Annotated in this window: 53 protein-coding genes and 1 pseudogene (1 of these 54 running past the window's edge); 11 read left to right on the top strand and 43 right to left on the bottom strand. The window is 69.2% G+C overall.

Features of this window, described 5'->3' with window-relative positions; translation table 11 throughout:
• Positions 1 to 246 carry the 3' portion of a TerB family tellurite resistance protein gene (locus K8640_RS12675; protein ID WP_223747277.1) on the top strand. It extends 93 nt beyond the left edge of the window, so only the last 246 of its 339 coding nucleotides appear in the window; its start codon lies off the left edge, out of view; the stop codon is at positions 244 to 246.
• A gap of 60 nt (positions 247 to 306) precedes the next feature.
• Here the strand turns inward: K8640_RS12675 and K8640_RS12670 are convergent, their stop codons facing one another.
• The 5 genes from K8640_RS12670 to mltG all read right to left on the bottom strand — a co-directional run bounded on the left by K8640_RS12670 (position 307) and on the right by mltG (position 11493).
• Positions 307 to 846, bottom strand: coding sequence for a hypothetical protein (locus K8640_RS12670; protein WP_223747276.1), 540 nt, complete (start codon positions 844 to 846; stop codon positions 307 to 309).
• Positions 847 to 1019: 173 nt separating this feature from the next.
• Positions 1020 to 3992 (bottom strand): DNRLRE domain-containing protein, encoded by a 2973-nt coding sequence (locus K8640_RS12665; RefSeq protein ID WP_223747275.1) that lies wholly within the window; start codon positions 3990 to 3992, stop codon positions 1020 to 1022.
• A gap of 202 nt (positions 3993 to 4194) precedes the next feature.
• On the bottom strand, positions 4195 to 7170 hold the full coding sequence (locus K8640_RS12660; RefSeq protein WP_223747274.1) for a DNRLRE domain-containing protein: 2976 nt from the start codon (positions 7168 to 7170) through the stop codon (positions 4195 to 4197).
• 165 nt (positions 7171 to 7335) lie between these two features.
• On the bottom strand, positions 7336 to 10239 hold the full coding sequence (locus tag K8640_RS12655; protein ID WP_223747273.1) for a DNRLRE domain-containing protein: 2904 nt from the start codon (positions 10237 to 10239) through the stop codon (positions 7336 to 7338).
• Between the two features lie 237 nt (positions 10240 to 10476).
• Positions 10477 to 11493: an endolytic transglycosylase MltG gene (mltG, locus tag K8640_RS12650; protein ID WP_223747272.1), complete on the bottom strand. Its 1017-nt coding sequence runs from the start codon at positions 11491 to 11493 to the stop codon at positions 10477 to 10479.
• Positions 11494 to 11705: 212 nt separating this feature from the next.
• On the opposite strand from mltG, the gene K8640_RS12645 reads away from it, so the two are divergent.
• The 3 genes from K8640_RS12645 (at position 11706) to K8640_RS43095 (ending at position 20246) form a co-directional block, all read left to right on the top strand.
• Positions 11706 to 12572 carry an alpha/beta fold hydrolase gene (locus K8640_RS12645; RefSeq protein WP_223747271.1) on the top strand — a complete coding sequence of 289 codons (867 nt, stop codon included), beginning with the start codon at positions 11706 to 11708 and terminating at the stop codon, positions 12570 to 12572.
• A gap of 263 nt (positions 12573 to 12835) precedes the next feature.
• Complete coding sequence (locus K8640_RS43100; RefSeq protein ID WP_223747270.1) at positions 12836 to 16315, top strand: Ig-like domain-containing protein; 3480 nt, start codon at positions 12836 to 12838, stop codon at positions 16313 to 16315.
• Between the two features lie 319 nt (positions 16316 to 16634).
• Positions 16635 to 20246, top strand: coding sequence for an Ig-like domain-containing protein (locus K8640_RS43095; protein WP_223747269.1), 3612 nt, complete (start codon positions 16635 to 16637; stop codon positions 20244 to 20246).
• A gap of 411 nt (positions 20247 to 20657) precedes the next feature.
• Here the strand turns inward: K8640_RS43095 and K8640_RS12630 are convergent, their stop codons facing one another.
• Positions 20658 to 23054, bottom strand: a complete 2397-nt coding sequence (locus K8640_RS12630; RefSeq protein ID WP_223747268.1) for a transglycosylase SLT domain-containing protein — start codon at positions 23052 to 23054, stop codon at positions 20658 to 20660.
• A 107-nt stretch (positions 23055 to 23161) separates the two neighbouring features.
• Between K8640_RS12630 and K8640_RS12625 the strand changes: the two genes are divergently transcribed.
• On the top strand, positions 23162 to 25405 hold the full coding sequence (locus K8640_RS12625) for an ATP-binding protein (RefSeq protein ID WP_223747267.1): 2244 nt from the start codon (positions 23162 to 23164) through the stop codon (positions 25403 to 25405).
• A gap of 55 nt (positions 25406 to 25460) precedes the next feature.
• Here K8640_RS12625 and K8640_RS12620 read toward each other — a convergent pair whose 3' ends face one another.
• On the bottom strand, positions 25461 to 27428 hold the full coding sequence (locus tag K8640_RS12620) for an ABC-F family ATP-binding cassette domain-containing protein (RefSeq protein ID WP_223747266.1): 1968 nt from the start codon (positions 27426 to 27428) through the stop codon (positions 25461 to 25463).
• Positions 27429 to 27683: 255 nt separating this feature from the next.
• Here K8640_RS12620 and K8640_RS12615 point away from each other — a divergent pair, with 255 nt between their 5' ends.
• A complete protein-coding gene (locus K8640_RS12615; protein WP_370640342.1) occupies positions 27684 to 29252 on the top strand; it encodes a serine/threonine protein kinase in 1569 nt (522 codons plus the stop codon).
• A gap of 56 nt (positions 29253 to 29308) precedes the next feature.
• Here K8640_RS12615 and K8640_RS12610 read toward each other — a convergent pair whose 3' ends face one another.
• On the bottom strand, positions 29309 to 30052 hold the full coding sequence (locus tag K8640_RS12610; protein WP_223747264.1) for an NAD-dependent deacylase: 744 nt from the start codon (positions 30050 to 30052) through the stop codon (positions 29309 to 29311).
• 102 nt (positions 30053 to 30154) lie between these two features.
• On the opposite strand from K8640_RS12610, the gene K8640_RS12605 reads away from it, so the two are divergent.
• On the top strand, positions 30155 to 30640 hold the full coding sequence (locus K8640_RS12605; RefSeq protein WP_141327440.1) for a GAF domain-containing protein: 486 nt from the start codon (positions 30155 to 30157) through the stop codon (positions 30638 to 30640).
• 25 nt (positions 30641 to 30665) lie between these two features.
• On the opposite strand, the gene K8640_RS12600 is transcribed toward K8640_RS12605, so the two are convergent.
• Positions 30666 to 31577, bottom strand: a complete 912-nt coding sequence (locus K8640_RS12600) for a pseudouridine-5'-phosphate glycosidase (RefSeq protein ID WP_223747263.1) — start codon at positions 31575 to 31577, stop codon at positions 30666 to 30668.
• Between the two features lie 101 nt (positions 31578 to 31678).
• Between K8640_RS12600 and K8640_RS12595 the strand changes: the two genes are divergently transcribed.
• Positions 31679 to 32587: a DMT family transporter gene (locus tag K8640_RS12595; protein ID WP_223747262.1), complete on the top strand. Its 909-nt coding sequence runs from the start codon at positions 31679 to 31681 to the stop codon at positions 32585 to 32587.
• A 261-nt stretch (positions 32588 to 32848) separates the two neighbouring features.
• Here K8640_RS12595 and K8640_RS12590 read toward each other — a convergent pair whose 3' ends face one another.
• The 3 genes from K8640_RS12590 to K8640_RS12580 are packed head-to-tail and all read right to left on the bottom strand — an operon-like array spanning position 32849 to position 36405.
• A complete protein-coding gene (locus tag K8640_RS12590; protein WP_223747261.1) occupies positions 32849 to 34564 on the bottom strand; it encodes an FHA domain-containing protein in 1716 nt (571 codons plus the stop codon).
• 54 nt (positions 34565 to 34618) lie between these two features.
• The gene (locus tag K8640_RS12585; RefSeq protein WP_223747260.1) at positions 34619 to 35791 is read right to left on the bottom strand and encodes a DUF2314 domain-containing protein; all 1173 of its coding nucleotides are present in this window, start codon (positions 35789 to 35791) and stop codon (positions 34619 to 34621) included.
• A complete protein-coding gene (locus K8640_RS12580; protein WP_046714277.1) occupies positions 35791 to 36405 on the bottom strand; it encodes a deoxynucleoside kinase in 615 nt (204 codons plus the stop codon). Before K8640_RS12580 ends, K8640_RS12585 begins: the two co-directional genes overlap by 1 nt.
• Positions 36406 to 36642: 237 nt before the next feature.
• Between K8640_RS12580 and K8640_RS12575 the strand changes: the two genes are divergently transcribed.
• From K8640_RS12575 to K8640_RS12565, 3 genes are read left to right on the top strand one after another with little or no spacing between them, the layout of a single operon-like run.
• The gene (locus K8640_RS12575; RefSeq protein ID WP_223747259.1) at positions 36643 to 37431 is read left to right on the top strand and encodes a 1-acyl-sn-glycerol-3-phosphate acyltransferase; all 789 of its coding nucleotides are present in this window, start codon (positions 36643 to 36645) and stop codon (positions 37429 to 37431) included.
• Positions 37432 to 37447: 16 nt separating this feature from the next.
• The gene (locus K8640_RS12570) at positions 37448 to 38830 is read left to right on the top strand and encodes a lipopolysaccharide assembly protein LapB (protein WP_223747476.1); all 1383 of its coding nucleotides are present in this window, start codon (positions 37448 to 37450) and stop codon (positions 38828 to 38830) included.
• Positions 38831 to 38867: 37 nt separating this feature from the next.
• Positions 38868 to 39527 (top strand): hypothetical protein, encoded by a 660-nt coding sequence (locus K8640_RS12565; RefSeq protein WP_223747258.1) that lies wholly within the window; start codon positions 38868 to 38870, stop codon positions 39525 to 39527.
• Between the two features lie 92 nt (positions 39528 to 39619).
• On the opposite strand, the gene rplQ is transcribed toward K8640_RS12565, so the two are convergent.
• From rplQ to tuf, 31 genes and pseudogenes are all read right to left on the bottom strand, one after another.
• On the bottom strand, positions 39620 to 40039 hold the full coding sequence (gene rplQ / locus K8640_RS12560; protein ID WP_046714281.1) for a 50S ribosomal protein L17: 420 nt from the start codon (positions 40037 to 40039) through the stop codon (positions 39620 to 39622).
• A gap of 191 nt (positions 40040 to 40230) precedes the next feature.
• Positions 40231 to 41253: a DNA-directed RNA polymerase subunit alpha gene (locus K8640_RS12555; RefSeq protein WP_141327447.1), complete on the bottom strand. Its 1023-nt coding sequence runs from the start codon at positions 41251 to 41253 to the stop codon at positions 40231 to 40233.
• 160 nt (positions 41254 to 41413) lie between these two features.
• Complete coding sequence (gene rpsD / locus K8640_RS12550) at positions 41414 to 42040, bottom strand: 30S ribosomal protein S4 (RefSeq protein ID WP_015350163.1); 627 nt, start codon at positions 42038 to 42040, stop codon at positions 41414 to 41416.
• A 72-nt stretch (positions 42041 to 42112) separates the two neighbouring features.
• Entirely contained in the window at positions 42113 to 42553 is a 441-nt protein-coding gene (gene rpsK, locus K8640_RS12545) for a 30S ribosomal protein S11 (protein WP_141327448.1), read from the bottom strand.
• Between the two features lie 60 nt (positions 42554 to 42613).
• Positions 42614 to 42997, bottom strand: a complete 384-nt coding sequence (gene rpsM / locus K8640_RS12540; RefSeq protein ID WP_141327449.1) for a 30S ribosomal protein S13 — start codon at positions 42995 to 42997, stop codon at positions 42614 to 42616.
• Between the two features lie 51 nt (positions 42998 to 43048).
• Positions 43049 to 43168 (bottom strand): 50S ribosomal protein L36, encoded by a 120-nt coding sequence (gene rpmJ, locus K8640_RS12535; protein ID WP_074951669.1) that lies wholly within the window; start codon positions 43166 to 43168, stop codon positions 43049 to 43051.
• Between the two features lie 76 nt (positions 43169 to 43244).
• Complete coding sequence (infA, locus tag K8640_RS12530; RefSeq protein WP_046714285.1) at positions 43245 to 43463, bottom strand: translation initiation factor IF-1; 219 nt, start codon at positions 43461 to 43463, stop codon at positions 43245 to 43247.
• A gap of 151 nt (positions 43464 to 43614) precedes the next feature.
• Positions 43615 to 44373 carry a type I methionyl aminopeptidase gene (gene map, locus K8640_RS12525; RefSeq protein WP_223747257.1) on the bottom strand — a complete coding sequence of 253 codons (759 nt, stop codon included), beginning with the start codon at positions 44371 to 44373 and terminating at the stop codon, positions 43615 to 43617.
• Positions 44374 to 44470: 97 nt separating this feature from the next.
• Entirely contained in the window at positions 44471 to 45124 is a 654-nt protein-coding gene (locus K8640_RS12520) for an adenylate kinase (RefSeq protein ID WP_074951662.1), read from the bottom strand.
• 162 nt (positions 45125 to 45286) lie between these two features.
• Positions 45287 to 46633: a preprotein translocase subunit SecY gene (gene secY, locus K8640_RS12515; RefSeq protein WP_046718097.1), complete on the bottom strand. Its 1347-nt coding sequence runs from the start codon at positions 46631 to 46633 to the stop codon at positions 45287 to 45289.
• A gap of 134 nt (positions 46634 to 46767) precedes the next feature.
• Positions 46768 to 47295: a 50S ribosomal protein L15 gene (gene rplO / locus K8640_RS12510; protein WP_046714288.1), complete on the bottom strand. Its 528-nt coding sequence runs from the start codon at positions 47293 to 47295 to the stop codon at positions 46768 to 46770.
• A 20-nt stretch (positions 47296 to 47315) separates the two neighbouring features.
• Positions 47316 to 47576: a 50S ribosomal protein L30 gene (rpmD, locus tag K8640_RS12505; protein WP_223747256.1), complete on the bottom strand. Its 261-nt coding sequence runs from the start codon at positions 47574 to 47576 to the stop codon at positions 47316 to 47318.
• Positions 47577 to 47578: 2 nt separating this feature from the next.
• Entirely contained in the window at positions 47579 to 48100 is a 522-nt protein-coding gene (gene rpsE, locus K8640_RS12500; RefSeq protein ID WP_046714290.1) for a 30S ribosomal protein S5, read from the bottom strand.
• Positions 48101 to 48119: 19 nt separating this feature from the next.
• Entirely contained in the window at positions 48120 to 48476 is a 357-nt protein-coding gene (rplR, locus tag K8640_RS12495) for a 50S ribosomal protein L18 (RefSeq protein ID WP_046714291.1), read from the bottom strand.
• Between the two features lie 108 nt (positions 48477 to 48584).
• Entirely contained in the window at positions 48585 to 49151 is a 567-nt protein-coding gene (gene rplF / locus K8640_RS12490; protein ID WP_223747255.1) for a 50S ribosomal protein L6, read from the bottom strand.
• A gap of 64 nt (positions 49152 to 49215) precedes the next feature.
• Positions 49216 to 49620, bottom strand: a complete 405-nt coding sequence (gene rpsH / locus K8640_RS12485) for a 30S ribosomal protein S8 (RefSeq protein WP_223747254.1) — start codon at positions 49618 to 49620, stop codon at positions 49216 to 49218.
• 193 nt (positions 49621 to 49813) lie between these two features.
• On the bottom strand, positions 49814 to 49999 hold the full coding sequence (locus K8640_RS12480; RefSeq protein ID WP_015350175.1) for a type Z 30S ribosomal protein S14: 186 nt from the start codon (positions 49997 to 49999) through the stop codon (positions 49814 to 49816).
• Between the two features lie 27 nt (positions 50000 to 50026).
• Positions 50027 to 50557 (bottom strand): 50S ribosomal protein L5, encoded by a 531-nt coding sequence (gene rplE, locus K8640_RS12475; protein WP_174816817.1) that lies wholly within the window; start codon positions 50555 to 50557, stop codon positions 50027 to 50029.
• A 302-nt stretch (positions 50558 to 50859) separates the two neighbouring features.
• On the bottom strand, positions 50860 to 51189 hold the full coding sequence (gene rplX / locus K8640_RS12470; protein ID WP_141327454.1) for a 50S ribosomal protein L24: 330 nt from the start codon (positions 51187 to 51189) through the stop codon (positions 50860 to 50862).
• A 49-nt stretch (positions 51190 to 51238) separates the two neighbouring features.
• Positions 51239 to 51607 (bottom strand): 50S ribosomal protein L14, encoded by a 369-nt coding sequence (gene rplN / locus K8640_RS12465; protein WP_046714296.1) that lies wholly within the window; start codon positions 51605 to 51607, stop codon positions 51239 to 51241.
• Positions 51608 to 51673: 66 nt separating this feature from the next.
• The gene (gene rpsQ / locus K8640_RS12460; protein WP_015350179.1) at positions 51674 to 51988 is read right to left on the bottom strand and encodes a 30S ribosomal protein S17; all 315 of its coding nucleotides are present in this window, start codon (positions 51986 to 51988) and stop codon (positions 51674 to 51676) included.
• 105 nt (positions 51989 to 52093) lie between these two features.
• Positions 52094 to 52309: a 50S ribosomal protein L29 gene (rpmC, locus tag K8640_RS12455; protein ID WP_174816815.1), complete on the bottom strand. Its 216-nt coding sequence runs from the start codon at positions 52307 to 52309 to the stop codon at positions 52094 to 52096.
• A 43-nt stretch (positions 52310 to 52352) separates the two neighbouring features.
• Positions 52353 to 52772: a 50S ribosomal protein L16 gene (gene rplP / locus K8640_RS12450; RefSeq protein ID WP_046714299.1), complete on the bottom strand. Its 420-nt coding sequence runs from the start codon at positions 52770 to 52772 to the stop codon at positions 52353 to 52355.
• A 66-nt stretch (positions 52773 to 52838) separates the two neighbouring features.
• The gene (gene rpsC / locus K8640_RS12445) at positions 52839 to 53501 is read right to left on the bottom strand and encodes a 30S ribosomal protein S3 (RefSeq protein ID WP_002633602.1); all 663 of its coding nucleotides are present in this window, start codon (positions 53499 to 53501) and stop codon (positions 52839 to 52841) included.
• A 40-nt stretch (positions 53502 to 53541) separates the two neighbouring features.
• Complete coding sequence (rplV, locus tag K8640_RS12440; protein WP_141327456.1) at positions 53542 to 53886, bottom strand: 50S ribosomal protein L22; 345 nt, start codon at positions 53884 to 53886, stop codon at positions 53542 to 53544.
• Positions 53887 to 53921: 35 nt separating this feature from the next.
• On the bottom strand, positions 53922 to 54209 hold the full coding sequence (gene rpsS / locus K8640_RS12435; RefSeq protein WP_046714300.1) for a 30S ribosomal protein S19: 288 nt from the start codon (positions 54207 to 54209) through the stop codon (positions 53922 to 53924).
• Between the two features lie 15 nt (positions 54210 to 54224).
• Positions 54225 to 55070 (bottom strand): 50S ribosomal protein L2, encoded by an 846-nt coding sequence (gene rplB / locus K8640_RS12430; protein WP_046714301.1) that lies wholly within the window; start codon positions 55068 to 55070, stop codon positions 54225 to 54227.
• 35 nt (positions 55071 to 55105) lie between these two features.
• The gene (locus K8640_RS12425) at positions 55106 to 55399 is read right to left on the bottom strand and encodes a 50S ribosomal protein L23 (protein WP_141327458.1); all 294 of its coding nucleotides are present in this window, start codon (positions 55397 to 55399) and stop codon (positions 55106 to 55108) included.
• Entirely contained in the window at positions 55396 to 56019 is a 624-nt protein-coding gene (rplD, locus tag K8640_RS12420) for a 50S ribosomal protein L4 (RefSeq protein WP_046714303.1), read from the bottom strand. The genes K8640_RS12425 and rplD overlap by 4 nt, the downstream gene beginning before the upstream one ends.
• Positions 56020 to 56072: 53 nt before the next feature.
• The gene (rpsJ, locus tag K8640_RS12415) at positions 56073 to 56381 is read right to left on the bottom strand and encodes a 30S ribosomal protein S10 (protein WP_002633608.1); all 309 of its coding nucleotides are present in this window, start codon (positions 56379 to 56381) and stop codon (positions 56073 to 56075) included.
• Between the two features lie 201 nt (positions 56382 to 56582).
• A pseudogene (tuf, locus tag K8640_RS12410) lies at positions 56583 to 56717 on the bottom strand (elongation factor Tu); the annotation flags it as partial.

Genomic DNA, 56717 nt, shown 5'->3' with positions numbered 1-56717 from the left:
GAGGAGATCGACCACATCATGGCCACGGCCCGGGGGATGAGCGTTCCCCTGCCGGACCTGGAGCAGCTGGCGAAGTGCCTGCAGAACGGGACGCCGCTGCCCGCGCCCAACCTGGGCATCCTCAAGGCCGACCCGAAGGCCGTCATCGACGCGGCGCATGACCTCATCGCCAGCGACGGGCACATCCACCCGAGCGAAATCGAGATGCTGCGTCAGCTCCGCGAGCTGCTCGGCGTGGCGGCCTGACACCTCGGAGCGGGGCCACCGGGACGCATTGCGCGTCCCGGCGGTCTGCCTGCACGACGACTACGGGTCGACCTCGTCGACCTCCAGCTCACTGCCCGCGCCGCTCAGCAGCTCGAGCAGCTCCGCCGCGCCACCCTCGCTGTCGACCAGCGCCGTCAGCTTGCCGCCACCGAGGAACTGCATGATGAACTGCTTTTGCATCTCCGCCCGGCCACCCTGGACCTCGCCCAGGACGGTGAGCGTGTGCGGCTCGTCGTGTCCGACGACACGCTCGGAGATTTCACAGTTCCCCAGCACGAGCACGTTGGCGTGCAGCTCCGCCGTGCCGACCCGCAGGTCACCGAGGACGAGCATCCCGCCCGGCCCCTTCAACACCAGCGTCTCCACATCCACGTTCCCCGTCACCACCACGCAGTCGTTCGAGGCGAACGTCCGGGAGGTGTCCTTCAGGTTTTCGTGGAGGTCGATGCCATCCCGCAGCATCGAGAAGATATCGACGGGCGCGGCCAACAGGCCGTCCTCGTCCAACGTGGTGAGCTGCTCATCCGCGGCCTCGAGGGCCTCTGCACGATCTTGGAGCTTCTTGGGGAAAGGAGTCATGTACCCCTCCGTCCATATCGCGAATCCCGCTCCCGGGAAGCAGGAAGAGACCATCCCCCGCGAACATGACGAACGCGCGCCAATGGACAGGTGGCTCGCCTCGTCGCACCCCGGGCAGGTGACCGCCCGCCCGGACAAGCACGGACGGTCACAGCCCCGGAGTCACCCGTCGCTCACGGCCTCAGCTTGACGTGCAGCAGGTCCAGCCGGCGGGAGGTCGGCGTGTACCAGGTGCCATCCAGCTCGATGGACCACCCCAGGTCCCCCGTCAGCACCACCCCGCCCGTCACCGCCGTCAGCCGGGGGGACTGGAGCGGCTCGAACACCCTCACCCAGCGCGTCTGCAGCGTCGACGAGAAGCTGGCCACGGTGGGTCGCTGTGGCGCCACCGTCTCCGGCAGCCCCACGGAGCCCAGCCCCAACAGGCCGCCGTGCCCCGCCTGGACCGTGAACAGGTTCCCGTTGGCGTCCGCGACCAGCGAGCCCAGGCCAGAGGAGCTCGTCGTGCTCAGCGGGAACTGCCGCAGCGTCAGCTCCGCGCCCGTGGAGGTGAGCCTGCCGAGGATCGCCTCGCGGGGACCATCGTAGTTGTCGTCCGGCTCCGCGCTGACATACGGGGTGCCCGCGAAGGTGAAGCGGCCATCGAAGTCGCCCGTGAAGGCCACGCCCCCATCCGGCAGCACCGCCACCTGGTACAGGTCCGCGAACACCGTGTCGTAGGACGTCGGCAGCAGCCAGTGCCACTGGTGGTCGCCCGTCACGCTCCAGCGCGCCACGAACACCCCACCCCGCGCGAGCGCGCCCGCGCCGAAGTCGGTGCCCGGTCCGGCCCAGCCGCCCACGGTGATGTTCTCCTGCGCGTCCACCGCGACGCTCACCGCCTGGGTGCCCCGCATGGCGTTCGTCTTCAGCACGCGCGCCCACTGGTAGGCGCCGTCCCACTGGAGCTTGAGGACGAAGGAGTTCGGGTACTCGTCGTCGTAGGGGAACGGCTTGCCGGCGTCGACCTCGCCGCCACCGAAGTCCGTCTTCCCCCAGAAGCCGCCCGTCACCACCGCGCTGCCGTGCGCGTCCGTCGCCAGGTCGTGCACGAACATGGGATTGTCGAGCAGCTCGTCGTCCATGCGGAACCACGCCGTGTAGCCCCGCGTCCAGTCCACCGCGCCCGACGGCGTCAGCTTCATCACGAACATGCCCGTGCCCCGGGGCAGCGCGCCCTTGCCCAGGTCCGGCGTGCCCCGGTACTCACCGGCGACGAGCACGTTGCCCAGCGTCGTCACCGTCACCTTGCGGAACTCCACGCCCGGCTGGGCGAACGTCAGTCGCCACGCCACCGAGCCATCCGCCCGGTGCAGCGTCACCACATCCGTCTGCTCGGCCCAGGACTCGCCGTCCCGCGTCTGCTCCTGCGTGCCCACGACGGCGAAGCCACCGTCCGGCGCGGGCGCCGTGTCCCGCGCGCGCTCGGCCGAGGCGTTGTTCGTCTGCTTCACCCACGCCGTCGTCCCCGAGGGCTGCGTGCCCCGGTACGAGCAGAACGGCGCGCTCTCCGTGACGACGACCAGCCGGGGCGCCGCGTCCAGGAGCCCCTTCGCGCTGGCATCCCCCGTCGCGAAGCTCAACCCCTTGGAGGAGTCGGCGAGCAGCCCGAAGGCGTACCGCCCCGAGGCCGTCACCACGCTCGTCACGTCGTACTCCACCCACTGGTCCTTCTTCACCGCGCCCGCGTCCCCCACCAGGTCCGTCACCGCGGGCGGGTGCTGCCAGGTCGCGGCCGCCGGGTCGAACGGCTGCGCCTGGTAGAGCAGCGGCCCGTTGTCCGTCGCCTCCAGGGCGTAGAGCTGGAGCAGCACGCGGCGCACCGGCGTCGCGTCGAGTTGGACGTCGAACTCCAGGAAGCCGTTCATGCCCGGCGAGCCATCCACGCGCATCGACGCCTCGCGGTGGAACGTCGTCGTCGGACGCTCGGCGCTCACATAGGTGTCGTGCCGCAGCTCGCTCACCTTCGAGACCAGCTCCCGGCGCGTCATGCACGCATCCGTCGGCGCGGCCCTGGGCGCCCCCGTCCACACCAGCAGCCGCGGGCCTCCGCCCCCGGACCAGGACTCCTTCGAGTGGAAGAGCATCGCGTCACCCGACGTCCCGTACACGCCGAAGGTGAAGTTGCCGTTGCCACGCACCAGGTCCGTCACCTCGTAGTCCACGTACCCGGATGGCGCCAGGTAGGGCAGCCGGTCGACCTCCGCGCCCACCTTCGTGGGGCGGGTGTTCCAGGAGACGCTCATCTCGCTCCAGGGCCCCTGCGTGGCGTAGACCGCCGGTCCCCCCGTCGTCCCATCCAGGCCCACGTGCATCCGCAGCACCGCGCGCTGCACCGACTCCGTCAGGCCCAGCACGTCGAAGCGCAGGTGCACCTCGCGGTCGGGCGACTGCCCCACCCGCAGGTCCGTGGCGAAACCGCCCTCGGTGGACGTCGGCGCGTCGGCGGAGACATACGTGTCGTCGCTCGCGGTGAAGACCACCGGAGGGCTCGACACCGTGATGGGCAGCGCGGGGTGCGGGGGGTGGTCGTCCGCGGACTGGACGGTGAGGACCAGCTGGGGGCGCAGTGACGTGTTCGGATGCTCGCTCGACGCAATCGTCACGCCGTCCGTGCTGTCGGCCACCAGGTGGACGTCCGTGAAGGCGCTCGTGGAGATGTGCATCCCGGTGATGTCCAGCTCGATCCACGTGCCACTGGCCACCGCCCCCGCGCTGCTCAACGCGGAGAACCCATCCCGGGTCGGCCGCGTGTTCCAGGTCGTCAGCTCGTTCCAGGCCCGCCCCCCGATGCGAGGGTCATGCGCCGTGGGCCCGTCCGCCGAGCCATCCAAGGCATACACCCGCAACCGGGCCGTGGTGATGGTGCCGTCCACCGGAGCGACATAGAAGCGCAGGTACGCCTCCGACTCGGGTGACTGGTCCACCTCCATCGTCGGCTGCGAGCCGAAGCTCGTCGCCGGCGAGGCCGCCGACACATACGTATCCGCCGCCGCCACGATCGCCACCGTCTGCGTGACGAGCTCCTGCTCGTGGCTCCCCGTCTCCGGGTCAACCCCTGCTCCTGGTTGGGCACTTCCACACCCATTCAGGAAGAAAAGTGCCACTCCCAGACTCCAACCCACTGCGCCAACTGTCCACCGTTTCACGTGACCTCTCCCTCGCGTGCTGCCACTGAATTGGGAAAGCAACAGGTGCGCCAACGCGTGTGAGTCATTGGGCCACTCGCAGCGTCTACGATTGACATGAAAATGCGACCGCCCGGTCAGCGGACCGAGCGGTCGCGAACATCACGTCAGGGATTGCGGGTCAGCGCCGGAGCTTGAAGTGCAGCAGGTCCGAGCGCTGGGCCGTGGAGGTGTACCAGGTGCCCTCCAGCTCGAAGGCCCCCGCGAAGTCACCGCTGACGATGACGCCCTCGCCCGCGGGCGTGAGGCGCAGGTCCGACTGGAGCACGTCGAGCACGCGGACCCAGCGCGGCTCCAGCGAGGCCGTGAAGCTCGCCACCGTCGGACGCGGCGGCGAGGTGACGCCCGGCGGCCCCACTTCGCCCAGCCCGAGCAGCCCGCCGAAGCCCCCCAGCGACACCACCAGGTTGCCCGCACCGTCCAGTACCAGGTCGTGGAAGAAGCTGGAGTGAGCGGGCGTCTGCTGGAAGTGCCGCAGCGACACCTCCTCGCCCGTGGCGCTCAATCGGCCGAGGACCGCGTCCCAGGGACCTCCCTCGTACTCGTCCGGCTCCTTGCTGAGGTAGGTGCGCCCACCGAAGACGAGGCCTCCCTCGAAGCTCGCGGCGAAGGCCACGCCGCCGTCCGGAAGCACGACGACCCCCGTCATCCTGGAGTGGTTCACGCCCATCACCCGGGACCACTGATAGGCGCCGCTCGGGCTCCATCGCACGACGAACAGGCCATTGCGGTAGACGGGGCCATCACCGAAGTCGATGCCCTGCCCCGTGGTGCCGCCCACGGTGATGTGCTCCTGCGCGTCCACCGTGAGGGCCGTGGCCTGGGCGCCTCGGATGCCCGGTGACTTGAGGGTCCTGGCCCACGCATAGGCCCCATCCCACTGGAGCTTCACGATGAAGCTGTTCGGGCGGGAGTCGTCGTAGGGGAAGGTCTTGCCGGAGTGCAGCTCCCCGCCACCGAAGTCCGTCTTCCCCCAGAAGCTGCCCGTCACCACCGCGCTGCCATGCGCGTCCGTGGCCAGGTCGAACACCGCCATCGGGTTCTCGTGGCGCACCGTGCCGTCGTCGAACCAGGCGGTGTAGCCGCGCGTCCAGTCCACCGCTCCCGACGGCGTCAGCTTCATCACGAACAGGCCCGTGTTGCCGGCCAGGGGCAGCGGGCCCTTGCCCAGGTCCGGCGCGCCCCGGTACTCACCGGCGACGAGCACGTTGCCCAGCGTCGTCACCGTCACCTTGCGGAGCTCCACACCCGGCTGGGCGAACTCGCGCGACCACGCGACGCCGCCGTCCTCACGGTGCAGCGTGACGACGTCCGTCTGCGAGGACCAGGGCGTGCTGTCCAGCGTCTGCTCCACCGCGCTCAACACGACGAAGCCGCCACCGGGCACGGGCGCCGTGTCCCTCGAACGCTCGGCCTCCGGACGGCCGGCCTGCGTGCCCTCCAGCGTCCCTCCCGCGGGGTTCGTGCCGCGATACGAGCAGAACGGCTCGCTCTCCGTGACGATGACCAGCCGGGGCGCGGCGTGCAGGATATAGCCCCAGTGCGCGTCGACCGAGGCGAAGCTCAGCCCGTCGGACGAGTCCGGCACCAGCCCGAAGGCGTGGCGTCCCGGCGCCGTCACCTCGTTCGTCACGTCGTACTCCACCCACTGGTCCTTCTTCACCGGGCCCAGGTCCCCGAAGGGGTAGAGCGTGGTGGGCTGCTGGTGCCAGTTGATGGTGTACGGGTCGAAGGGCCGGGCCTTGAAGATGCGCGGGCCGCTGCCCGTCGCCTCCAGGGCGTAGAGCTGGAGCAGCACACGGCGGACCTGTCCCGGGAACGGCTGCACGTCGAAGTCCAGGTAGCTGACGGCTCCCGGCGATGCGTCCACGCGCAGCGTCGCCTCGCGATGGAACGTCCGGGTGCCGTGGAGCGCGTCGACATAGGTGTCATGCAGCGGGAGCACCGTCGTCGTCTGGAGCTCGCGGCGTGTGAGGCAGGCATCCATCGGCGCCTCGCGGGGAGTCCCCGTCCAGATGAGGAGCTGGGGAGGATTCGCCGACGACAGGTCGGACTCGCGCGAGTGGAACGTCACCGCGTCCGCGGACCTCCCGTAGAGCCCCAGCGTCACGCTCCCATTGCCGCGCACGTGCGCCGTCACGTCGTAGTCGACATAGCCCCAGGGCTCCAGGAACGGCATGCGGTCCAGCTCACGGCCCGTCTTCGTCGGGCGGGTGCTCCAGGTGACGCTCGCCTCATTCCAGGGGCCCTGGGTCGCGAAGACGGACGGGCCGCCCGTCGTGCCGTCGAACCCCAGGTGGAGCCGCAGCACCGCGCGCTGCACGGTCTCCGGCAGCCCCTGGACGTTGAAGCGCAGGTGCACCTCGCGCTCCGGGGCATTGCCCACCACGAGCGTGTCGGCGCTGCCTCCCGCGGACGACGTCGGCGCGTCGGCGGAGACGAACGTGTCGGCGACGGCGACCAGGGTCAGCGGAGGGCTGGCCACCGCGAGGGGCACCAGCGGGTTCGTGGGGTGGTCCGGCGCGCTCTCGACGGTGAGCAGCAGTTGGGGGCGCAGCGCGGGGTCGGGATGCTCACTGGAGGCGATGGTGACGGCGTCGTCCCCATCCGCCTTCAAGAAGAGGTCATTGAAGGCGTTGGGACCGACGTGGACGTTGGTGACGTCGAACTCCATCCACGAGCCATCCGGCACCACCGCCGACGTGGCGAGCCACGAGGTGGCGTGCACGGGCCGCGTGTTCCACGTCGTCTCCTCGTTCCAGCTCCGGTACACGCCCGGCCCATGGGCGGTGGGCCCATCCGAGGAGCCCTCCATCGCATACACCCGCAACCTCGCCGTGGTGATGCGCCCCTCCGGGATGGGGTCGACGAAGAAGCGCAGGTACGCCTCCGACTCGGGAGCGCGCCCCACGACCAGTGTCTGTGATGAGCCGAAGCTCGACGTCGGCTGCGCGGCGGACACATGCGTGTCCGCCATCGCGATGGTGCTCACCGTGCGCGTGACCAGCGCGTCACGTTCCTGCTCGATGACTTCCGTCTGTGAAACCGAAACACCTTCCTGGGCACCCCCGCACCCACCCAGGAAGACCAGTGCCACTCCCAGACCCCCACCCACGGCTCCCACTGTCCACCGATTCACGTCATCTCTCCCTCGCGTGCTGCCATTGCGATGGGAAAGCAACAGGTGCGCCAACGCGTGCGGGCGCGAGCCCCACCGTGGGTGCCCGCGCCCGTCCCCCGCGCAACGAAGATTCGAGCCTCGCTAGGGCCGCAGCAGCAGGTGCAACACGTCCGAGCGGCGTGACGTCGGCGTGTACCAGACGCCATCCACCTCGAACGCGCTGACCAGGTCTCCCGTGAAGAGGATGCCGCCCGGCTGCGGCGTGAGCAGGAGGTTCGACGGGAGCAGGTCGAACACCCGGACCCAGCGCGTCTCCAGCGCGCCCGTGAAGCTGGCCACCGTGGGCCGGTACGGCGCCTCCGACTCCGACGGGCCCACGTCTCCCAGGCCCAGCAGACTCCCGCCGCCCGCCTGCGTCGTCACCAGGTGCCCCTGGGCGTCCACGATGAGGTCCTGGAACGTCAGCTCACGGAACGTGCGCAGCACCACGTCCGCCCCCGTGGCGCCCAGCCGACCGAGCATCGTGTCCCGAGGCCCGCCGTCGTACTCGTCCGGCTCGCGGCTGGCGTAGGGCTGGCCCGCGAAGTCGAAGCGGCCACCGAAGTCTCCGATGAACGCGACGCCGCCGTCCGGCATGACGGCCAGGGCACGCAGGCTGCTGAAGTAGACCGGGATGACACGCACCCAGCCGAGCGCACCGCTCGCGTCCCACCGCGCCACGAACGGACCGATTCGCGCGTCCGGTCCCGCGCCGAAGTCCGTCGCCCTCCCCGCCCAGCCGCCCACGGTGACCTGCCCTCCGGCGTCCACCGCCACGCTCGTCGCCTCCGTGCCGCGCAGCGTGTCCGCCAGGAGCAGCTTCGCCCACTGATAGCCCCCCTGCCCGTCCAGCTTCAGCACGTACGAGTTCGGATACGTGTCGTCATAGGGGAACGGCTTGCCGGAGTAGACGGGCCCGGCGCCGAAGTCCGTGTAGCCCCAGAACGTGCCCACCAGCACCGCGCCGCCCTGCGCGTCCGTGGCCAGGTCGAGCACCTGCATCGGATTGTCGAGCCGCTCGTCGGCCCGCTGGAACCACGCGGTGTAGCCCCGCGCCCACGCCACCGCGCCCGACGCCGTCAGCTCCAGCACGAACATGCCGGTGCCCTGGGGCAGCGCGCCCGTCCCCAGGTCCGGTGTCCCGGCGTAGGAGCCGGCGGCGAGCACGTGTCCCCGCGCCGTCACCGCCACCCTCGAGAAGGAGACCTGCGCCTGCGTGAAGGCCCGCGTCCACACCACGCCCCCGTCCGCGCGGTGCAGCGTGACGACGTCCGTCCGCTCGGCAGACGGAGGGGCATCCCGCGTCTGCTCCCGGTGGCTGAGGACGACGAAGCCCCCGCCCGGCGCGGGCGCGGTGTGGTGCGAGCGCTCCGCCTCCGCCGCCGTGGACTGCTTCACCCACGCCGTCGTCCCCGAGGGCCGGGTGCCCCGGTACGAGCAGCGCGGCGCCGCGTCCTTGACGACGACGAGCTGGGGCGCGGCGTCGAGGATGCCGCGCTCGCTGGCCTCGGACGAGGCGAAGCGCAACCCATCCGCCGAGTCCGGCACCAACGCGAAGGCATGACGCCCCGACGTCGTCACCACATCGGTCACGTCGATCTCCACCCAGGAGTCCCGCGTCACCGCGCCCAGGTTCGCGAGGGCGCTCCCGCTCACGACGGGGCGATGGGCCCAGTCCGTCGTCGCCTCGTCGAACGGCTGCGCCGAGAACACCTGCGGTCCATTCGCCGACGCATCCAGCGCATACAGGCGCAGCAGCACCCGGCGCACGGGCTGCGTGCCCAGTTGCACGTCGAAGTCCAGGAAGCCCTCCGCTCGAGGTGCCCCATCCACGCGCAACGAGGCCTCGCGGTGGTACGTCGTCGACGGCGTCTCCGGCGTCGCATACGTGTCATGGAGCGGAGGGACGGTGGTCGCGATGACCTCCTGTCGCGTCATGCAGTCATCGCCCGGCTCGCTCCGAGACGCACCCGCCCACACGAACAGCCGAGGCTCCAGGTCCGCGGCCTCGCGCGAGTGGAACGTCACCTCGTCCCCGGAATTGCCATACAGCCCGAAGGTGACGTCCCCGTTGCCACGCACCTGGTTCGTGACGTCGTACTCCACGAAGCCATAGGGCGCGAGGAACGGCGCCCGGTCCAACGTGCCCCCTACCCGCGCCGGACGCGTGCTCCACGTCAGGCCCGACTCGCTCCACGTGCCCTGGGTCCCGAAGACGGACGGACCGCCCTCCGTACCGTCCGCGGCCACTCGCAAGCGCAACACCGCGCGCTGCACCGTCTCCGTCAACCCCGTCACGGAGAAGCGCAGGTGCGCCTCGCGCCCCGGACTCGTGCCCACGCGCAGCGCCCGCGCCGAGCCACCCTCCGAGGAGCCCGGCGCATCCTCGGAGACGAACGTGTCCGCGCTCGGCGCGAAGGACACCGGCGCACCGGACACCGTCAGCGGCACGGGGCGCGGCGGCGGATGGTCCGACGCGGACTCCAACGTGAGCACCAGCTGGGGACGCAGGGCCGGGTCGGGGTGCTCGCTCGACGCGAGCGTCATGCCGTCCGTGCTGTCCGCGCGCAGGAACACGTCCACGTAGCTGCCCTGGGAGATGGACATGTCGCTGACGTCCAGCTCCATCCAGGTGCCGCTGGCCACGGCGCCCGCGCTGACCACGCCCCAGTACCCGCCCCAGTCCGGGCGGTTGCTCCACGTCGTCAGCTCGTTCCAGGAACGCACGCCGGGCGGGTCGTACACCGTGGGTCCATCGACCGAGCCATCCACCGCGAAGACCCGCAGCCGCGCCGTCGTCACCGTGCCGGTGAAGGGCTCGATGAAGAAGCGCAGGTAGGCCTCCGACTCGGGGGCGCGGTCCACCTCCAGCGTGGGCGAGGAGCCGAAGCTCGTCGTCGGCGACGTCGCCACCACGTGCGTGTCCGCGCCCGCGCCGAACGTCACCGTCCGGGTGACCAGCTCCTCGTCACTCGACTCCGGGCGCGTGTCCGGGGACGCCTCCACCGGAGGAGTGGAACTCCGTTCCCCAGGTTGGGAAGGCCCGCACCCACCCAGGAGCCCGAGCGCCACACCCAGCCCCCACCCCACCGCCCCGACTGTCTTGCGCCGCACGGCACCTCTCCCTCGTGTTCAACGAGGGAGGTCGCTGAGCAACAGGTGCGCCAGCGATTGGCCACCCGAGGACAGATGGAGCCGAGGCACCGCGCCCCCGCCTCCTCGGCGGGGGGGCGCCATCCAGGCTCAGTACACGTTGTACTTCTTGCGCAGCGCCTCGTGCTCGTCCGCGTTGCGCGAGGGGTGCAGGTTCTTCTGCGCGTCGTGCAGGTAGTACCAGAACTCGCTCGGCTTCGGCGCCATGGCGGCCTGGAGCGACTCCACCGTGGGCGCGCCGATGGGACCCGGCGGCAGGCCCTTGCGGTGCCGCGTGTTGTAGGGGTCCTCGGGGTCTCGCAGGCGCTTGAGGAACTCCTTGCGGTCGTTCCACTGCGCCAGCACGTAACGCGACGTCGCGTCCACGCCGAGCGGGAAGCCCTTGTCCACGCGCTTCCAGAGGATGCCCGCCACCAGGGGACGCTGCGCGGGCACCGGCTCCTCGCGCTCCAGCATGGAGGCCATCACCACCACCTCGTGCAGCGAGCGTCCGCTCCTGGCGATGGCGTCCTTGTTCGGCGTGTAGAAGCGCGCGGCGAAGGCGTCCAGCTGCCGCTGGATGAGGTCCTCCACGTCCACGTCCCCGGGGATGATGCCGTACGTCTCCGGGTAGAGGTAGCCCTCCAGCGTGGTGACGGGCAGCGGGAACGGCGCCTTGAAGCGGCTGGGGTTGCTGGCCGCCGCGATGTACTCGCCCGGCTTGATGAGGTTCGCCGCGACGAGCGCCGCGTCCGTGTCGCGAAGCCGCCAGCCCTCCACCACCACGAACGGGATGTCGTCCGGGAGCGGGTTGCCCTCCAGCGCCTTGGCCAGCTCCGCCACCGTCATGGACGGGCTCACCGGATGACGCCCCGCCTTGGGCGAGAACCCACCCCGACGGAACAGGTGGTAGCGCCAGACCTTGGTGTCCGAGAGCAACCCCTGCGTGACGAGCAGGCCGCCCAGGCCCCTGCCCGAGGTTCCCTTGGGGACGGTGAACTCCACCACGGGCGCACCCGGAGCGGCGACGGCCTTGTTGACCGCCCCCTCCATCACCACGAAGGCACCCACACCCGCCACCGCCGCCAACACGATGACCACTGCCAGAGCCGCGAGGACTTTCTTCATCGCGGCGCAGGGTAGCACCGCCGACGCGGCCTGCATCCTTCCGTGTCATCGGATGTCCGCTCCCAGGCGCTCCCCTGCTGGCCAGCCTGGTCGGCTCCCTCCGCCTGGCACCCGAATCGCCGTCCGTCCGCGCGCCCGGGTTCAATGGCGTCCCCTGATTCAGGTCCCCATCTTCGCGACGGTTGCACCCACCCGAAACGCGAGGACATGCCATGGCGACACAAGCGTCCACAGGGGCCGGGAAGATCTCCGGCAGCTACCTCACCACCCGCGACGGCACGCAGATCTACTTCAAGGACTGGGGCCCCCGGGATGGCCAGCCCGTCGTCTTCTCGCACGGCTGGCCGCTGTCGGCCGACGCGTTCGAGGACCAGATGATGTTCCTGTCGGACCGCGGCTATCGGACCATCGCGCATGACCGGCGGGGCAATGGTCGCTCGTCACAGCCGTGGAGCGGGCATGACATGGACCACTTCGCGGACGACCTCGCGGAGCTGACCTCGGCGCTGGGGTTGAGCAAGGCCGTGCACGTGGGCCACTCGACGGGCGGTGGCGAGGTGGCCCGGTACATCGGCCGGCATGGCACCTCGCGCGTGGCGAAGGCGGTGCTCATTGGCGCCGTGCCCCCCATCATGCTCAAGACGGACTGGCACCCCAACGGGCTCCCCATGAAGGTGTTCGACGACATCCGCGCGGGCGTGCGCTCCGACAGGGCGTCGTTCTTCCGCGAGCTGAGCCTGGCGTTCTTCGGCTTCAACCGCCCGAACGCGAAGGTCTCCGAGGGACTTCGTGACACGTTCGTCATGCAGGGGCTGATGGCCTCCATCAAGGCCGAGTACGACACCGTCAAGGCCTTCTCGGAGACGGACTTCCGCGCGGACCTGGCGAAGTTCGACGTGCCCACGCTGGTCATGCACGGTGATGACGACCAGATCGTCCCCTTCGAGGGCGCGGGCAAGCTCACCGCCACCCTGGTCAAGGGCGCGAAGCTCAAGGTCTACCCCGGCTTCAGCCACGGCATGTGCGCGGTCAACAAGGGCATCATCAACGAGGACCTGCTCGCCTTCATCCAGGGCTGACGCCACCACGGGCCGCGCGGACACGCCCCGTTCGCGCGGCCCGTCGTTCTTCTCCAGGTGAGGACAGCCCTCGAGCGGATTCGCGTGCGACGCGGACGTCCGACGTCCGTTCATGACGCAAGCCCCCCCGGCCTCGGCTCCCTTCGAGGTCAACCATGTGGTCGTCACGGATGCGAACGCGAGCCATCGCGGCGTTCGTCCTTTGTCTCGGGGTGTCGGGCGTTCAGGGGCGCGCGTGGGGTGCCACGCCACAGTCGGGGCCCGTGCTCTCCACGGAGCGGCCGGCAGGCGCCACGAGACGGGGCCCGGCGCACCTGAGCCAGACCGAGTCCGCCCTCGCCTGGGGCACCTCGACCTACCTCGCGGCCTGGGTGGACGAGCGCCACGGCATCCATGGGGAAGGCGGAGAAGGGACGCAGGTCTACGCGACCCGGCTGAACGCCTCGGGGGAGGTGCTGGACCCCGCGGGCATCCGGTTGACCCGGGGCTCCCATGTGCCGCTCTATCAGCAGGGCATCTCCATCGCCGGGGACAGCACGGGCTTCCTCGTGGTCTGGCAGGACGCCTCGGTCGACGGCAACACCGTCGCGCCCCTGCGCGGCACACGCGTGGGCGCGGATGGACAGGTCCTGTGGGCCGACCGGGAGTTGCTCCGCCCGAAGCCCGGCACCTCCACGCGGACCAGCCTGGCATTCACCGGTGACGGCTATCTGCTGGTCTGGGACGAGGAGTCGGACATGGGGGTGGAACACGTTCGCGCCACGCGGGTGGAGCTGGATGGAACGGTGCTCGACCCCGACGGCGTGGAGCTGGGCGAGGGCGGCGCCGGGACAGTGACCTGGACACCCCAGGGCGGGTTCATCACCTACGGGTCCCGGGGCGTCTGGGGCGTCCGGGTGAACACACGTGGAGAGGCCCAGGGGAGCGCGTTCCGCATCAGCGCACCTGAAGCCACGCGCGCCAGCCCACCCCACCTCGCGTCCGATGGCACGAACCACCTGGTCGTCTGGACCGAGCCGGAGGCGGAGAACAGCGGGAGACAGAACGTCATGGGCGCGCGGGTCAGCGCCACGCAGGGTGTCCTCGGGGCGCCGTTCTCCCTCCACGACGCCCCCGCCTTCCAGCCCTCTCCGCAGGTCGCCTTCAATGGCACGAACTACGTGGTGACGTGGCAGGACGACCAGAGCCTCAACAGCGCGCGTGTCACCACCGTCTACGCCAAACGCGTGTCTCCGGCCGGCGCGGTGCTGGATGCCAGCGGCTACATCGTGCGGCGCAACCCGGGGAACGTCTTCCTCTTGCAGGAGGCGATGGCGGCCTCCGGCACGGACATCCTCCTCGTCTGGCAGAGCGACTTCGAGGCCCCCGACTCCACCCTCCACGCCTCGCGGCTGGACAGCACGGGAGCGCTCCTGGAGGACCATCTCCTCGTCTCGTCGTCGTCCAACCCCCAGCTCTCGCCCGCGCCGGCCGCGGGTGGCAATCACCACCTGGTGGTCTGGAGCGAGCCGAACGCGCTCCCGCAGGGCTCGGACATCTTCGGCACCTTCCTGGATGACGCGGGCGTCGAGCTGACACCGGGCGGCTTCGCCATCACCCAGTCCGCGAGGGACCAACAGCACCCCGCCGTCGCGTTCGACGGCACGAACTTCCTGGTGACCTGGACGGAGACCGACTCCGACACCGTCGACATCATGGCGCGACGGGTCCCCGCGTTCGGGGCCCCCGTCACCCCCGAGTTCCGCCTCCAGCCCAACGAGAGGCCCTCGGCCCGGCCGAGGCTCGCGTGCGACACGAAGACGTGCTTCGTGGCCTGGTACTCCCAGAGCTCCGACCCATCGTGGGACAGAATCGTCGGCAGCTACGTGGGCCCGGATGAAGGTGCGCCTTCCCAGCTCTCATCCACTCAGATCATCGGGCGCGGCCCCCTGGAGCAGGACCTGTCGGTCTCCTTCGATGGAAGTCACTTCCTGCTGGTCTACAGCTCGGGCTTCAGCACGGGCGCGAACCTGATGCGCGTCGAAGGCAAGCGCGTGGCGGCGTCTCCCAACCAGCCCGCCATGAGCACCTTCCCCATCAGCGGGGAGTCACCGGGCCTGCGCGCTCCATCCGTCGCGTTCGATGGGACGAACCATGTTGTCGCGTGGATGGAGGGCTCGCAGGTCCGCGCCGCCCGCGTGAGCCCCGGTGGCGCCGTGCTGGACACTCCGGCCTGGGAGATGTCTCCCGTGGAGGCCTCGCTCGAGCAGCGTCCGAGGGTCGTCTCCGACGGAATCTCCTCGCTCGTGCTCTGGGCCTCGCAGCCTCCCGAGGGCTCGACGCTCAACACGATTCATGGCACCCGGACGATGGCGTTCGACAGCACCCCGGGCACGCCCCAGGTCCTGGCCGCCGCGCCGTGGAGCGACACCTTCGCCGCGGGCACGTCCGTGAAGCGCGGGCAGTTCCTCGTGGCCTACTCCCGGTTCGAGGGGCCGCCGCATGGCACACACCGGGTCTTCACGCGCGCTGCCCGCTACAACACCGCGCCCCAGGTGACGGACCGTTCATACGACCTGGTGGAGAGCACGCCGCTCGACCTCACGCTCACCGCGCGCGACGTGGAGGGTGACGACGTCACGTTCAGCGTCAGCGAGAGGCCAGCGCACGGAGCGGTGACGGGCACACCGCCCGACGTCACGTACACGCCCGAGTCCGGGTTCCGGGGCGAGGACCGCTTCCAGTTCACCGCGACCGATGCCCAGGGCATGGCGAGCACCGCCACCGTCCGGGTGAAGGTCCTCCGCGCGCCCGTGGCCCCCCAGGTGGAGCCGCTCGGCATCGAGTTGGACGAGGACACGAGCGTCACCCTCCGCCTGCGGGCCACGGATGAGAACGGCGATGTGCTGACGTATCTGATCGGCCCGCTGCCCATGCACGGCACGCTCATGGGGACACCGCCGGACCTCTCGTACACTCCGCACCCGGACTTCAGCGGCACCGACTTCTTCGAGTACGCCGCGAGCGACGGCCGCCTCGAGTCCGCGCGGGTCCGGGTGAGCATCACCGTGCATCCCGTCGATGACGCGCCGGTCGCCGAGGACTCGTCCTATGCCGTGGACCGGGACGCCTCCGTCGCCATCGTGCTGAAGGCCCACGACGTGGATGGAGATGCGCTCACCTACTCCGTGGCGCAACCGCGGAATGGAACGCTCACCGGCACCGCGCCGAACCTGGTCTACACGCCCTTCCCCCATGCCCGGGAGGACGAGTCGCTCGTCTTCACCGTGAGCGACGGGAAGCGTGTAGCCACGGGCACCGTCACCATCGATGTCCGGTTCCTGAACGTGCCGCCCTTCGCCGTGGATCAACAGCTCTCCGTCAACCCCGGCGAGAGCATCGACATCGAGCTCGACGTCGAGAACCTGGACGGTGACGTGTTGACCTACGAGCTCACCGAACGGCCCGCCTCGGGCACGCTGTCCGGCGAGCCGCCCCACCTGCGGTTCCAGGCGAGCGCCTCGTTCACCGGCCAGGTGTCCTTCACCTACGTCGTCAGCGATGGTCTGGAGTCAGCGACCGGCCGCGTGTTCATCCGGTCTCTGGCCAGGCCGGTGGAGCCGCCCGCCGGGAAGTCGGGAGGATGCTCGTCGTCCGGCGGCTCACCGTCGCTGATGCTGGTGCTCGGGGTCCTCGCCCTACTCGCGCGGCGACAGCGCGTCCTCGGCCTCGTGAGGGCACGCGCCACGAAGCACCTCGGCTGAAACCGGGAGTCATGCGTGGGCCCGCGTCGCTTCGGGCCCACGCGCGGCATTCGAGCCCACCGCATGGAAGCCTGGCTTCAGCCGTCCCGCGGGCGCGACGGTGCCCCACGCATGCGGAAGTCATGATGATTCCGTGATGAGCGCCTTCGCCCCTTCGGGTTGAAGTGCCACCGACGAAACGCCCCCCCGGCCTCGACTCCCAGCGAGGTCAGACATGTCTTCATCGTGGATGCGAGCGCGAGCCATCGCCGCGCTCATGGTGTGTCTTGGGATGTGCATGAGGCCGAGCCCTGCATGGGGCACCACCTCATCGAGGAGTGTGTCCGTCGCGGCTGTCTCTCGCGGGCCCGACACCGCGCCGCACGACGCCTGGTCCGCAGGGCAGCTCGGGCACTTCCTGGCCCCATCGCACGGATTGGACCCGGTTCCGGCCCAGGGCACCCCGCCCTTCCTCTCATCGGAGCGCGACGTGGGCGCGCGGCAGCTCGGCCCCGCACGCAGGACGCAGTCCACACCGAGGGCCGCGTCGGATGGGACGAACTTCCTGGTCGTGTGGATCGACGACCGGGACGAACGCAACGCGAGCCAGCTTCGCGCGACACGCGTGAGTCCGTCGGGAGAGCTGTTGGACCCGCTCGGGATTGCGCTGCCGGGGAGCGAGACGCGGCATCCGCCCGCCGTGGTCTTCGACGGCACGAACTACCGCGTCGTCTGGGTGGGCCAGGCCCCGACGGGAGGAACGTTCCTCAACAGCGTCCGGATCCGTCCGGACGGCACTCTTGTCGAGGCCACACCGCAGGTCATCGTCCCCGCCCCCTCCGCGTCCCATCGGGAGTTCGTCGAAGTGACGCTCGTCTCCAACGGGGTGGACCTCCTCCTCGTCTGGGGCGAGCGGGAGGTCGCCTCCTCCGAGACGCCTCAGCTTCGCACGACCCGGGTGAGCCTGGACGGGCTCCCGGCGACCCCCGTCGGCCACGAGCTGTACCACGGGGGTGACGCGAGGGTGGCCTGGAGTGGCTCGGAGTATCTCGTCGTCTCCAATGGGGTCTTCCTCTCCAACAACGCCCTCTGGGGCGCGAGGCTGGACGCGAGCGGCGCGCTCATCGAGCGCATCTTCCTGGAGCGGCCCCAGGGGCGCATCCTGGGGCATCCCGCCATCGACTCAGACGGCGAAGGGTACTTCGTCACCTGGAGCGAGGCCCACGACGTCAACCGCACCGCCGTCGCGGTCATGGGAGCACGCGTGAGCGCCGCGGGCGTGATGGCGACCGCCGTCACACTCTTCTCCGGCGCGGGTGACCGACGGCCCGTGGGCGTGGCGTTCGACGGCACGAACCACGTGGTGGCCTGGACTGACTACGCGGGGGGCGAGCCCTACGACTCGGGTGGCCTGCGCGCCACGCGCATCAGTCGCGCGGGCGCCGTGCTCACCCCGGCCAGCATCGTCCTCCGGAGGAACACCGTGGATGGAGCACGTCAGGCCACCGGGCTGGCGCTGAGCCATGGCTCCGTGCTCGTCGCGTGGCACGACGCCTCCCCCGCGAGTGATGAGCAGGACACGTGGGCCTCGGTGATGAGCCTGTCGGGAACCGTCCTGAAATCAGAGCAGCGGCTCAGCAGCTCCACGAATACGCAGACCTTCCCCGCCATCGCCACGGATGGCCATGGGTACCTGGTCGTCTGGACGAACCGCACCCAGACGCCCCGGTTCGAGGACATCCATGGAACCTTCCTGAGCGCGGCGGGCACGGAGCTGACGCCTGGAGGCTTCGTCATCAGCGACGCCGTGGGAGTCCAGCGGTCCCCCACCGTCGCGTTCGATGGGACGCAGTACCTGGTGGTCTGGCAGGACGAGCGCGCCACGCCCCAGAAGCCCAAGCTTTACGGTCGGAGGATTCCGCCGCCCGGCCACGGAGCGCGCGGAGCCGAGTTCCCCATCCCGACGGAGTACGAGTACAACATGGACCAGCAGGTCGCCTGCGGCGGTGGCGCATGCCTGGTGACCTGGGGGAGCGGCTACCAGATCCTCGCGACACGCGTGAGCGCGGCGGGCGCGGTCCTGGATCCTCAGCCCATCGTCCTGACGCCGGACGTGTGGAACGTCATGGCCGAGCCCTCCGTCTCGTTCGACGGAGCGGACTTCATGGTGATCTGGAACCGCTACCTCCTCGGAGACGGGGTCCATCAACTGGAGGGAGTTCGCGTCGACAAGGATGGACTCCTCCTGGAACCGGGGCGATTCGTGCTCGGGGAGCCGAACAAGGACCTGGTGAGCCGGCCCGGGCTGGCGTTCGACGGGCAGAACCACCTCATGGTCTGGGGGGAGCAGACGACGGTGCGGAGCCAGCGCGTGAGCAGGTCCGGGACCCTCCTCGACCTGGAGCCGCGGGTGCTCGCCTCCGGGCTCGAGGCTCCGAGCACGCCGAACCTTGCATTCGATGGAGAGGGCTTTCTCGTCAGCATCGTGAGCAGGCTGTCCGGGGAACCGTGGCACCACCCCTGGCGGGTCTGGGCCCGGCGCGTGTTGCCCTCGGGCGAAGCCTCGGGAGACCTGATGGAGGTGGCGCCGGACCAGGACCCACACGCGCCTCAAGGCTCGAGCATCGCCTCGGTGGGCCCGGGGCACTTCATGCTGGTCTCCTCTCGACTCACGGGCGAGCCCCACGCCGCACCGAGGGTCCACACGCGGGAGGTCGCCTACAACGCGGGCCCCGAGGCCGAATCGGGACACGCCGTGCTGGATGAGGACACGCCTCGGCCCATCACGCTCACGGGCACGGACCCGGAGGGCGATGCGCTCGGATTCTTCATCACGGTGCCTCCCGCGCACGGCACGCTGACAGGCACGCCGCCGCAGGTCGTCTACACGCCGGACGAGAACTTCCATGGGACGGACCAGTTCCGGTTCCTCACGAGGGACCGTGGCGCACCCTCGGATGAGGCCACCGTGTCGCTGACGGTGACATCGAAGGAGGATGTCCCCGCCGCGAAGGCGCTCACGCTCTCACTCCAGGAGGACACGGCGGCGCAGCTCGTGCTCGACGGTTCGGATGGAGATGGAGACCCGCTGATGTTCACCGTCACGGTGCAACCCGCGCACGGCACGCTGACGGGCACACCGCCGAGGCTCACGTACACGCCACACGCGGACTTCCATGGCGTGGATGCCTTCGAGTTCGTCGCGAACGATGGCAGGCAGGCTTCGACGCCCGTCGCCGCGTCGCTCACGGTGACACCCGTCAATGACGCCCCCATCGCCCGGGCCGGCCGCTTCACGGTGTCCGCGGCGGGGAGCGTCGAGGTGATGTTGGAGGGCAGCGACATCGATGGCGATACGCTGGCGTACCGCGTGACCCGGCAGCCCATGAGGGGAGCGCTCTCGGGCACACCGCCTCGCCTCGTCTATCGCGCGGATGAAACGGAGCCGGGGGAGGATTCGTTCGAGTACTCCGTCAGCGATGGCTCGCTCGGCGCGACGGCGATGGTGACGATGGATGTCACCCAGCGGAGGAACCAGGCCCCTGTCATCCGGGAGCAGACCTTCGTCGTCCCGCAGGGCGCGTCCATCGACATCGTGCTGGATGCGGAGGACCCGGACGGCGATGCATTGACGTATGCCATCACCCAGGCGCCCGCGTCGGGCACGCTCACGGGGGAGGCGCCGACGCTGACCTATCGCGCCAGCTCTTCGTTCGCGGGTGAGGCGTCGTTCACGTACACGGCGTCCGACGGGCTCGAGACCGTCATGGGACGGGTGCGCATCGAAGTGCAGGCGCCCCCGGCTCCGCCCAGGACTCCGTCATCCGGTGGCTGCTCGGCGTCACCGGGCACGTCTTCCGTCCCCGTCCTCTTCGCGTGCTTCGCGCTGACGCTGCTCGCGCGTCGGAACAAAGACACGTCCATCGGGCGCGTCCTGAAGCGACCCGGCTGAATCCGTCCTCTTCGAGTGCTTCGCGCCACGCGGGCTCGCGAGGCGAAGCAAGGGCACGTCCATCGGGCGCGCCCTGAAGCGACTCGACTGAGTATCGGCCTCGGGCCCTCGCGATGGTCCGGCGTGGGGGCGCGTTGACGACGGTCCTGGGATGAGGAGGAGGTCGGCGCGGCGACGTCCGGCCTGGATGCGCCGTGACCCGATGCCGGAGGGACGCAGCCACGCACAGGCAGCCTCCGCTTCGACTGCGCGGACAGACAGGCCGATGCCCACGGCGGAGTCACACTTGCGCCGGAGCATGTACCGGACTGCGAGCAACACGGTCGACGGATGCGCCCCAAGTGCCCTCGCGCCCCTGGCGGCGCGCCATGCTCGCTCACGGCCCTGCAGCGTGAGCGAGCCGCTGTGCCCTCACTCCCGGTTCGCGGTCTTGATGACGGGCAGCTTGGGCGCCCGGCCATAGAGCAACTGGTAGGTGTTGTACGAGCGCAGCACGCGCTTGATGTAGCCGCGCGTCTCGGAGATGGGGATCTCCTCCACCCACGCGTCGAGCGGCAGGTCCGGCTTGTCCGCGCGCCAGCGGTTCACCGCGCCCGGCCCCGCGTTGTAGCTGCCCACCGCGTACGGTGTGTGCCCACCGAACTTCTTGAGCAGCCCCCCCAGGTAGTGCGCGCCGAAGCGGATGTTGAGGTCCGGCTGGAGCAGCTGGTCCACCGTGAAGCGCTTGAGCTTCAGCTCGCGCGCCACGCCCTTCGCGGTGGACGGCATGAGCTGCGTGAGCCCCAGCGCGCCGGCCCACGACAGCGCCTTCGGGTCCAACGCGCTCTCCTCGCGCATCAACGCCTGGAGAAGGTCCGCCTCCACACCCGACACCGCCGTGTGCTTCTCGATGAGGTCGCGGAACGCGTTGGGATACGCCACCTCCCACACCACGCGCGTCTCGCTCGTGATGCGTCCGCTCAGGTCCTTGCGCAGCGCCAACCGGGCCACCGCGTGCGCGGCGCGCTCATCGCCCGCCTCGTGCAGCACCAGCACCAACAAGCGGATGGCCTCCGCGGGCTGGTTCGTCCGGCTCACCGCGAGCAGCTCCGACGACACCGCCTCCGGGAAGCCCAGGCGCAACAGCTCCACGCCCGCGCGGAAGTGCGGGTCCTCACCCACCGGGCCCGCGAACAGCGGCCAGGGACTGGCCGCCGCCGGCACCGCGAAGATCTCCGGAGAGATTCGCTCCAGTCGCTGCGGGTCCAGGGCGGACAGCTGCGAGCGCGCCATCAGCCCGTAGTACGTCGCCGGGTGCTCCACGGAGATCTTCTCGAACAGCTCCGCCGCGCCCTGGATGTTGCCCTGGTCCTGGAACGTGCGAGCCCGCCAGTACCGCGCGCGCTCCACGTCGTAGCTCTCGTCCGCCTGCGCGAAGCGCTGCTCGATGCGGTCCAGGAACGACAGACCCGCGTCCTCCACCTTGCTCGTGCGCGCAATCCAGTACGCCTTGAAGAGCGCCTCGCCCAGGAAGTCCCCCTGGGGATACAGCCGCGCCAGCTCGTCCAGCCGCGCCATCGCCTCCTTGGGACGGCCCGTCTTCACGTACAGGTCCGCCGCGTAGAAGAGCGCGTCGTCCGCGAAGCTGTGGTCCGGGAACTCGCGCGCCAGCCGCTCGTACGTCTCCGTGCCGCGCGACGAGTCGACGATGGAGCGCGACGAGCCGAGCACGTACAGCGCTCGCGCCAGCAGGTCTCTGTCCGTGCACTTCTCCACCACGGGCGACAGCATCTGGATGGCGCGGGTGTGCTCGCGCTCCTTGCGCAGGCCCTTGCCGTAGGAGAAGTGCGCGCGGCACGCCAGCGCGTCCGGGAGCTTCAGCTGCGTGAGCAGCGGCTCCAGCTGCGCCAGGCCCTGCTTGTTGCGGTGCAGCTCCACCAGCGCCTCGCCGCGAGCCACCCGGGCCTCCACCGGCGCCGTCTGCCCCTTGAGCCGCTTGTCGGCCTGGACCGCCAGCGGTGACAACGGATGCGCGCCCCACAGGCGCCACAGCGCGGCGCGCTCGGCGGCCTTGTCCTTCTTCTCCGCGGCGATGTCGGCGATGGCCATCAGCGCCTCGGCGCCCACGTTGCGCCCCCAGCTGGGCGCCGCGCGCGAGGTGAGCGGCTCCAGCGCCGCCATGGCCCCTTCCGCGTCCTTCTTCTTGCGCAGCACCCGGGACAGCGCCAGCCGTGCGTCCACGTACAGCCGTGACTCGGGCGGCACCTGGGCCAGCTGCACCGCGGCCTCGTCGTAGCGGCGCAGCCCCTCCAGCGCCACGCCCGAGTGGGTCAGGCACCGGTCCCTCAGCGCGGGGTAGTCCGGCGCCAGGGCGGCCAGCTCCTTCGCGGCGGTCTCCTCGTCCCCCGAGCGCAGCGCGGCCAGGGCGCGCAGGTAGCGCACCGGCGGGCTGTCACCCTCGTCCTTCAAGAGCTCGCGGGCGCGGGCGAAGTGCCCCTTGTCGAAGGCCGCGCGGGCCTCCTTCTTCTTGCCCTCACCGAAGTACGGCGACAGGTCCTCCAGCGCGTAGCGGCGGCCCCGGTGGACGACGGGTGCGGGCGGCGCGGCGTTGGGGAAGGCCGGGTTGAACACCTCCACGAAGCCAGGCGGCAGCGGCGACTTCTCGGCGTCCGGCGGCGGCGAGAGCTGCGCCTCCGGAGGCGCGTTCTCGGTGTGGGTCGTGGGGGCCTCGGAGGCCTCCGTCCCGGAGGGGGCCGGGGACGAGGGAGCCTGCGCGGACAGCATGAGCGCGGAGGCGATGACGGCGAGCTTGGGCAGGAAGGGCTTCATACGCGGGGCTGGGGAGCCTGGGAGGTGGGCGCGGGCTCGCCCCAGGACAACCGGGGGTGCATGGAAAATTTCCGGAGGCTGTCACAGGTTAGACTGTCCGCCCGCCCATGGACATCCGGACTCAGAGCGCGCTGCTGGCATCCATCATCGGCCTCGCCCTTGGCGTGTCCATGTTGTTGCGCCCGGCCAGGCCCAAGGTGCTCACCCTGTACTCCGTCTTCGCCCTGACGGTGGCCGGGTACTACCTCTCGTTCTTCTTCCACAGCCTCTTCCCCGAGGTGACGTACCCCTGGGCGCACCGCATCACCCTGGGCATCACCGTCCTGGTCGCCTCGCTCATCCCGGGCGCCGCCGTGGGGTTCTTCCTCGAGTTCTTGGATGTCAGCAAGGGAACACACCTGGTGGGCCGCCGGCTCGCCCTCCTGTCGGTCTTCCTGGGCCTGGCCGTGGCGGTCACCCCCCTGGCCGACAAGCTGTGGGCCCGGGTGGCCATGGGCGTCTGGGTGCACGGCTCCCTGCTCGCTTCGGTGTCGTTGCTGCTCCACCGGGTCCGCAGCAACGAGTCGCGCATCGAGCAGCTGCGGCTGATGTACCTGGCCATCGGCGCGGCGGCGGGCATCCTGTTCTCCGCGCTGGACTTCATCGGCAGCTCGGTGCCGTTGCCGACGCTGGGGCCGGTCTTCACCACGCTGTACCTGTTCTTCCTCGCGCAGACGCTGCTGCGGCTGCGGCTGATGGACCTGCACGAGCTGCTGGGGAAGATTGCGTCGCAGACGGTGCTGGCGGTGATCCTCGCGGCCGTCTTCACGGTGTTGACGGCGTGGGTGGACGAGGACACGGGCCTGTTCCTGTTCAACACGGTGGTGGCGGCCTTCGTCATCCTCATCCTGTTGGACCCGCTGCGAACAAAGGTGGAGGAGATGGTGGTGCGCATCTTCTTCCGCGAGCGCTTCGCGCTGCTGGACGCGCTGGGGACCTTGCGCGCGCGGATGGCGAACGTCATCGACATCTCCGAGCTGGCCACGCTGGTGCTGGACACGCTGCACGAGACGGGGCGCGTGACGCACTCGTCGGTGTACCTGCTCGCGGAGGACCGGCCCGGCTACCGGCTGCTCGACTCACGCGGGCCGTTGCCGGTGGCGTTCCTCGACACGGCGGCGGCGCGGGGCCTGTTGTTCGCGGTGGCGAGCGGGCAGAAGGCGGTGCTGCTGGAGAACGTGGAGCGCCGAGGCGCGACGATGCGGCTCCAGTCGGTGGAGGGGCGCCGGTATCGCGACGAGCTCAAGCGGTTGAACGACACGCGCGCGGCGCTGGTGCAGATGCGCGCGGGCATCAGCGTGCCGCTGGTGGGCAACGACAGGGTCATCGGCTTCCTGAACCTGTGGGACGAGCGGGTGCCGGAGGCGTACGCGTCCGACGAGATCGCCCTCATCCTGGAGGTGGCGGAGAAGCTGGCGACGGTGCTGGAGAACTCGAAGCTCTACGAGAAGATCCGGGAGCGGGATCGCCTGGCGGCGCTGGGAGAGATGGCGGCGGGTCTGGCGCACGAGATCCGCAATCCGCTGGGGGCCATCAAGGGCGCGGCGCAGTGCCTGGACCCCAGGCGGCTGCCGGGCGAGGACGGCGAGTTCCTGGAGGTCATCGTCGAGGAGGTCAACCGGCTCAACGGCGTGGTGACGGCGTTCCTCGACTACGCGCGGCCGATGAAGCAGAGCTTCGGGCCCACGGACCTGAACGAGGTGGTGACGCGCACCATGCGCCTCATCCAGAACGACGTGCCGTCGAGCGTCGCGCTGGCGGTGGAGCTGGACCTGCAGCTCCCGCGAGTGGACGGAGACGCGGAGCAGCTCAAGCAGGTGCTCATCAACCTGGTCCAGAACGCGGTGCAGGCGCTGGACACGCGCGAGGGGCGAATCACGGTGCGCACGGAGCGGCCGGAGCGCTTCGGTGAGTTCCGCAACGCGGGCGGCGAGCTGTTGGAGGTGCGGGTCTCCGACACCGGCCCGGGCATCCCCTTGGACCAGCAGCCGCACATCTTCGTGCCGTTCTTCACGACGAAGCAGAAGGGCACGGGGCTGGGGCTCGCCATCTGTCAGCGCATCGTGAAGAACCACGGAGGCAGCATCTCCGTGCAGAGCAAGGCGGGCGAAGGCACCACGTTCATCATCCGCATGCCCGCGCTGCCGGTGGAGAAGCCCGTGGAGGCGCTGCCGGAAGGAACGGGAACGCCGCCTCCGGCCACGCGCATCTCCCAGTCGATTCCCGTGCCCGAGGAGCTGCGCGAGCCCCCCAAGCCGCCCTCCCCCGCCCCGCGCGCCAGCAAGCGCGAGCGGAAGCGCAAGGCGGGCTGAGGCTCACGTCACGGGGTGACGCGGCCCGCGCGCGGACCCGCGTTTCACGGACGGCTCAGCCCAACGACGCCGTCGCCTCCGCCAGCTTCTCCTGCGCCGCCTCCCAGCGCGCGTAGAGGTCCTCCAGCGACTCCTTGCCCGCGCGGTGCGCATCCATCAGCGGCTTGGCGCGCGCGAAGTCGTTGTAGAGCACGGGGTCCGCGAGCTGCGCCTCGCGCTCCTTCTGCTCCGCCTCCACCTTGGCGATCTGCTCTTCGAGCTTCGCGATCTCCTTCTTGAGCGGCCCCTCGACCACGCTGCGACGCTGGCGCGCCTCGGCCTCCAGTCGCTTGCGGTCCTTCTCCGAAACGGGCCCGGAGGACACCTTCTCCCCTCCGCGTGACGCGCCAGCCGCCGCGGCCTCCGCCTCCAGTCGCTGCTGCTCCTGGTGGTACAGGTAGTCGTCCAGGTTGCCCGGGTGCGGGGTCAGCTTGCCCTCCGCCACCTCCCAGACGTGCGACGACAGCCCGTTGATGAAGCTGCGGTTGTGGCTGACGAACAGCAGCGTGCCGCCGTAGCCCTTGAGCGCTTCAATCAGCATCTCGGACGAGTCCAGGTCCAGGTGGTTGGTGGGCTCGTCCATCAAGAGGAAGTTGGAGGGGACCAGCAGCAGCTTGGCCAGCGCCACGCGTGCGCGCTCACCACCGCTGAGCACGCCGATGGGCTTGTCCACGTCGTCACCGCTGAAGAGGAACGCGCCCAGCACGCCGCGCACGTAGCTCTCCGGCTTGTCCGCCGCCAGGGGCCGCACCTCCTCGATGATGGTGTTCTGCCGGTCGAGCTTGTCCGCGTGGTGCTGCGCGTAATAGCCCACCACCACGTTGTGCCCGAGCGTCACCGTGCCCGTGTCCGGCGCCAGCTCCCCCGCCACCATCTTCAGGAGCGTCGTCTTGCCCGCGCCGTTGGCGCCCACCACGGCGATGCGCTGCCCGCGCTCCACCCGGCCCGTGAGGCCGTCGTACACCGTCTGCGCGCCGTACTTCTTGGTGATGCGCTCCAGCGTCACCACGTCCCGGCCGCTCCGATCCACCTCCGGGAAGCGGAAGCGCATCGTCGAGCGCTCCTCCAGGACGTGCACCTTCTCCAGCTTCTCCAGCATCTTCGCGCGGCTCTGCGCCTGCTTCGCCTTGGTGGCCTTGGCGCCGAAGCGGTCGATGAAGCCCTGCAGCTCCGCGCGCCGCGCCTCGACCTTCTCGGCGCGCGCCTTCAGGAGCTCCTTCTCCTCCGCGCGCAGGCGCTTGTAGTCGTCGTAGTTGCCCGCGTACTCGCGCACGCCCTCCAGCTCCAGCGACACCACCCGGTCGATCTGCCGGTTGAGGAAGTCGCGGTCGTGGGAGATGAGCACCAGCGCCTTGTTCGAGCGGCGCAAGAAGCCGTCGAACCAGGCCAGCGTGGGCACGTCCAGGTGGTTGGTGGGCTCGTCGAGCAGCAACAGGTCCGGGTCCTGGAGGAGCAGGCCCGCCAGCGCCGCGCGCATCCGCCAGCCGCCCGACAGCGCCGACGTGGGCTTGGCCAGGTCCAGGTCCCTGAAGCCCAGGCCCTTGAGGATGCGCTCGGCGTGGTGCTTCCCGAAGCGGTTCTCGAAGTCGTCCAGCTCCGCGTGCAGGTCGGCCAGGGACTGGGCCAGCTCGAGCTGCTCCTCCTCGTCGGTGGCCGCCGCGAGCGCCTCCTCGGTGTCCTTCAGGCGCACCTCCAGCGAGTCGCGCCCGGGGACGGTGCTCATCACCGCCTCCACCACCGTGCCCTCCGGCAGGCCGGCGATCTCCTGGGGCAGATACCCCCACCGCGCGCGGCGCCGGTACGTCAAGGTCCCCGAGTCCGGCTGGAGCACCCCCGCGAGAATCTTCATCAGGGTGCTCTTCCCCGTCCCGTTGGCCCCCACGAGGCCTACACGGTCCTTGGGGCCGAGGGTGAAGTTGTCGCTGTCGAAGAGGACCTTCTTCCCATAGGAGAGGCTGAGGTCCTGGGCGATGACGAGGCTCATGGCGGGCGGGGATGTAACAGCCTCCGGCGCCTCGGGAAATGGCGCAGATGCCTGCCCGGAGGCCCTGCGGCCCAACGCCCCCTTTCCGGACCCGCCCGGGGCCTGCCTATACTCCGGCCCCACATGGCTGCCCCCTGTCCCCATTGCGGAAGCACCGACGGCGTCGACCACCTCTGCGCAGGCCAGAGCCTCCAGCTCATCGGCCAGGTGCTCGATGGCCGCTACAAGATTGAGAGCGTGCTCGGCCAGGGCGGCATGGGCATGGTGTTCCGCGCCACCCAGACGTCGGTGCAGCGCCCCGTCGCCGTCAAGACGCTCAACCCGTCGCTCGCCGCCGCGCCCCAGTTCTTCGAGCGCTTCCGCCGCGAGGCGGAGATCGCCAGCCGCCTGCGCCACCCGAACGTCATCACCATCTTCGACTTCGGCCGCGCCCCCGACGGCACCTGCTACTACGTGATGGAGCTGCTCCAGGGCGAGAGCCTCAAGGAGGTCGTCAAGCGAGAGGGGCCCATGTCCCTGCGCCGCGCGACGAGCCTCCTGGAGCAGGCCACCCAGGGTCTCGCGCACGCGCACGCCGAGGGCTGCGTCCACCGCGACCTGAAGCCCCACAACATCATGGTGCAGGACCTGGGCGGGCGGGACTTCGTCAAGGTGCTGGACTTCGGTCTGGTCAAGGCGCTCGAGGCCGAGGAGGAGGAGCAGCTCACCTCCACCGGCCAGGTGCTGGGCACGCCCCAGTACATGCCGCCGGAGCAGGCCGGCGGTGAGTCCGTGGACCAGCGCTCGGACCTGTACTCGATGGCGGGCGTGCTCTACTTCTGCCTCACGGGCAGCTCGCCGTTCGGCGCGAACACCGTGCGCAAGGCGCTCACCGCGTCGCTCACGCAGCAGGTGCCCGCGGTCAACACCAAGCGCCAGGGCGCCCCCGTCCCGCCCGCGCTGGACGCGTTCTTCCGCAAGGCGCTCGCGCCCGAGAAGGACGACCGCTACCAGAACGCGCAGGAGTTCATCGACGCGATGATGGACTCGGTCGCGGACGCGACGCCCGAGCAGTTCGACGCGATGCCCAGCGGCGGCTCCTCCTCCGGCGTCAACGAGCGCGGCAGCGGCAGCCGGGCCAGCAGCCGCGCCGGACGTCCCTCCGCGGGCAGCGGCAGTGGCGTGCGGTCTCGCGCCGGCGGCGCACCGGGCCGGGGCTCCACGCCGTCCAACGTCGTCGTGGCCCGCAGCCAGGCGGGAGTGCCTGGAGGCAGCGGCTCATCTCCCAGCCGCGTCCGCCAGGGCCCGCCTCGCCCCGCGCCGGTCCAGGCCCCGCCTCCCGAGCCCCCCGCGCCGGAGGGCATGTCCACGGGCAAGAAGGCGGCTCTCGTGGTGGTGCCGCTGCTGCTGATCGGCATCGCCGCCGCGGTGGTCATCGGAGGCCAGGGCGGCTCCAAGACGCCCCCCACGCAGGTCGTCGAGGTCCCGAGAGATCGTCCCACGAGCCCTCCGCCGACGACGGCGAACACGCCGCCCACGCAGGCCGCGGCGCAGTCCATCCGGGTGAAGTTCAACTCGTCGCCGGCGGGCGCCGCCATCTTCGAGGGTGAGGAGCAGATCGGCACCACCCCCATCGAGCTGATGCTCCCGCGCGACAAGTCGCACCAGCTCACCTTCCGGCTGGCGAACCACAAGTCGGAGGAGCGCTCGCTCAACTTCAGCCGCGTCGCGGGAGACAGCCAGACGGTGGACGTGTCGCTGGAGCCCATCCGCGCCGCCACGCCGCCCAAGCCGCGCCCCACCCGGCCGACCAACTCCGGGCAGGAGATCAACGTCTTCGAGTGAGTCGTGGCCCGGGCTCCCCGTCACCTCACGGGGAGCCGCGCCGCACGACGGGGGCTTCAGACGAGCCGGCCCAGCTTCGGCAGCACCTCACCGCTCTTGCCCTGGACGAAGTGCTCGAAGCTGGAGGCGTTCTCCGACGCATCCAGGTTCACGAGCCACGTCTCTCCGCCCGCGGCCCGCACGTTGTCCACCATGCCCGCCGCGGGATACACGGCGCCGGACGTGCCGGCCGCGAGGAAGACGAGGCGCCCGCCCGAGCGCATCGCCTTCACCGCGAAGGACTCGATGCGGGTGAGGTCGTCGGGGTCCAACTGCTCCCCGAACCAGACGATGTGAGGCCGCAGCAGGGCTCCACACTCCTTGCAGCCGGGCACGGTGCCGGACGCGTACACGGTGGTATCCGGGAACGGGGGGCGCGTGCAGTCGGGGTTGCTGCAGCGGGAGGTGAAGAGGTTGCCGTGCATCTCCACCACGCGCTGGCTGCCGGCGCGGCGGTGCAGGCCGTCCACGTTCTGCGTGGCCAGGAGGAAGCGGTCTCCCAGGTGGCGCTCCCAGGCGACCAGGGCCTCGTGGCCCGGGTTCGGCGAGACGTCGGCTGCTCCAGCCCGGCGCTGTGAGTAGAAGCGCCACACCCGCATCGGGTCCTTGGCGAAGCCCCGCGGCGAGGCCACCTCCGTCACGGGCTGGTCCTCCCACAAGCCGTTCATTCCTCGGAAGGTGGGCACTCCGCTCTCGGCGGAGACGCCGGCGCCGGTGAGGACGAGCAGCCAGGTATTGGCATCAAGAAGGAGCGTTTCCATGGAGCCTCCTGCACGACATGGGATTCAGGTTATGAAGCGGGACGTTGACCGCCCCCGGGGCTGACTCGTGGGTGCGCAAGCCCTTGGCTCGAGGAGCCCATCATGGCGGAAATCACGCTGAACCTGACCGCGGTTCCCAAGGCGCAGGCGTACGAGGAGCTTCAGCAGCATGTGAAGGCCGCGCTCGCGGGTATCGACGACCCCATCGCCGGCATGGCGACGATGAGCTGCCTCATCCACCACGCCTTCGGCCACCTGTGGACGGGCTTCTACCGGGTGGTGACGCCGGGCAAGCTGCTGCGCGTGGGCCCCTACCAGGGCACGCTGGGGTGCCTGGAGATCAAGTTCGGCAAGGGCGTGTGTGGCACGGCCGCGGAGAAGGGCGAGACGCAGGTGGTGGCGGACGTGCACGCCTTCCCGGGGCACATCGCCTGTGACGCGCGCTCCGCGTCGGAGATCGTCGTGCCCGTGTACGGGAAGAACCGCGAGCTCATCGCCGTGCTGGACATCGACTCCGCGAGCAAGTCCACCTTCGACGAGGTGGACCGCCGCGAGCTCGAGACGATGATGCGCTGGTTCCAGGAGTAGACGACGCGGGCCCGGGCGCGCGGGCTCAGTCCCCGCGCGCGTAGGCCACGGCGAGCTGTCCGGCGAAGCGGGCGTTGTTGGCGAGCAGCGCGAGGTTGGCCTTGAGCGTCTTGCCTCCCGTGCGATTGCCCAGCTCGCGCAGCAGGAACGGCGTCACGTCCTTGCCACGGATGCCCTGACGCTCCGCCTCCGCCAGCGTGGAGGCGATCTGCAGCTCCACCTCGTGCTTGGGCAGCGCCGTCTCCTCCGGCGGCGGCACGGTGTAGAGCACCCCTCCCTGCCCCAGCGTCTCGAAGCGAGCGCGAGCGATGCGCGCGGCCGTCGCCACGTCCCCCACGCTGTGCTCCAGCTGGATGCCGGACTCGCGGCTGTGGAAGGACGGGAGCTCGCGCGTTCCCACGCCGATGACGGGCACACCCGCGGTCTCCAGCAGCTCCATCGTCTTGGGCAGGTCCAGCACGGACTTGGCGCCCGCGCACACCACGGCCACGGGGAAGCGCGCCAGCGCGGCGATGTCCTGCGAGATGTCCCAGTGCTCGGAGGCGCCCCGATGGACGCCGCCGATGCCGCCCGTGGAGAAGACGCGGATGCCGGCCGCGGCGGCCAGCTCGCACGTGGCGCTGACGGTGGTGCCGCCCGTGGCGCGCGTGGCCACGGCGATGGCCAGGTCACGAGAGCCGAGCTTCAGCAGCTTCTCCTTGCCCTCGGCGAGCCGACGCAGCTGCGCGTCCTGCAGGCCGATGCACACCTGACCATCGACCACGGCGGTCGCGGCGGGCACGGCGCCCGCGCGGCGGATGGCCTCTTCACAGGCGCGAGCGGCGGCGAGGTTGTCCGGATAGGGAAGCCCCTGAGCCACCACACTCGTCTCGAGCGCGACCACAGGCTGGCGCGAGTCGAGGGCGCGACGCACCTCGTCCGAAAAGCGTAGGTCCATGACGCGCGGTTAAGCCATGGCTGTCGTTGGGGCACAAGCCAGGCGCGCGCGGAAACGTCGGCTTGCACGCGGGAGTGCCGGGCCTTATTCCCTCGCGCGCCGTGTCCACGACTGTCGCCAGCGCTCCCGCCGCGCCGCCTCGCACCTTCTCCGCGAACGACGTGGCCATCCTGTGTGTCGTCGTTGTCTGGGGCACCAACTACACGGTGGTGAAGGAGGCGCTGGGAACGATTCCGCCGCTCGCCTTCATGGCGGTGCGCTTCGCCATCGCCTCGGTGGCCATGGCCGCGCTGCTGCTCGTGGTGGAGGGCTGGAAGCCGCTGAGCCGGCCGGTGTTCCTCAAGCTCGCGGCGCTGGGGCTGGTGGGAAACACGCTGTACCAGCTGTGCTTCATCCTGGGCCTGGCGAACACCACGGCGGCGAACAGCGGGCTGCTGACGGCGGTGACGCCGGTGCTGGTGGCGGCGTTGGGCGCGGTGCTGGGCGTGGAGCGTCCAGGCCGTCCGCTGGTGATGGGCATGTCGCTGGCGGTGGTGGGGATGGTGCTGGTGGTCGCCGCGCGAGGCCCGTCGCTGGGAACGGGGACGCGACTGGGCGACGGACTCATCCTGGGGGCGTGCGCGTGCTGGGCGCTCTACACGGTGGGCATCCGCTCGGTGGGCAACGAGGTGTCGGCGCTGCGCATCACCGCCATCACCATGCTGACGGGGGCGCCGGGCGTGGTGCTCGCGGGAGTGCCGGAGGTGCTCGCGCTGGACGTCGGGAGCATCGGCTTCGGGGCGTGGGCCGGCGTGGTGTACTCGGCGCTGGTGCCGCTGGTGCTCAGCTACTTCATCTGGGGCCGTACCGTGCAGCAGGTCGGCAGCGCCCGCGCGTCGCTCTACAACACGGGCGTGCCCGTGGTGGCGGCGCTCACGGCGTGGGGCGTGCGCGGCGAGCGGCCCACGTGGCTCCAGGCCCTGGGCGCGGTGCTCATCCTCGGGGGCGTGCTGCTCAGCCGCAGGAAGTGAGCGGACGACCATCACGCCCCTCGACGCATCTCCCGTTCCCTCGGCGCGACCGAGAGGGTTCCGAGGCAGCAAGGGCGCCTGCTGGAGTGAGCCGCGGAGCCTCGGCCCCAGCCACATCGCGATACCCGTGAGTCGTTGAGCGCCCCTCCACCTCGAGGCAGCACCGCGTCCGTCCTCGGCTCGCGGCCCGCTTGAGGCCCTTCGCCTTGGTTCGCGTCGAGGATTGACAGCGCGGGGCCGGAAACCAAGCCGCGCCGGCCGTCAGCGCCCGTCCTCGCCTCGCCGTCCGCGCTCCACCGACAGGCCGTACTCCTCGATCTTCTTGTCCAGCGTGGGCCGGCTGATGCCGAGCAGCGCCGCGGCCTTCACCTTCTTGCCGCCCGCCTCACGCAGCGCCTCCGCGATGGCGTCGCGCTCGAGCCTCCCGACACGGGCCTGGAGCGTCTGCGCATCACTCGCCGCCGCGCCCTGCTGCACCTCGGGCGGCAGGTGCAGCGCGCCCACGCGAGCACCGGCGTACAGCAACCCCAGCCGCTCGCCCACGAGCTCCAGCTCCCGCACGTTGTGGGGCCAGGGGTAGTCCGTCAGCAGCCGGCGGGCATCGGGCCCCAGCGTCGGCGGCTCACGGCGCACCCGACGCGAGGCCCGCGCGAGGAACCCCTCGAGCAGCGCCATCACATCCGCGCGCCGCTCCCGCAGCGCCGGCACCTCCAGCTCGAAGCCCATCAGCGCCCGGGCCAGGGCCGCGTCCACCTCGCCCTTGGAGCCCAGCGCCGCCACCGGCGCCAACGACGTGACGAGCAGCCGCACGTCCACGGGCTCCTCGCCGCCCTGCCGCGCGGGGGCCGTCCTCCGGGCCAGCAGCCGCACCAGTCGCTCCGCCGTGGCGCGAGGCAGCGCCTCGACGTGCTGGAGCAGCAGCGAGCCCCGGTCCGCGCGCAGCAACGCGGACGCCACCGGAGGCTGTCCCGGCGCGCTGGCGCGGCCGAACAGGGCTTCCTCCACGGCGGCCTGTGGCAGACGACAGTCCACCGTCACCAGGGGCTCCAGCGCGCGCGGAGAGCGGGCATGGATGACTTGAGCCAGCAGCGTCTTGCCCGTGCCCGGCTCGCCATGCAGCACCACTGGCGCTGCGCTGTTGGCGGCCCGTCGCGCCGCATCCGCGAGCGCGCGCAGCGGCCTGGACGTGCCAAGCAGCAAGGGCACCGGCGCCTCCGCCTCCACCCGCGAGCGCACCGCCGTATACGCCTCGCCCCCCAACCGCCCCAGCGCGGCGAGCAGCTGTCCCTCTCCACCGGTGAACGACGAGTCCGCCCGCGTCGCATAGAGCACGCCGAACGGCATGCCCCCCGAGGCCACCAGCGGCGCGCACATCTCCGTCTCCGCCTGCACCAGCTCCTTGCGGTCCAGCGCCACCTGCGCGAGCGAGCGGGGCACCGCCACCGCGTCCGCGCCCGACACCGCCGCGGTGAGCAGGCCCGTGTTGCTCCCGAGCAGCGCCGCCGCCCGGTCCGCGCTGAGCGCGCGCGCCGTCTCGTCCGCCAGCCTGCGCAGCACCATGGCCTCGCTGGTGGCGCCCAGGAGCGCGGTGCCCGCCGAGTACAGCGCCGCCGCCGCGCCGACGTGAGGCAGCACCTCCTCGATGGGCACATGCCCTGGTGACGTCGGCCCGCCCTCCACCAGCGTCACCGGCGCCGGCTCGAAGACGGCCATCGTGGAGCCCACGCGGACGCGGTCTCCCGGCTGCAGCACCACCTGCCCGCTGATGCGAGCGCCGTTGACGAGTGTCCCGTTGCGCGAGTCCAGGTCCGTCAGCCGGACCTGCCCCTCGTGCACGGTGAGCTGGGCATGCTTGCGCGACACCTGGTCATCCCGCAGGGGGATTTCACAGGACGGGCTGCGGCCGATGGCCATGTCCGAGAGCACCTCGTAATGGCGCCCCGCGGACGGGCCGGTGAGCAGCAGGAGTGCGGGCATGCGGCGCGCGAGCCTAGCGCCCTGGACGACGCGGGCAAGCGGAGCCGCGTCGCACTACATCGGTCGTTCCGCGTTGAGCAGGGCCCGGATCTCGGACTCGTCCAGGGCCCGGCCCTCGCGGCTGAGCGCCAGCGCGTTGACCTGGGTCTCTTCGACCTCCACGTGGGCGCCCTTGCGCCACTCCGTGGTGTGCACCGCGCCATCCACCAGCTTGCCCACGAGGCTGCCGTCGTCCCGGGCCATCAGCTCCAGCCACAGGTTCTCCACCACCTTGTTCCCATCCGGGTGGGTATCGAACGGCGCCCGCACGAGGAAGGTGAGCGGCTCCATCAGCCCCCGGCGCTGGAAGCGCGCCAGGAACGCCGGCAGCAGCGCCTGGGCCTCGCGGCGCATGGACTCCGTCTGCTCCTCCGGCTCCTGCGAGAAGCGCTCCCGGTAGGGTGCCAACAGCTGGGACGTGTTGTGCCGCCCCAGGGGTGACACCACCGTGAGGAACAGCCCCTCATGCCCCTCGAAGGTCTCCAGCGGCACGCCGAGCAGGTTCGCCCGGGCCTCCTCCGACGGCACCACCATGAAAGCCTGGCCCTCGCTGGTGCCCACCTGCGAGCGCAAGGCCGGCCCCTGCCCGAAGGCCAGGTCCGTGCACAGCTCGTGCAGGAAGCTCTCCGCCGGCAGCAGGTCCTGCTCCGCCAGGTGGAAGATCTCCAAATCCCTCGCCCCGAACTTCTCCATCCCGTGCGAGTGCACCCACAGGGGCGTGTCGCCCTCGGTCACCTCCACCGCGTGCAGGTGCACGTGGTCCCGGATGTCGAAGTCCAGCTCGGTGATCTCCACCACGTCCTCGGGCTCGTGCAGCTTGTAGGCCGCCAGGTCCACCAGGACGCCGGGCACGTGCTCCAGCAGCGTGCGCACCGCCCAGAGCGCCTCGAACACCGGCAGCGTGGGCTGCGCCCCACCGGGCTCCAGGGACAGGTGGTAGTACGCGCGCGCCTTGCCCAGCCTGGCGAAGGCCTCCGGACTGCCGCTGTAGGCCGCCTTGTTGAACTTCGGCAGCTCCTGGGGGCCCACGGTCAGCCGGACCCGCACCTCCGAGCTGTCCGCCCGGAGCACGAACCCCTGCGCATCCTCGTCCGGGGTGAACTCCACCTCATCGGTCGCGAACGAGGCCCGCAGGGCATCCAACGGCACGGGCCCTTCCTGCTCGGTCGCCAGGAGGTAGACCTCCATCACAGGTGCTTCTCGATTTGCTGAAAGAGGTCCACGCGGTCCACCAGGTTGGTCAGGTAGTCGAGCTTGTCGGTGGCCAGCACCAGCACTGGAGACAACCGGTAGGCACCGAACCATTCCTCATACAGGGCATTGAGGCGCTGGAGGTAGCGGGTGGGGATGTCCTTCTCCATGGACCTGCCGCGCAGGCGGATGCGCGCCTTGAGCGTCGGGACCGGGCAGCGCAGGTAGATCATCAAGTCGGGGGGCCGCAGCGACTCGGAGATGGTCTCGTACAGCTCGCAGTACGTCTTCCAGTCCCGCTTGTCGATGAGCCGCTGGCGGTGGAGGTTCTTCGCGAAGATCTCCGCGTCCTCGTAGAGGGTGCGGTCCTGCAACACGGTACCGGAGGTGCGCTCCAACTCCCGGTGGAGGCGGAACTTGTGCGTGAGGAAGAAGAGCTGTGAGCGGAACGCCCACGTCTTCATGTCCTTGTAGAAGTCCGCGAGATAGGGGTTCTGGTCATTGGGCTCGAAGGACGGAGTCAACCCGTACTTCCGGCACAAGAAGGACGTGAGCTCCGTCTTCCCGGCGCCGATGTTGCCCGCGATGGCGATGAACTTTTTCCTGGCCAAGCCACCCCTGCTTGTAACCCCGGCGAGCGGAGCACACCAGCAACAAGGTACGGAAGGCTCGTGGTAGAAGAAGTGCATGCCCCCGCCCTCACCGTCCCGCCACGTCCCGGGAGCCGCCACCACCCAGGGTGCGGCCGCCCGTCTGGACGTTCGGGACAGGACATCTCGCGGCGGGACTGCCCTCGGGTCCAGGCCTCTGCCTGGGCGTCGAGCCGGCCCCGAGGAGGGGGCCGAGGGATGCGCAAGCTTTTCTGCATGTTGACCGCTGGAGTCTGGACGCTCGTCTGCTTTCCCCTGACCCTCGTCGCGATGCTCGTCACGCTGCGCTCCTCGAGCGCGCTGTGGGTCGTCCGCGAGCTGTGGTCCCCGGTGCTCCTGTGGGCCGGTGGCGCGAGGCTGGAGGTCTCCGGCCAGGAGAACGTGGACCCCAAGCGCCCCACCATCTACGTGGGCAACCACCAGTCCACCATCGACATCCCGGCCCACTTCATGGCGGTGCCGGTGCCCTTCCGCTTCGTGGCCAAGGATCAGCTCAAGTGGGTGCCGCTCATCGGCTGGTACCTGGCGCTGGGCGGCCACGTCTTCATCAACCGCTCCAACCGCGCCAAGGCCATCAGCTCCCTGGAGGCGGCCGCGGCGAAGATTCGCGGGGGCACCAGCATCTTCCTGTACCCGGAGGGCACCCGCTCCTCGGATGGCCGCGTGCTGCCCTTCAAGAAGGGCCCCTTCGCGCTCGCGCTCAAGGCCCGCGTCCCCATCTGCCCCGTCACCATCGAGGGCTCCGGGGACCTCATGCCCAAGGACAGCTGGAACATCACCCCCGGCCCCATCCGCGTGAGGGTGGGCAAGCCCATCGACACCACGGGCTTCGCGGAGAATGATCGCGAGGGCCTGGCCCGGGCCGTGCGCGAGGCCATCATCGCGGACAACCTGGCGATGGGCGGCAAGGGCGGCGACCGCGAGGACGCCATCGCCTCCGCCGGCCACGAGGGCGTCGGCTCCGCCCACGCCTCCCTCATTCCCTGAGACACGCTCCGTGACGATGACTCCCGCCTTCCGCTTCCGCCCCTGGGCTCGCGCCGCCGTGCTGGGTCTGGGACTCCTCGCCGCTGGCTGCGGCCACACCTCCGCCACGAAGACGGGCGCCGAGGCCCCCACCGACGAGCGCTCCCGCGCGCGGGCCTACCTGGAGGAGAACCAGCCCCAGAAGGCCCTCGGGATTCTCGCGGACCTGCATGCCCGCTCCCCCGAGGACCTGGATGTCGCGCGCACGTTGACGGAAGCCCAGGTGAAGGCGGGCCGCGCGGACGCGTGGATCCAGGAGCTGCAGGGGCGCATCGCCACGGGTGAGCGCGCCGTGGACCAGTACATGCTGGGCCTGGCCCTGTTCTCCCGCGCGAGGGACGCCGGCGCCCCCGCCGTGGCCGCCTTCGAGCGCGCCATCGCCCTCGCCCCGGACACGGCCGAGTACCACTACCGCCTGGGCGTCGCCCGCCTCGAGTCCGAGCAGTACCCCGCCGCCGTGGAGCCGCTGCGCCGCGCGGCCCTGCTCGCGCCGGAGCGCACCGCGTGGCGCCTGCCGCTGGCCAAGGCGCTGCATCGCACCGGGGACTCCCCGGGCGCGGTGGAGGCGCTCGGCGTCGTGGTGCGAGGCCGCCCCTCGGCCGCGGACGTGGCCACGGCGCGCGCGCTGATGGAGCAGATCAGCGACCCCTTCGGAGGCATCCCCAAGGCCGCCGAGGCCAAGCTGGAAGAGGGCCTGCGCTACCTCAACGACCTGGACGCCCCGCAGCACGCCATCCTCGCCTTCGAGGAGGTGCTGCACGACTACCCGGACCTGGCGGTGCTCCACTCGCTGCTGGGCCTGGCCTATCAGCGCCTGGACGACGCGGGCCGCGCGGTGGACGAGTTCAAGCAGGCCATCGAGCGCGCCCCGCGCGACGGGAAGAACCACCTGTACCTGGGCGAGCTCTACGCGGCCCGCCAGCGCCCCGACGCGGCGCGCGGCTCGTTCGAGAAGGCCGTCGCGCTGCACCCTCTCCTGGACGCGGCGTGGTTCCGCCTGGGAGACCTGCACCTGGAGCGGCGGGATTTGCCCGCGGCGCGCGAGGCGTTCACCGTCGCGGTGTCGCTCACGCCCGACTCCCTCCCCGCGCGCGGCAAGCTCGCCCTCGTGTACCAGCTCGAGGGGGACTACCCCGCCGCCGAGCGCGAGCTGCGCCACGTGGTCGAAAAGGACCCGGAGAACGTCGAGTTCACGCTGCGATTGGGGCTGCTCTTCACCGAGCAGACGCTGAAGTCCACGCGCCCGCAGGTGCGCAAGGCGGCGGCCGAGGAGGCGGAGCGCTGGCTCTCCAAGGTGCTGGAAGCGCAGCCGGAGAACGCAATGGCTTCGCGCGCGCTGCAAAGCCTCAAGGGCCAGTAGCCACCGACGGGCCCGGCCCTCTACACTTCGAGTTCCGATGAGCGAAGGTCGCAAGTCTCCGAGCACGGCCGCCCCCACGGGCTCCCAGCCGCGCACTCCGACGAATCCGGGCATGCCGCGCACGCCGACGAGCCCCGGCATGCGTGTGATGTCCGCCGCGCGCACCGCGCCGCTGGAGAAGTCGAAGCAGGATGGGCCGTTGGGCAAGCGGCTCGCGGGCGAGGCCTCCAATCAGGCCCTCAACGCGCTCTCCGTCCTCAAGGAGTTCGCGGCGGACTTCAGCAACCGCGACAGGTTCTTCAAGTACAAGGCCTCCATCGTCGCCGGGTGGCTGGTGATGACGGCGGCGAGCTTCGCCATCGCCTGCCCTGGCAGCTCCGTGCAGACGGGTGACATGGACGCGCGCCTGGTGCTCAGCGACAAGCTGGACCGCCCGTCCATCACCATCTGGAACGAGAGCAAGGAGGAGTGGAAGGACGTCACCCTCATCGTCAACGGCCAGTACCGCGCGGCGGTGGCGTCCGTGGGCGCGGGGGAGTTCATGACAATCACCCCCAAGCAGCTCATGGGCACCAGCGGCGCGGCCCCCGCGGACCTGCGCTTCGAGACGCTGGAGATGCGCAGCCACGACGACAGCGCGAACCTCACCGAGGACCTGCGCAACGAGTGGAAGCGCCTGCTGAGCCCCAAGAAGTAGCCCCGCAAAAGCGAAGGGCGCCCTCCCCAGCGGGAAGAGCGCCCTCGCGTTGCCACCGGCCCCTCCTCGCGAAGGGGCGCGGCTGGCGGCCGTTACTCGGCCTTGGTCTCCTCGGTGGACGCAGGAGCCTCGGCGGCGGGCGCGGCCTTCTTCTCGGGCCGATCCACCAGCTCCAGCAGGGCCATCTCCGCGGCGTCACCCCGGCGGAAGCCGAGACGAACGATGCGGGTGTAGCCGCCGGGGCGGTTGGCGTAACGGTCCTTGTACTCGCTGAAGACCTTCTTCAGCACGTCACGGTCCTTCACGGTCCGGGCCGCCAGGCGCACGTTGGAGAGCCCACCACGCTTGCCCAGCGTGATGATGCGCTCCGCCAGCTTCCGGGCCTCCTTGGCCTTGGGAAGCGTGGTGCGGATGGCCTGGTGCTCGAGCAGCGAGGTGACCATGTTGTTCAGCATCGCGAGCCGGTGGCTCGTGGTGCGGTGCAGCTTCCTCTGTCCTACCCTGTGACGCATCGTCGTGCTCCGGGCCCCCGTGGGGACCCACCACTCCGGCCGTATCAGGTACCGGGTGGGAAGGGTGGACCCGACACGAGGCCCACCACTGCTCGTCGAACCCGGAGGACTTCACCGGGCTCCTTCCCGCCGCGCGCCGCCTGCCGCCATGTCGCGGGCGCGCGGGGAAAGTACCACGTACCGCGAAAGACCTAGGCCTTGGGCGCCGCGGGAGCCGGGGCCTGCTTCGGCGGCCAGTTCTCCAGCTTCATGCCCAGCGACAGGCCCATCTCCGCCAGGATCTCCTTGATCTCCTTGAGCGACTTGCGGCCGAAGTTCTTCGTCTTGAGCATCTCGGCCTCGGTGCGCTGCACCAGGTCGCCGATGGTCTTGATGTTCGCCTGCTGCAGGCAGTTGGCCGAGCGAACCGACAGCTCCAGCTCGTCCACCGAGCGGAACAGGTTCTCGTTGAGCTTCGCCTCCTCCTTCGGCGCCTCGGCGATGACCGGCTCCTCGGTCTCGTCGAAGTTCACGAAGACGGTCAGCTGCTCCTTGATGATCTTCGCCGCGTACGCCACCGCGTCCTGCGGCGACACCGAGCCGTCCGTCCAGACCTCGAGCGACAGCTTGTCGAAGTCGGTGACCTGACCGACGCGGGCGTTGGTGACCTGGTAGTTCACCTTGCGCGTGGGCGAGAACAGCGAGTCGATGGGGATGGTGCCGATGGGCGAGCCCGCCACCTTGTTCGAGTTGGCCGGCACGTAGCCACGGCCCCGGCGGCACGTCAGCTCCATGCGGAGCTTGCCACCCTCGGAGATGGTGCAGATGTGGTGGCCCGGGTTGAGGATCTCCACGTCGGCGTCGGCGATGATGTCACCCGCCTTGACCTCCTTGGGGCCCTCCGCCTCGATGCGCAGCGTCTTCGTCTCGTTCGTGTGCATCCGAAGGAGGACTTCCTTCAGGTTCAGCACGACGTCCGTGACGTCCTCCGACACCTCGGGGATGGTGGTGAACTCGTGGTCCACGCCCTCGATCTTCACGGACGTGATCGCCGCGCCCTGCAGCGACGACAGGAGCACCCGGCGCAGCGAGTTGCCCAGCGTCGTGCCAAAGCCGCGCTCGAGCGGCTCCGCGACGAACTTGCCGTAGGTGGGCGTCAGGCTGTCCTGGTCCACTTCCATCCGGCGCGGCTTGATGAGGTCACGCCAGTTCTTCGCAACGAACGTATCTGCCATGGTGTACGGCTCCTGAAGACGTGCGCCACCACCGACTTACCCACCAGCACGGCGGGAGGATGGACACGTAGGGGACTGCGATAAAGCACGACGCCCCGGCCTCGTCGGCCAGGGCGCTGGGTTCCACTTCCAGGCGCCAGATTGCGCCTGGCGTGGACGATTACTTCGAGTACAGCTCGACGATGAGCTGCTCCTGGATGGGCATGGTCAGGTCCTCGCGGTTGGGGACCGTGCGAACCGTGCCCTTGAACGCCTTCTTGTCCAGGTCGATCCACTGCGGAACGCCACGGCGGTCCACCGTCTCCAGCGCCTCGGAGATGCGGAGCACCTTGCGGCTCTTCTCCACCACCTCGACGGCCGTGCCCGGCTTGATGGAGAACGAGGGGATGTTGACCTTGCGGCCGTTCACCTGGAAGTGGCCGTGACGCACCAGCTGACGCGCCTCGTTGCGCGTGTCCGCGAAGCCCATGCGGAACACCACGTTGTCCAGGCGGAGCTCCAGCTGCTGCAGGAGGTTCTCACCCGTCTTGCCCTTGGCGGCGGACGCGCGGTGGTAGTAGCCGCGGAACTGGTTCTCCAGCAGGCCGTACATGCGCTTGACCTTCTGCTTCTCGCGCAGCTGCACGCCGTAACCAGAGAACTTCACGCGGCCCTGGCCGTGCTGGCCGGGGGGATACGGGCGGCGCTCGATGGCACACTTGTCCGTGTAGCAGCGGTCGCCCTTCAGGTACATCTTGAGGTTTTCGCGCCGGCAGATACGGCAAGCGCTCGCGGTATAACGGGCCATGGTCTTGTCCTTGGAGATGATCTGGAGCCGCCCCGGCGCGCGTGAGCACGCGGGGCGACCCGGACGAAGGGTTTAGACGCGACGACGCTTGGGCTGACGGCACCCGTTGTGCGGGATGGGCGTCACGTCGCGGATGAGGTTGATCTTCAGGCCAGCGGCGGCCAGCGCGCGCAGCGCCGACTCACGACCCGCGCCCGGCCCCTTCACGAACACGGACACGTTCTTCAGACCGTGCTCCATCGCCTTCGCGGCGGCGTCGCCGGCGGCCACCTGGGCGGCGAACGGGGTGGACTTGCGGCTTCCCTTGAAGCCACGCGCCCCGGCCGAGGACCAGGAGATCACGTTCCCGGACACGTCCGTGATCGTGATGATGGTGTTGTTGAACGTGGACTGGATGTGGACCACGCCGTTGAGGATGCTCTTCTTGCCCTTGCGCTTGGACTTCTTCGCGGCCGGGGCCTCGCCCTCGGCACCCGTGGGCGCCGCAGCCGAAGTATTGGTCTCGTCAGCCATGTGAGTTGCTGCTCCTGAGAGGTGATCGACGCCAGCGCCTCATGGCGCCGGCGCTGCGGTTTACCGAGCCGGAGCCGCCGGCTTCGCCCGGACGATGCCACGCTTCGGACCCTTGCGGGTGCGCGCGTTGGTGTGGGTGCGCTGGCCGCGGACGGGCAGACCCTTGCGGTGACGCAGGCCCCGGTAGCAGCCCAGGTCCATCAGGCGCTTGATGTTCATCGTCACTTCACGCCGGAGGTCACCCTCGACCTTGTAGCTGGCCTCGATGATCTCGCGGATCTTTCGAGCCTGGTCCTCGGTGAGGTCCTTGGTCCGGGTGGTGGGGTCGATACCCGCCGCCGCGATGATGTCTTGCGCGGACTTGTTGCCGATCCCGTAGATGTACTGGAGCGAGATCACGGCGCGCTTGTTGGGCGGCAGGTCGATGCCGGCGATACGAGCCATCTTCGGTCTTCCTTCTGGAGTGGAGTTGGTCTGAAGCCAACAGCCTTGCGGCTATCGGCCCTGGCGCTGCTTGTGCCGGGGGTTGGAGGCGCAAATCACGCGCACGATACCCTTGCGGCGGACAACCTTGCACTTGTCGCAGATCTTCTTGACGGACGCCCGAACCTTCATGGAGCGAACTTCCTTCCTTCGAACAGAGAAAAGCCAGCGGGCCACCCACCCCTACATCGGCGGGCCGCCCTTTTCGTTACTTCGCCCGGTACGTGATCCGTCCACGCGTCAGGTCGTACGGAGACAGCTCGACCTTCACCTTGTCACCGGGAAGGATTCGGATGAAGTGCATCCTCATCTTGCCCGAGATGTGCGCGAGCACCCTGTGGCCGTTGTCCAGCTCCACACGGAACATCGCGTTGGGGAGGGGCTCCATCACCGTCCCCTCAACTTCGATGGAATCATCCTTCGGCAAGCGTCAAACCTCTTCCCGGACCACGAACCTCTTGGAAGCGCGGCGGAGTAGCACTTTGGTCCGCAAGTGGCAAGCGTCCCGCGCAGCAAAACTCGGATTCCTACCAACCCACCGTAACAAGGACCTATTTCACCTGCAGTCCCGGCCGTCCTCAACGCCCTCGGGTGAGCACCTCGGGCCCCCCATCCGTGATGAGGATGGTGTGCTCGAAGTGGGCGGACAACTTCCGGTCCGCCGTCACCGCCGTCCAGTCGTCTTCCAGGATCTCGATGTCCGAGGTCCCGGCGTTCACCATCGGCTCCACCGCGAGCACCATGCCCGCGCGCAGCTTCATCCCCGCCCCTGCCTGCCCGTAGTTGGGCACGTGTGGGTGCTCGTGGAGCTTGCGGCCAATCCCGTGGCCCGTGAAATCCCGGACCACGGAGAACCCCCGCGCCTCCACGTGCCGCTGGACGGCATGGCCAATGTCCCCCAGCCGGTTGCCCGGCTTCATGGCCTGGATGGCCTTCTGGAGCGATTCCCGGGTCGTCTCCACCAGGGACCGCGCCTCCGGGGACACCTTCCCCACCGGCACCGTCCGCGCCGAGTCCCCGAACCACCCCCGGTACGACACCCCGAAGTCGAGCTTCATCAGGTCGCCTTCGACCAGCTTCCGCTTCCGGCTGGGGATGCCGTGCACCACCTCGTCATTGATGGAGGCGCAGAGCACACACGGGAAGCCGAGGTAGCCCTTGAAGGCCGGCCTGGCGCCCCGCTCCGCGGTCATCTTCTCCGCGAGCGCGTCCAGCTCCCAGGTGGTGATGCCCGGCGCCACGGCCTGCTCGAGCGCATCCAGGACGTCGGCCACGATGCGGCCGGCCTCGCGCATGAGCGCGATCTCCTCCCGGGATTTGATCTCCACCTGGCTCATCGGAGTCCCGCGCCAACCTCACCTGCACGGGACACGGGTGGCCAGCGACTCGAGGCACCGCAAGCCCCCGAGCTCCGCTCGCCAGCCCGTCCGTCCATCAGGCCTTGCTCCGACCCGCGGCGGCCTTGATCTCCTCGTAGATGCCCTCCGGAGAGCCCACGCCGTCCACGCTCTTGAGCACGCCCTTCTTCTCGTAGAAGTTCTTCAGGGGCTTGGTCTCGGCGTCGTACTTCTGGAGGCGCTTCTCGATGACCTCCGGCATGTCGTCCGGCCGCTGCACCAGGCCCTCGCCACACTTGTCGCAGAAGCCCGTGCGCTTCGGCGGGCTCGTCTCCACGTGGTAGACGCTGCCGTCCTTCGGACACACGCGCCGTCCCGAGCCACGCTTCACCAGCGTCTCGTGCGGCACCTCGAGCGACACGACGGCGTCGAGCTTCTTGCCCAGCCGCTCCAGCATCCTGTCCAGCGCGTCCGCCTGGCCCGGAGTGCGAGGGAAACCGTCCAGGACGAAGCCCTGAGCGACATCCGCCTCCTTCAGGCGCTCCTCGACGATTCCAATCACGACCTCGTCCGGCACGTACTGGCCCGCCGCCATCAGCGGCCCCGCGACCTTCCCCAGCTCCGTCTTCTCCGCCACAGCCTTGCGGAGGATGTCACCGGTGGAGATCTGCGGGATGTGGAAGTCGGCGAAGAGCTTCTTCGCCTGGGTACCCTTCCCCGCGTTCGGCGGTCCCAACAGGATCAGGTTCATGTGCTCCTCTCAGCTCCCAAGGAAGGCACGGAAGTCGTCAGCCACGAAACTTTCACGCGCCCCCCATGTGCACCACCGAATAACTCGAATGACTGCGCCCCGGAACGACGAGGCGCCCCTCCCCACGACGAGGAGAGGCGCCCGTGACGTTGTCGCCGTGACTCAGGCCGCCACGCGCACCCGGCCGCGGATTCGGGGACCGCGCGGACCCGCGAAGCCCTCGTAGTTGCGGCTGATGAGGTGACCCTCGATCTGCTGCACCGTGTCCAGGGCCACGCCCACGACGATCAACAGCGCCGTGCCGCCGAACGTGAAGCGCACGTTGAGCAGACCGCTGATGACCGACGGAATCACGCAGATGACCGCCAGGTAGATGGCGCCGCCGAACGTGAGCCGGTTCAGCACCCGCTCGATGAACTCCGCCGTCTGCCGGCCCGGGCGGATGCCCGGGATGTAGCCGCCCTGCTTCTTGATGTTGTCCGCCACGTCATCCGGACGGAAGGTCAGCGCCGTGTAGAAGTAGGCGAAGAAGATGACCATCAGCACGAAGAGCCCGTTGTAGATCCACAGGTTGCCTTCGATGGCCCGCTGCACGTCCTGGAGGAACGGGAACCACGTGCCCAGCGTCGCCGGGAACGACAGCACCGCGCCCGCGAAGATGGGCGGGATGACGCCGGCCGTGTTGACCTTCATCGGGAAGTACGTGGCCTGGCCCGCGAACATCCGCCGCCCCGCCATGCGCTTGGCGTACTGGATGGGGATGCGGCGCATGCCGCGCTCCACGTAGACCACCACCGCGATGATGAGGAGCATGAACACCAGCAGCGCCAGGACCTCGGCGACCGCGATGACCTCCTGCCGCGTCAGGTCCAGCAGCGTGCTGGCGCCGGGGAGCACACCCGCCACGATGCCCGCGAAGATGATGAGCGAGATGCCGTTGCCGATGCCGCGCTCGGTGATGCGCTCACCCAGCCACATGATGAAGGCCGTGCCCGCCGTCAGGCTGACCACCGTCATGAAGGTGAACCAGACGCTGTCGTCCGGCACCACCACCTGGTTGAAGCCGCTCTGCCCCGCGTCCGAGCGCCCCAGCGACGCCAGCCAGCGGGAGATGCCGATGCCCTGGATGACGGAGAGGACGATGGTGCCGTAGCGCGTGTACTGGTTGATCTTCTGCCGGCCCGCCGCCCCCTCCTTCTGCAGGCGCTCCAGGCTGGGGATGACCACCGCCAGGAGCTGCATGATGATGGAGGCGCTGACGTAGGGCATGATGCCCAATCCGAAGATGGACATCTGTTCCAGCGCGCCGCCGGAGAAGAGGTTGAACAGCGAGACCAGACCGCCCGATTGCTTCTGGGCGTCCATGAAGGCGTTCATCGCGGCCCGGTCCACGCCGGGCGTGTTGATGAAGATGCCGATGCGGTAGACGGCCAGCAGGGCTAGCGTGTACGCGAGCCGGCTGCGCAGCTCCGCGATGCGGAAGACGTTGGCGAAGGCATTGAGAGCCACGGGGTAGCCATCCTCTTCGTGAGGGTTCTGCCAGGACGACAAAACGCCCCTGTTCCACGGATGGGAAAGGGGCGCAGAAGCCTACACAAGCGAAATGACGCGCACCACCGACAAGTGATGCGCGTCGGACATGCTCAGGCCTTCGGCTGCCGAGGGGCCTTGACGCCCTTGCCAGCGTGCGCCTTGGCGGCCGCCTCGGGCTTGTGGGCCATCAGGGGAAGGACGTCCACCGCGCCACCCGCCTTCTCGACCGCCGACTTGGCGGTCTCGGAGGCCTTGTGCACCCGGATGGTCACCTTCTTCGTCAGCGCGCCCCGACCCAGCAGCTTCACGCCGTCGTAGCGGCCCTTCACCAGACCCGCCTTCTTCAGCGAGGCCTCATCCACCGTGGAACCGGCGTCGAAGTGGGTGTCCACATCCGACAGGTTCACCACCGCGTACACCGTGCGGTTGGGGGAGTTGAAGCCGAACTTCGGCAGGCGGCGCTGCAGGGGGCTCTGGCCACCCTCGAAGCCTTCGAACCGCATGTTACCGGTGCGGGCCTTCTGGCCCTTGCCACCGCGGCCGGCCGTCTTGCCCAGGCCGGAACCCTGACCGCGGCCCACGCGCTTCTTGCGGTGCCACGAGCGCGAGGGGCGCTTCAAACCGTGCAGAGTGCTCATTGTCTTAGGTCCTCTCGTGCTCAGGCCTTGGCCTGGTAGGCGCGCGCGCGGTCCCGCAGGGCGATCTTGCGCGGCTTGCGGCGCTTGGGCGCCGGCGCCTCGGTGGACACCGTCTCCGAGGAGACCAGGTGCTTCACCTTGAACACCATCCCGCGGATGGCCGGCGTGTCCTTCAGCAGGCGCTCATCACCGAACTTCTTCAGACCCAGGCCACGGATGGTGGCCAGCATGTCCTCGGAAGCGCCCGCGTAGCTCTTCGTCAGCTTCACCTTGAGCGCCATGACTAGCCCCTCTGCTCCCCGGCGAGCTTCGCCGACTCGACGTCCTTGCCGCGGAGGCGCGACACCTGCGCCGCGCTGCGCAGCAGCTTCAGACCCGCGACCGTGGCCTTCAGCACGTTGTGCGGATTCCGCGAACCCTGGCTCTTCGTCAGGATGTTGCGGATGCCCGCCGCCTCCAGCACCGCGCGCACCGCGCCACCCGCGATGACGCCCGTACCTTCGCTGGCCGGCTTCAGCAGCACCCAGCCGGCGCCGAAGTGCCCGAGCACCTCGTGCGGAATCGTGTGACCCATCAGCGGAACGCGGAACAGGTTCTTCTTCGCGTTCTCGCCACCCTTGCGGATGGCCTCGGGAACCTCGTTGGCCTTGCCCAGGCCGACGCCCACGTGTCCGGCGCCGTCACCCACCACCACGAGGGCGGCGAACGAGAACCGCCGGCCGCCCTTCACCACCTTGGCGACGCGGTTGATGTTCACCACGCGGTCGGTGAGGTCCAGATCGTTCGGATTGATCGGAGTTGCCACTTGGAAATCCTTTCGAAAGCTAGAACTTCAGCCCGGCCTCGCGCGCGGCGTCAGCCACGGCGGCGATGCGCCCGTGATAGGGGAAGCCGTTGCGGTCGAACACCACCGCCTCGACGTTGGCAGCCTTGCACCGCTGCGCGATGAGGGCACCCACCCGCTTCGCGTCCGCCTTCTTGTCGCCTTCGTCCTGGCCCTTCAGCTCCTTGGACAGCGACGAGGCGTACGCGAGGGTCTTGCCCGTGGTGTCGTCCACCACCTGCGCGTAGATGTGCTTGAGGCTCTTGTAGACGGTAAGCCGCGGCCGCTCGGTGGTACCCGAGAGCTTCTTGCGGATGCGGTTCTTCCTCTTGATACGGGGATCGATCTTCGTCGGCATGGCTGCTTCCTTGTCCTTCCGGCGGCGATGCGGTCTTCCGCCGCCGGATGATGCCGCCAGACCCCATGGGCCCGGCGGGATTGGGAACACTCAGGACAGACGGAACGATTACGTCGTTCCGGTCTTGCCCTCCTTACGGCGGATGCGCTCCTCGGAGTATTTGATGCCCTTGCCCTTGTACGGCTCGGGCGGGCGCAGCGAGCGGATGTTCACCGCCGTCGCGCCGAGCACTTCCTTGTCCGCCGAACGCAGCGTCAGCCCCACGGTGGGGAGGCTGTCCTCGGTGCGGGCCGTCTTGTCCACTTCCGCCGTCACGCCCTCGGGGAGGTCGAAGACGACGGGGTGGGAGTAGCCCAGCGCGAAGTGGATGGCCTTGCCCTTCACCTCGGCGCGGAAACCGACGCCGCGGATGTCCAGCTTCTTCTCGAAGCCCGTGGACACGCCCTTCGCGGCGTTGGCGAGGATGGTGCGCGTCAGGCCGTGCAGGCTGCGCGCCTCGCGCGAATCATCCGCGCGCTGCACGGTCACCTGACCGTCCTTGATCTCCACCTTGACCTTGCCGGGCAGCTTCACGGACAGCTTGCCCTTGGGGCCCTCGAAGTTCACCTGCTGGCCGGCGACGACGGCCTTCGTCTTGTCGCCGAGCTTGATCGCCAGTTTTCCAATCCGACTCATGGTTGCCTCGGTCCTGTATGCCCGGGGCGCGCACTCTCACGAGGCGCGGCCACCAGGCCGCTGGCTAGTAGACGGTGCAGAGCAGCTCGCCGCCCGCCTTCTGCTTGCGGGCCTCGGAGTCCACCAGGATGCCGCGGGACGTGGAGAGGATGGAGATACCCATGCCTCCCAGCACCTGCGGGATGTCGTTCACGCCGACGTAGCGGCGCAGGCCCGGCTTGGACACGCGGCGGATGCCGGTGATGGCGGGAGCGCGGTCCGGCCCGTACTTGAGCTGAACGCTGATCTCGCTCTGGGGCGAGCCGTCCTGCGTGTGGACGACGTACTCCCCGATGTAGCCCTCGTCCTTGAGGACCTTGATGACCTCGAGCTTGAGCTTCGAGTGGGGAATGACGACCTTGTCGTGACGCGCGCGCGACGCATTGCGCAGGCGGGTCAGCATGTCGCCAACGGGATCATTGACCGGCATGGGCTACCTTCCGAACGAGCACCCTGTCCGGGTGCTTCGTGTTCGCGTTCGTCGCGCCTGCCGGGCCCATCCCGGGGGTTCGCGCCGAGCGCAACTACCTGGGTTGAAACTGCTCGTGGACACGCTCCTTCCGAAGCGCGTCCAGGGCGCCAACGGGACCGTCAAGGCCCCTTTGGCACCCTGCCCTACCGACTCACCAGGACGACTTGGTCACGCCGGTGATCTCACCGCGCAGCGCACGGTTGCGCAGGCAGATGCGGCACATCTTGAACTTGCGCAGGAACGCGCGCGGCCGGCCGCACAGCGGGCAGCGGTTGTACTGGCGCACGGCGAACTTCGGCTTGCGCTTCGCCTGGGCAATCTTGGAGAGCTTGGCCATTGTCTTTGAGGTCCTTGGCTCGAGGGCTTACTGGCGGAAGGGCATGCCGAAGTGACGCATCAGCGCCAACCCCTGCTCGTCGTTCCGGGCAGTGGTGACGAAGCTGATGTTGAGCCCCTTCACCTTCTCGATCTGGTCGTAGTTGATTTCGGGGAAGATGATCTGCTCGCGCACGCCGAGCGTGTAGTTGCCCTTCCCGTCGAAGGCCTTCGGGGACACGCCCTTGAAGTCACGCACGCGCGGCAGCGCCACCGTGATGAGGCGGTCCATGAACTCGTACATGCGGGCGCCACGCAGGGTGACGGCGGCACCGATGGCCTGGCCCTGGCGCAGCTTGAAGTTCGCGATGCTCTTGCGGGCGCGCGTCACGATGGGCTTCTGACCCGTGATCGCCGCGAGCTGGTCCACCGCGGACTCCAGGATCTTGTTGTTGGCGAGCGCCTCGCCCAGACCCATGTTGACGACGATCTTCTGGAGACGCGGAACCTCCATCGGGTTCTTGAGGCCCAGCTCCTTCATCAGGGCGGGCACCCCTTCCTTGCGGAAGCGCTCCTTCATGCGGGCCGGCTTGCTCTCGAGGCCTTCCTCGATGTTCGCCGCGAAGCCAACCTTCTTGGCCTCTTCCTTCTTGCCCCGCTTCGCCTTCTTTTCCTTCTGGTCCGGCTTCTTCTCGTCAGCCATCGTCGTATCCTCTGCTTCGGGCGCCGTCGTGACCCAGCGCGTCCGATCAGTCCTTCACCTGGAAACTGAAAACACCGCGAGGGCCCCGTGGACTACCCAGGCCCTCGTTGCCTGCACGCCCCCCTACCCGCCTACCAGGGCGGACAGAAGGGCGCGCATACATGCCCCAACAGGGACTCCTAGTCAATCAGCGCGTCGCAGTTCTTGCAGAACCGCTGGCGCTTCTCACCGTCCGTCTTGATGCCCACGCGGGTCGGCTTGTCGCACTTCACGCAAACGACCTGGACATTCGCCAGGGCGATGGTGCCGGGCTTCTCGACAATGCCACCCTCGGGGTTCTGCGGCGTCTTCTTCAGGTGCCGCTTGACCAGGCGCAGGCCCTCCACAGTCACCCGGCCGGCCTCCTGGTCGATCTTCAGCACCTTGCCGCGCTTCGTCGCAGGGGTCTTCTCGGAGGCCTCGGCCCCGGCCATGACCTGGACCGTGTCTCCCACCTTCATCTTCTGCATGGCTTCCTCGTCTCTCTGGCTGCTCGCCGTCCGGCCTGGTGGGTCCTCTTCAGAGGACTTCGGGCGCCAGCGAGATGATCTTCATGAACTTGCGGGCGCGGAGCTCACGGGCGACCGGCCCGAAGATACGCGTACCAATGGGCTCCATGTCCTTGTTGATGAGGACCGCGGAGTTGCCGTCGAACTTGATGAAGCTGCCGTCGGGACGACCCACCTCGCGCTTGGTGCGGACGATGACGGCCTTGGCCACGTCACCCTTCTTCACCTTCGAGTTGGGCAGCGCCTCGCGGATCGACACGACGATGACGTCGCCGATGGACGCGTACTTGCGCTTCGAACCGCCGAGCACCTTGATGCAGAACACCTTCTTCGCGCCCGAGTTGTCCGCCACGTCGAGCACGCTCGTCATCTGAATCATCTGGGAATCTCCTATCGCCGGTGTCTCCACCGCGCAGCCTCTCGGCCGCGCATGTGGAGGTGCGTGCTAGACGTTCTTGCTCTTCTCCAGCACCTCGACCACGCGCCAACGCTTGTCCTTCGAAGCGGGCTTGGTCTCGGCGATCCGGACCCGGTCACCCTCGTTGATGGTGACCTTCTTCGGGTAGTCGTGGTCCTCCACGTGGGCCTTGTACTTCTCGCGCAGGCTCATGATCTTCCCGTACTTCGGGTGGGGAGCGCGGCGCTGGACGGTGACCACCACCGTCTTCTGCATCTTGTTGGAGGTGACGATTCCCACGCGCGTCTTGGGACGGCCGCGGGTGGAGGTCTCTGCCTTGGGCGCTTCGGTCGTCTCAGCCATCTTCTCTCTCACTGTCTCTCATGCACCCGGGCGCTCTCACGTCCCGGATGGCCTTGCGCACCCGACCTGTGGCGAGCGCGCTTGGAGGATTCGCGGGTGAAGGCGTTACGCCTTCGCCGCCTTCTTCTTCTCGGTCAGCACGGCCAGGACACGGGCCAGGTCACGCCGGTGCCCGGTCCGCTCCGCCGGATTGTCCAGCGAGCCGGTCCGCCGCTTGAGCTGGTCCTGGAACAGCGTCTCACGCAGTTCCGTCGCCCGCCGCTGCAGGTCGTCCGCCGACAGCTCCCTCAGTTCCTTCGCAGTCGCCATTGCAATCTCCACATGCGTGCGGGAGCCACCCAGAGGACGGCTCCCGCCGCGGTGCCTAGAGGCTCAGGTCCGCGCGCTTCACGATCTTCGTGAGCACGGGCAGCTTCGCCTGCGCCAGCTTCAGCGCCCCGGTGGCCACCTCGGTCGTCATGCCCTCCATCTCGTAGAGGATGCGGCCGGGCTTCACCACCGCGACGTAGTACTCCACGCCACCCTTACCGGTACCCATTCGGGTCTCGGCGGGCTTCTTGGTGATGGGCTTGTCCGGGAAGATTCGGATCCAGATCTTGCCGCCGCGCTTCACGTGGCGGGTCATCGCGATACGGGCCGCCTCGATCTGCCGGGAGGTGATCCAGCCCGGCTGAAGGCTCATCAGACCGAACTCGCCGTAGGTCAGGTCGCTGCCACGGTGAGCGGCGCCCGGCATGCGGCCCTTGTGCATCTTGCGGTACTTCGTACGTGCAGGCTGAAGCATCGTCGCTGTCCTTCCCTACCCTGCCCCGGGCGCCTCCTCGCGGAGACACCCGGCGCGGGAGGGCAATTACCGGTTGGAGGGCATGGGGGCCTGGCCGCCCTTGCCCGGGAGAACCTCGCCCTTGCAGACCCAGACCTTGCAGCCGATCTTGCCGTAGGTCGTCTTGGCCTCGGCGAAGCCGTAGTCGATGTCCGCGCGGAGGGTGTGCAGGGGCACGCGGCCCTCGCGGTACCACTCGTAGCGCGCCATCTCGGCGCCACCCAGGCGGCCCGAGCAGGCCACGCGGATGCCCTTCGCCCCGAACTTCATGGCCGTCTGCAGCGCCTTCTTCATGGCGCGGCGGAAGGCGATGCGGCGCTCGAGCTGCGTGGCGATGTTCTCCGCCACCAGCTGCGCGTCGGTCTCCGCCTTGCGGACCTCGACGATGTTGAGGAAGACCTCGTTCTTCGTGAACTGCTGGAGGTCCTTCTTCACCGTCTCGATGCCCGCGCCGCGCTTGCCGATGACGATGCCCGGACGCGCGGTGTGGACGTTGACCTTCACCTTGTTGGCGGCGCGCTCGATCTCCACCTTGGACACGCCCGCGTGGTTCAGCGACTTCTTCACGAACTCGCGGATGCGGATGTCTTCATGGAGCCACTGCGCGTAGTTCTTGTGCTCGAACCACTTGGAGTCCCAGGTCTTGATGACGCCAAGCCGGAACCCGATCGGATGAACTTTCTGTCCCAACGTGAATCTCCTTGAACGTCCGGGCAGGGCCCGACGGGTCCTACTTCTTGGCCTCGGCCAGCACCACGTGGACGTGGGCGGTCTTCTTCTTGATGGGGGTGGCCCGGCCCATGGCGCGCGGCATGAACCGGCGCTGGGTGGGACCCTGGTCCACCGAGATGGTCTTGACGTAGAGCGTGTCCACGTCGACCTGTCCCTTGGACTTGTCGGTCGCGTTGGCCACGGCGCTCTTGATGAGCTTCTCCACCGGCAGGGCCGCGGCGCGCGGGGTGAACTTCAGGATGTTGAGGGCCGCCTCAACGGGCTTGCCCCGGACGAGCGCCGCAACGGTGGACAGCTTGCGGGGGCTCATGCGCAGGAAACGCAGATGTGCAGTCGACTCCATGGTCATCTCCTCAGGCTCTCAGGCAATGCGCCAGGCTACTTGCCCGGGGCCTTGGCGACCTTCTTCTCCGCCGAGTGACCGCCGAACGTACGCGTCGGGGCGAACTCGCCGAGCTTGTGGCCCACCATGTTCTCCGTGACGAACACCGGGATGAACTTCTTCCCGTTGTGCACCGCGAAGGTGTGACCCACGAACTCCGGCAGGATGGTGGAGCGGCGGGACCACGTCTTCACGACAGTCTTCTTGTTCGTCTTGATCATGTCCTCGATCTTCTTGACGAGGAAGTCGTCGACGAACGGACCCTTCTTGATCGAACGAGCCATGGCTTGCGAATCCTCTTACTGGCTGCGCGCGCCCTGGCGGCGGCCGCTCACGATGAACTTGTCAGTACGCTTGTTGGTGCGCGTGGTGAGGCCCTTGGTCTTCTTGCCCCACGGCGACACCGGGTGCGGGTTACCCTGACCGGACTTACCCTCACCACCACCGTGCGGGTGGTCCACGGGGTTCATCGCGAGACCACGAACCGTCGGGCGGATGCCCAGCCACCGGCTCTTACCCGCCTTGCCGACGCGGATGATCTCGTGCTCGATGTTGCCCACCTGGCCCACGGTGGCGCGGCACTCGATGAGGACCATGCGGACGGTCCCGGAAGGCATGCGCACCTGCGCGTAGCGGCCCTCCTTCGCCATCAGCTGTCCGGACGTGCCGGCGGAGCGGATGACCTGGGCGCCACGGCCCGGCTTCAGCTCCACGTTGTGGATGACGGTACCCACCGGGATGTTCTGCAGCGGCAGGGAGTTGCCCGGACGGATGTCCGCGTTCTCGCCGGCGAACACCGTGTCGCCCACATTCAGGCCCACGGGGGCCAGGATGTAGCGCTTCTCACCGTCCGCGTACGTCAGCAGGGCGATGTTGGCGGTGCGGTTCGGGTCGTACTCCACCGCGGTGACCTTGGCCGGCACGCCGTCCTTGTCACGACGCTTGAAGTCGATGACGCGGTAGCGGCGCTTGTGACCACCACCCTGGTGACGGCGGGTGATGTGGCCGTGAACGTTGCGGCCACCCGAGCGCTTCAGCGGCTCGGTCAGCTTCTTCTCGGGCGCGTCCTTGGTGATGTCCGCGAAATCGGACACCGTCATCAGACGGCGGGCGGCGCTTGTCGGCTTGTACTTCTTGATGCCCATGGTGTGTTCCTCAGGCTGACCTCAACGCCGTAGCGTCAGGCCGCCCCTCCCTCGAAGAGTTCGATCGAGTCGCCTTCCTTGAGGGTGACGACCGCCTTCTTGAAGTTGGGCCGCTTGCCGATGCTCCGACCCACGCGCTTGATCTTGCCGCGGACGATGTTGGTGTTCACGTCCTCGACGGTGACCTTGAACAGCGTCGACACCGCGTTGGCCACGTCGTGCTTGGTGGCCTTGAGGTCGACGATGAACGAGTACTGACGCAGCTTCTCGCGGGCCTTGTCCAGCTTCTCGGTGATGAGCGGGCCCTTGATGACGTCGTGGATCTTCATGACAGCGCCCCCTCGAGGGTCTTCGCGGCCGCGGAGGTCAGGACCAGGTGCGAGTGCTTCAGCACCATCTCGAGGTTGACACCCTCGGGAGGAAGCACGTCGAACTTGGCCAGGTTCCGCACGCTGCGGTGCAGGTTGGTGTTGCCCTTCTCGTCCACCACCAGGGCGTTCTGCAGCTTCAGGCGCTTGGTCAGCACCTCGAAGGCCTGCTTGCTCTTGGGGGCGTCCAGGGAGAACCCGCTCAGGATGATGAGCGTCTTCTCCTTGGCGCGCAGGGACAGCGCGGACTTGAGCGCACCGCGGCGCACCTTGCGGGGCGGGCGGTAGAAGTAGTCGCGAGCCTTGGGAGCCATCGCCTTGCCGCCGCCCACCCAGTGGGAAGCGCGGATGGAACCCTGGCGGGCGCGGCCGGTGCCCTTCTGCTTCCAGGGCTTCTTGCCGCCGCCGCTGACCAGCGAGGTGTTCTTCACCCCCACCGTGCCGCGGCGCCGGTTGATCTGCTGCATCTTCGCGACCTCGTAAAAGAGGTGCGTGTTCGGCTCAGCGCCGAAGATGTCGTCGGAGAGCTCGATCTCCGACACCTTCTTCAAATCCAGGTCGACAACGTCAAACTTCGCCATGGCACTTTCCTCGCGGGGGTCGGAGTGAAACCACTCAGACGCCCACCCGCTTCCTAGGACTTGATCTCGACGTCAACGCCGGCCGACAGATCCAGCTTCATGAGCGCATCCAGCGTCTGCTGCGTAGGCTCGAGAATGTCGAGCAGGCGCTTGTGGGTGCGGATCTCGAACTGCTCGCGGCTCTTCTTGTCCACGTGCGGGGAACGCAGCACGGTGAACTTGTTGATGCGCGTAGGAAGGGGGATCGGACCGGCCACCTTCGCGCCAGTGCGCTTAGCCGTCTCGACGATCTCACCCGCGCTCTGGTCCAGGAGCTTCGAGTCGTATGCCTTCAGCCGGATGCGGATCTTCTGTGTCGCCATTCGCAAGAACCTCTTAGAACGAACTTTGTGCCAACGCCCCGGAAGGCGCTACGACCGACGTCCCCTGGTTGTCACAGAGCCGTTTCTTCAGAACGAAGGGGCGCGGTGATTACCATCCCGCCCCAGTGTATGCAACTGGATTTCCTCCGGCTCCCTGGAAATTCCCCGGAAGGGAACCCCGGGGAGCCGGGAGGAGGTCTGCTACTCGATCACTTCCGCCACGACGCCGGCGCCCACCGTGCGGCCACCCTCGCGAACGGCGAAGCGCAGCTCCTTCTCCATCGCGACAGGGGTGATCAGCTCCACCTCGATCGCGATGTTGTCGCCCGGCATCAC

Origin of the sequence: Myxococcus sp. XM-1-1-1 (assembly GCF_020037095.1) — a bacterium.
Classification (GTDB): Bacteria; Myxococcota; Myxococcia; order Myxococcales; family Myxococcaceae; genus Myxococcus; species Myxococcus fulvus.
Note: the sequence above shows the minus strand (reverse complement) of the source record. Positions and strands in the feature narration are given on the sequence as shown.

Bases quoted from the DNA above. Each gene is read 5' to 3' on its own strand.
- rplE (WP_174816817.1), bottom strand. From the start codon at position 50,557: ATGAAGGAGCGCTTCCGCAAGGAAGGGGTGCCCGCCCTGATGAAGGAG.
- rplP (WP_046714299.1), bottom strand. From the start codon at position 52,772: ATGCTTCAGCCTGCACGTACGAAGTACCGCAAGATGCACAAGGGCCGC.
- rplN (WP_046714296.1), bottom strand. From the start codon at position 51,607: ATGATTCAGATGACGAGCGTGCTCGACGTGGCGGACAACTCGGGCGCG.
- rplX (WP_141327454.1), bottom strand. From the start codon at position 51,189: ATGCAGAAGATGAAGGTGGGAGACACGGTCCAGGTCATGGCCGGGGCC.
- rpsQ (WP_015350179.1), bottom strand. From the start codon at position 51,988: ATGGCTGAGACGACCGAAGCGCCCAAGGCAGAGACCTCCACCCGCGGC.
- rplV (WP_141327456.1), bottom strand. From the start codon at position 53,886: ATGGAGTCGACTGCACATCTGCGTTTCCTGCGCATGAGCCCCCGCAAG.
- K8640_RS12585 (WP_223747260.1), bottom strand. From the start codon at position 35,791: ATGGAGGTCTACCTCCTGGCGACCGAGCAGGAAGGGCCCGTGCCGTTG.
- rpmJ (WP_074951669.1), bottom strand. From the start codon at position 43,168: ATGAAGGTTCGGGCGTCCGTCAAGAAGATCTGCGACAAGTGCAAGGTT.
- K8640_RS12630 (WP_223747268.1), bottom strand. From the start codon at position 23,054: ATGAAGCCCTTCCTGCCCAAGCTCGCCGTCATCGCCTCCGCGCTCATG.
- K8640_RS12620 (WP_223747266.1), bottom strand. From the start codon at position 27,428: ATGAGCCTCGTCATCGCCCAGGACCTCAGCCTCTCCTATGGGAAGAAG.
- rplD (WP_046714303.1), bottom strand. From the start codon at position 56,019: ATGGCGAAGTTTGACGTTGTCGACCTGGATTTGAAGAAGGTGTCGGAG.
- K8640_RS12670 (WP_223747276.1), bottom strand. From the start codon at position 846: ATGACTCCTTTCCCCAAGAAGCTCCAAGATCGTGCAGAGGCCCTCGAG.
- rplQ (WP_046714281.1), bottom strand. From the start codon at position 40,039: ATGCGTCACAGGGTAGGACAGAGGAAGCTGCACCGCACCACGAGCCAC.
- rpsH (WP_223747254.1), bottom strand. From the start codon at position 49,620: ATGCCGGTCAATGATCCCGTTGGCGACATGCTGACCCGCCTGCGCAAT.
- K8640_RS12425 (WP_141327458.1), bottom strand. From the start codon at position 55,399: ATGAAGATCCACGACGTCATCAAGGGCCCGCTCATCACCGAGAAGCTG.
- K8640_RS12600 (WP_223747263.1), bottom strand. From the start codon at position 31,577: ATGGACCTACGCTTTTCGGACGAGGTGCGTCGCGCCCTCGACTCGCGC.
- mltG (WP_223747272.1), bottom strand. From the start codon at position 11,493: ATGAAGAAAGTCCTCGCGGCTCTGGCAGTGGTCATCGTGTTGGCGGCG.
- rpsJ (WP_002633608.1), bottom strand. From the start codon at position 56,381: ATGGCGACACAGAAGATCCGCATCCGGCTGAAGGCATACGACTCGAAG.
- rplB (WP_046714301.1), bottom strand. From the start codon at position 55,070: ATGGGCATCAAGAAGTACAAGCCGACAAGCGCCGCCCGCCGTCTGATG.
- K8640_RS12610 (WP_223747264.1), bottom strand. From the start codon at position 30,052: ATGGAAACGCTCCTTCTTGATGCCAATACCTGGCTGCTCGTCCTCACC.
- K8640_RS12615 (WP_370640342.1), top strand. From the start codon at position 27,684: ATGGGCATGGTGTTCCGCGCCACCCAGACGTCGGTGCAGCGCCCCGTC.
- rpsM (WP_141327449.1), bottom strand. From the start codon at position 42,997: ATGGCTCGTATCGCCGGCATCGACCTGCCGCCCAACAAGCGCGCCGTG.
- K8640_RS12570 (WP_223747476.1), top strand. From the start codon at position 37,448: ATGACTCCCGCCTTCCGCTTCCGCCCCTGGGCTCGCGCCGCCGTGCTG.
- rpsS (WP_046714300.1), bottom strand. From the start codon at position 54,209: ATGGCTCGTTCGATCAAGAAGGGTCCGTTCGTCGACGACTTCCTCGTC.
- rplO (WP_046714288.1), bottom strand. From the start codon at position 47,295: ATGAGCACTCTGCACGGTTTGAAGCGCCCCTCGCGCTCGTGGCACCGC.
- K8640_RS12575 (WP_223747259.1), top strand. From the start codon at position 36,643: ATGCGCAAGCTTTTCTGCATGTTGACCGCTGGAGTCTGGACGCTCGTC.
- rpmD (WP_223747256.1), bottom strand. From the start codon at position 47,576: ATGGCGCTCAAGGTGAAGCTGACGAAGAGCTACGCGGGCGCTTCCGAG.
- rpsD (WP_015350163.1), bottom strand. From the start codon at position 42,040: ATGGCCCGTTATACCGCGAGCGCTTGCCGTATCTGCCGGCGCGAAAAC.
- K8640_RS12480 (WP_015350175.1), bottom strand. From the start codon at position 49,999: ATGGCCAAGCTCTCCAAGATTGCCCAGGCGAAGCGCAAGCCGAAGTTC.
- rplF (WP_223747255.1), bottom strand. From the start codon at position 49,151: ATGAGTCGGATTGGAAAACTGGCGATCAAGCTCGGCGACAAGACGAAG.
- K8640_RS12555 (WP_141327447.1), bottom strand. From the start codon at position 41,253: ATGGCAGATACGTTCGTTGCGAAGAACTGGCGTGACCTCATCAAGCCG.
- K8640_RS12590 (WP_223747261.1), bottom strand. From the start codon at position 34,564: ATGCCCGCACTCCTGCTGCTCACCGGCCCGTCCGCGGGGCGCCATTAC.
- K8640_RS12605 (WP_141327440.1), top strand. From the start codon at position 30,155: ATGGCGGAAATCACGCTGAACCTGACCGCGGTTCCCAAGGCGCAGGCG.
- K8640_RS12645 (WP_223747271.1), top strand. From the start codon at position 11,706: ATGGCGACACAAGCGTCCACAGGGGCCGGGAAGATCTCCGGCAGCTAC.
- map (WP_223747257.1), bottom strand. From the start codon at position 44,373: ATGAGCCAGGTGGAGATCAAATCCCGGGAGGAGATCGCGCTCATGCGC.
- K8640_RS12565 (WP_223747258.1), top strand. From the start codon at position 38,868: ATGAGCGAAGGTCGCAAGTCTCCGAGCACGGCCGCCCCCACGGGCTCC.
- rpsK (WP_141327448.1), bottom strand. From the start codon at position 42,553: ATGGCTGACGAGACCAATACTTCGGCTGCGGCGCCCACGGGTGCCGAG.
- rplR (WP_046714291.1), bottom strand. From the start codon at position 48,476: ATGCCGACGAAGATCGATCCCCGTATCAAGAGGAAGAACCGCATCCGC.
- K8640_RS12625 (WP_223747267.1), top strand. From the start codon at position 23,162: ATGGACATCCGGACTCAGAGCGCGCTGCTGGCATCCATCATCGGCCTC.
- K8640_RS12520 (WP_074951662.1), bottom strand. From the start codon at position 45,124: ATGAACCTGATCCTGTTGGGACCGCCGAACGCGGGGAAGGGTACCCAG.